The organism is Halopseudomonas sp. L-58, from assembly GCF_056859475.1.
Window position 1 is genome coordinate 57,672 of record NZ_JBSXON010000085.1, and the last position, 56,997, is coordinate 114,668.

Annotated in this window: 55 protein-coding genes (2 of these 55 running past the window's edge); 9 read left to right on the top strand and 46 right to left on the bottom strand. The window is 60.7% G+C overall.

Annotated elements, in window-relative coordinates; all coding sequences use genetic code 11:
* The 8 genes in view from AC13EY_RS16980 to AC13EY_RS17015 are tightly spaced (at most 21 nt apart) and all read right to left on the bottom strand, a layout consistent with a single transcriptional unit that may run on beyond the window.
* A protein-coding gene (locus tag AC13EY_RS16980; protein WP_482876903.1) for a HupE/UreJ family protein crosses the window boundary here: on the bottom strand, window positions 1-383 show its 5' portion. It extends 205 nt beyond the left edge of the window; only the first 383 of its 588 coding nucleotides appear in the window; its start codon is at window positions 381-383; the stop codon falls past the left edge of the window.
* 1 nt (window position 384) lies between these two features.
* On the bottom strand, window positions 385-1,029 hold the full coding sequence (gene ureG / locus AC13EY_RS16985; protein ID WP_482876905.1) for an urease accessory protein UreG: 645 nt from the start codon (window positions 1,027-1,029) through the stop codon (window positions 385-387).
* A 13-nt stretch (window positions 1,030-1,042) separates the two neighbouring features.
* Window positions 1,043-1,732: an urease accessory protein UreF gene (locus AC13EY_RS16990; RefSeq protein WP_482876907.1), complete on the bottom strand. Its 690-nt coding sequence runs from the start codon at window positions 1,730-1,732 to the stop codon at window positions 1,043-1,045.
* On the bottom strand, window positions 1,725-2,213 hold the full coding sequence (gene ureE / locus AC13EY_RS16995) for an urease accessory protein UreE (protein WP_338213735.1): 489 nt from the start codon (window positions 2,211-2,213) through the stop codon (window positions 1,725-1,727). Before ureE ends, AC13EY_RS16990 begins: the two co-directional genes overlap by 8 nt.
* A gap of 10 nt (window positions 2,214-2,223) precedes the next feature.
* A complete protein-coding gene (ureC, locus tag AC13EY_RS17000) occupies window positions 2,224-3,924 on the bottom strand; it encodes an urease subunit alpha (protein ID WP_335598876.1) in 1,701 nt (566 codons plus the stop codon).
* 21 nt (window positions 3,925-3,945) lie between these two features.
* Window positions 3,946-4,251: an urease subunit beta gene (locus AC13EY_RS17005; protein WP_088275339.1), complete on the bottom strand. Its 306-nt coding sequence runs from the start codon at window positions 4,249-4,251 to the stop codon at window positions 3,946-3,948.
* Window positions 4,252-4,261: 10 nt separating this feature from the next.
* Entirely contained in the window at window positions 4,262-4,564 is a 303-nt protein-coding gene (ureA, locus tag AC13EY_RS17010; protein ID WP_088275341.1) for an urease subunit gamma, read from the bottom strand.
* A gap of 15 nt (window positions 4,565-4,579) precedes the next feature.
* Entirely contained in the window at window positions 4,580-5,437 is an 858-nt protein-coding gene (locus AC13EY_RS17015; RefSeq protein WP_269687617.1) for an urease accessory protein UreD, read from the bottom strand.
* A gap of 288 nt (window positions 5,438-5,725) precedes the next feature.
* Between AC13EY_RS17015 and rnk the strand changes: the two genes are divergently transcribed.
* Window positions 5,726-6,133 carry a nucleoside diphosphate kinase regulator gene (rnk, locus tag AC13EY_RS17020; RefSeq protein WP_228246225.1) on the top strand — a complete coding sequence of 136 codons (408 nt, stop codon included), beginning with the start codon at window positions 5,726-5,728 and terminating at the stop codon, window positions 6,131-6,133.
* Between the two features lie 32 nt (window positions 6,134-6,165).
* Here rnk and AC13EY_RS17025 read toward each other — a convergent pair whose 3' ends face one another.
* Entirely contained in the window at window positions 6,166-7,740 is a 1,575-nt protein-coding gene (locus AC13EY_RS17025; protein WP_228246224.1) for a DNA recombination protein RmuC, read from the bottom strand.
* Between the two features lie 57 nt (window positions 7,741-7,797).
* A complete protein-coding gene (locus AC13EY_RS17030) occupies window positions 7,798-9,270 on the bottom strand; it encodes a helicase HerA-like domain-containing protein (RefSeq protein ID WP_338213737.1) in 1,473 nt (490 codons plus the stop codon).
* 246 nt (window positions 9,271-9,516) lie between these two features.
* Here AC13EY_RS17030 and AC13EY_RS17035 point away from each other — a divergent pair, with 246 nt between their 5' ends.
* A complete protein-coding gene (locus AC13EY_RS17035) occupies window positions 9,517-11,316 on the top strand; it encodes a DUF1302 domain-containing protein (RefSeq protein ID WP_373315001.1) in 1,800 nt (599 codons plus the stop codon).
* An 18-nt stretch (window positions 11,317-11,334) separates the two neighbouring features.
* On the top strand, window positions 11,335-12,708 hold the full coding sequence (locus AC13EY_RS17040) for a DUF1329 domain-containing protein (RefSeq protein ID WP_338213738.1): 1,374 nt from the start codon (window positions 11,335-11,337) through the stop codon (window positions 12,706-12,708).
* A 182-nt stretch (window positions 12,709-12,890) separates the two neighbouring features.
* Here the strand turns inward: AC13EY_RS17040 and AC13EY_RS17045 are convergent, their stop codons facing one another.
* The 8 genes from AC13EY_RS17045 to AC13EY_RS17080 form a co-directional block, all read right to left on the bottom strand.
* On the bottom strand, window positions 12,891-15,596 hold the full coding sequence (locus AC13EY_RS17045; protein ID WP_482876912.1) for a LuxR C-terminal-related transcriptional regulator: 2,706 nt from the start codon (window positions 15,594-15,596) through the stop codon (window positions 12,891-12,893).
* 208 nt (window positions 15,597-15,804) lie between these two features.
* On the bottom strand, window positions 15,805-17,877 hold the full coding sequence (locus tag AC13EY_RS17050) for a PQQ-dependent dehydrogenase, methanol/ethanol family (protein WP_233049432.1): 2,073 nt from the start codon (window positions 17,875-17,877) through the stop codon (window positions 15,805-15,807).
* A 53-nt stretch (window positions 17,878-17,930) separates the two neighbouring features.
* Complete coding sequence (locus AC13EY_RS17055; RefSeq protein ID WP_228246219.1) at window positions 17,931-18,725, bottom strand: alpha/beta fold hydrolase; 795 nt, start codon at window positions 18,723-18,725, stop codon at window positions 17,931-17,933.
* A gap of 408 nt (window positions 18,726-19,133) precedes the next feature.
* Window positions 19,134-19,832: a TSCPD domain-containing protein gene (locus AC13EY_RS17060; protein WP_088275359.1), complete on the bottom strand. Its 699-nt coding sequence runs from the start codon at window positions 19,830-19,832 to the stop codon at window positions 19,134-19,136.
* Between the two features lie 82 nt (window positions 19,833-19,914).
* Window positions 19,915-22,068, bottom strand: a complete 2,154-nt coding sequence (locus AC13EY_RS17065; protein ID WP_233049430.1) for an adenosylcobalamin-dependent ribonucleoside-diphosphate reductase — start codon at window positions 22,066-22,068, stop codon at window positions 19,915-19,917.
* Between the two features lie 255 nt (window positions 22,069-22,323).
* Window positions 22,324-22,905 carry a DUF1285 domain-containing protein gene (locus tag AC13EY_RS17070; protein WP_233049429.1) on the bottom strand — a complete coding sequence of 194 codons (582 nt, stop codon included), beginning with the start codon at window positions 22,903-22,905 and terminating at the stop codon, window positions 22,324-22,326.
* A gap of 22 nt (window positions 22,906-22,927) precedes the next feature.
* Window positions 22,928-23,524, bottom strand: coding sequence for a DUF4823 domain-containing protein (locus tag AC13EY_RS17075; RefSeq protein ID WP_482876916.1), 597 nt, complete (start codon window positions 23,522-23,524; stop codon window positions 22,928-22,930).
* Window positions 23,525-23,532: 8 nt separating this feature from the next.
* A complete protein-coding gene (locus AC13EY_RS17080; RefSeq protein ID WP_233049427.1) occupies window positions 23,533-24,432 on the bottom strand; it encodes a radical SAM protein in 900 nt (299 codons plus the stop codon).
* A 208-nt stretch (window positions 24,433-24,640) separates the two neighbouring features.
* Between AC13EY_RS17080 and AC13EY_RS17085 the strand changes: the two genes are divergently transcribed.
* Window positions 24,641-26,299, top strand: coding sequence for a carboxylesterase/lipase family protein (locus AC13EY_RS17085; RefSeq protein ID WP_233049426.1), 1,659 nt, complete (start codon window positions 24,641-24,643; stop codon window positions 26,297-26,299).
* Here AC13EY_RS17085 and AC13EY_RS17090 read toward each other — a convergent pair.
* Together AC13EY_RS17090 and AC13EY_RS17095 are read right to left on the bottom strand one after the other, a co-directional pair.
* Entirely contained in the window at window positions 26,266-27,312 is a 1,047-nt protein-coding gene (locus tag AC13EY_RS17090; protein WP_233049864.1) for an amidohydrolase family protein, read from the bottom strand. The genes AC13EY_RS17085 and AC13EY_RS17090 overlap by 34 nt on opposite strands.
* 107 nt (window positions 27,313-27,419) lie before the next feature.
* Window positions 27,420-28,058, bottom strand: a complete 639-nt coding sequence (locus AC13EY_RS17095) for a TetR/AcrR family transcriptional regulator (protein ID WP_088275433.1) — start codon at window positions 28,056-28,058, stop codon at window positions 27,420-27,422.
* 188 nt (window positions 28,059-28,246) lie between these two features.
* On the opposite strand from AC13EY_RS17095, the gene AC13EY_RS17100 reads away from it, so the two are divergent.
* Complete coding sequence (locus AC13EY_RS17100) at window positions 28,247-29,410, top strand: aminotransferase class V-fold PLP-dependent enzyme (protein WP_233049425.1); 1,164 nt, start codon at window positions 28,247-28,249, stop codon at window positions 29,408-29,410.
* 208 nt (window positions 29,411-29,618) lie between these two features.
* Here AC13EY_RS17100 and AC13EY_RS17105 read toward each other — a convergent pair whose 3' ends face one another.
* The 13 genes from AC13EY_RS17105 to AC13EY_RS17165 form a co-directional block, all read right to left on the bottom strand.
* Window positions 29,619-30,398: a TatD family hydrolase gene (locus tag AC13EY_RS17105; protein ID WP_228246211.1), complete on the bottom strand. Its 780-nt coding sequence runs from the start codon at window positions 30,396-30,398 to the stop codon at window positions 29,619-29,621.
* Between the two features lie 5 nt (window positions 30,399-30,403).
* Window positions 30,404-30,760: a PilZ domain-containing protein gene (locus tag AC13EY_RS17110; RefSeq protein ID WP_088275375.1), complete on the bottom strand. Its 357-nt coding sequence runs from the start codon at window positions 30,758-30,760 to the stop codon at window positions 30,404-30,406.
* 36 nt (window positions 30,761-30,796) lie between these two features.
* Complete coding sequence (locus tag AC13EY_RS17115) at window positions 30,797-31,792, bottom strand: DNA polymerase III subunit delta' (RefSeq protein WP_335598877.1); 996 nt, start codon at window positions 31,790-31,792, stop codon at window positions 30,797-30,799.
* Entirely contained in the window at window positions 31,785-32,417 is a 633-nt protein-coding gene (tmk, locus tag AC13EY_RS17120) for a dTMP kinase (RefSeq protein ID WP_228246209.1), read from the bottom strand. The genes AC13EY_RS17115 and tmk overlap by 8 nt, the downstream gene beginning before the upstream one ends.
* Window positions 32,414-33,466: an endolytic transglycosylase MltG gene (gene mltG, locus AC13EY_RS17125; protein WP_335598880.1), complete on the bottom strand. Its 1,053-nt coding sequence runs from the start codon at window positions 33,464-33,466 to the stop codon at window positions 32,414-32,416. Before mltG ends, tmk begins: the two co-directional genes overlap by 4 nt.
* A 2-nt stretch (window positions 33,467-33,468) precedes the next feature.
* Window positions 33,469-34,299 carry an aminodeoxychorismate lyase gene (gene pabC, locus AC13EY_RS17130; protein WP_335598878.1) on the bottom strand — a complete coding sequence of 277 codons (831 nt, stop codon included), beginning with the start codon at window positions 34,297-34,299 and terminating at the stop codon, window positions 33,469-33,471.
* Window positions 34,296-35,537, bottom strand: coding sequence for a beta-ketoacyl-ACP synthase II (fabF, locus tag AC13EY_RS17135; protein WP_233049420.1), 1,242 nt, complete (start codon window positions 35,535-35,537; stop codon window positions 34,296-34,298). The genes pabC and fabF overlap by 4 nt, the downstream gene beginning before the upstream one ends.
* Before the next feature lie 198 nt (window positions 35,538-35,735).
* Window positions 35,736-35,972: an acyl carrier protein gene (gene acpP, locus AC13EY_RS17140; protein WP_088275384.1), complete on the bottom strand. Its 237-nt coding sequence runs from the start codon at window positions 35,970-35,972 to the stop codon at window positions 35,736-35,738.
* A gap of 173 nt (window positions 35,973-36,145) precedes the next feature.
* A complete protein-coding gene (gene fabG / locus AC13EY_RS17145; protein WP_482876921.1) occupies window positions 36,146-36,886 on the bottom strand; it encodes a 3-oxoacyl-ACP reductase FabG in 741 nt (246 codons plus the stop codon).
* Window positions 36,887-36,896: 10 nt separating this feature from the next.
* Window positions 36,897-37,835, bottom strand: a complete 939-nt coding sequence (fabD, locus tag AC13EY_RS17150) for an ACP S-malonyltransferase (RefSeq protein WP_338213484.1) — start codon at window positions 37,833-37,835, stop codon at window positions 36,897-36,899.
* Between the two features lie 86 nt (window positions 37,836-37,921).
* Window positions 37,922-38,941 (bottom strand): phosphate acyltransferase PlsX, encoded by a 1,020-nt coding sequence (gene plsX / locus AC13EY_RS17155; RefSeq protein WP_285678111.1) that lies wholly within the window; start codon window positions 38,939-38,941, stop codon window positions 37,922-37,924.
* Between the two features lie 3 nt (window positions 38,942-38,944).
* Complete coding sequence (gene rpmF / locus AC13EY_RS17160) at window positions 38,945-39,127, bottom strand: 50S ribosomal protein L32 (RefSeq protein WP_088275389.1); 183 nt, start codon at window positions 39,125-39,127, stop codon at window positions 38,945-38,947.
* Between the two features lie 19 nt (window positions 39,128-39,146).
* Window positions 39,147-39,590: a YceD family protein gene (locus tag AC13EY_RS17165; RefSeq protein ID WP_160003160.1), complete on the bottom strand. Its 444-nt coding sequence runs from the start codon at window positions 39,588-39,590 to the stop codon at window positions 39,147-39,149.
* Between the two features lie 209 nt (window positions 39,591-39,799).
* Between AC13EY_RS17165 and AC13EY_RS17170 the strand changes: the two genes are divergently transcribed.
* Entirely contained in the window at window positions 39,800-40,378 is a 579-nt protein-coding gene (locus tag AC13EY_RS17170; RefSeq protein ID WP_088275393.1) for a Maf family protein, read from the top strand.
* A gap of 2 nt (window positions 40,379-40,380) precedes the next feature.
* Here the strand turns inward: AC13EY_RS17170 and sppA are convergent, their stop codons facing one another.
* The 3 genes from sppA to rluC are packed head-to-tail and all read right to left on the bottom strand — an operon-like array spanning window position 40,381 to window position 43,016.
* Entirely contained in the window at window positions 40,381-41,349 is a 969-nt protein-coding gene (gene sppA, locus AC13EY_RS17175; RefSeq protein ID WP_285678116.1) for a signal peptide peptidase SppA, read from the bottom strand.
* Window positions 41,350-41,368: 19 nt separating this feature from the next.
* A complete protein-coding gene (locus AC13EY_RS17180) occupies window positions 41,369-42,064 on the bottom strand; it encodes an HAD-IIIA family hydrolase (protein WP_285678112.1) in 696 nt (231 codons plus the stop codon).
* Complete coding sequence (rluC, locus tag AC13EY_RS17185; protein ID WP_482876925.1) at window positions 42,051-43,016, bottom strand: 23S rRNA pseudouridine(955/2504/2580) synthase RluC; 966 nt, start codon at window positions 43,014-43,016, stop codon at window positions 42,051-42,053. The genes AC13EY_RS17180 and rluC overlap by 14 nt, the downstream gene beginning before the upstream one ends.
* A 672-nt stretch (window positions 43,017-43,688) precedes the next feature.
* On the opposite strand from rluC, the gene rne reads away from it, so the two are divergent.
* The gene (rne, locus tag AC13EY_RS17190; RefSeq protein WP_482876927.1) at window positions 43,689-46,877 is read left to right on the top strand and encodes a ribonuclease E; all 3,189 of its coding nucleotides are present in this window, start codon (window positions 43,689-43,691) and stop codon (window positions 46,875-46,877) included.
* 69 nt (window positions 46,878-46,946) lie between these two features.
* Here rne and murB read toward each other — a convergent pair whose 3' ends face one another.
* The 8 genes from murB to AC13EY_RS17230 form a co-directional block, all read right to left on the bottom strand.
* Window positions 46,947-47,969, bottom strand: coding sequence for a UDP-N-acetylmuramate dehydrogenase (murB, locus tag AC13EY_RS17195; protein ID WP_482876929.1), 1,023 nt, complete (start codon window positions 47,967-47,969; stop codon window positions 46,947-46,949).
* On the bottom strand, window positions 47,963-48,430 hold the full coding sequence (locus AC13EY_RS17200) for a low molecular weight protein-tyrosine-phosphatase (RefSeq protein ID WP_482876931.1): 468 nt from the start codon (window positions 48,428-48,430) through the stop codon (window positions 47,963-47,965). The genes murB and AC13EY_RS17200 overlap by 7 nt, the downstream gene beginning before the upstream one ends.
* Complete coding sequence (gene kdsB / locus AC13EY_RS17205; RefSeq protein WP_432649132.1) at window positions 48,427-49,185, bottom strand: 3-deoxy-manno-octulosonate cytidylyltransferase; 759 nt, start codon at window positions 49,183-49,185, stop codon at window positions 48,427-48,429. The genes AC13EY_RS17200 and kdsB overlap by 4 nt, the downstream gene beginning before the upstream one ends.
* Before the next feature lie 2 nt (window positions 49,186-49,187).
* Entirely contained in the window at window positions 49,188-49,373 is a 186-nt protein-coding gene (locus AC13EY_RS17210) for a Trm112 family protein (RefSeq protein ID WP_088276460.1), read from the bottom strand.
* A 3-nt stretch (window positions 49,374-49,376) separates the two neighbouring features.
* Complete coding sequence (gene lpxK / locus AC13EY_RS17215; protein ID WP_335600388.1) at window positions 49,377-50,399, bottom strand: tetraacyldisaccharide 4'-kinase; 1,023 nt, start codon at window positions 50,397-50,399, stop codon at window positions 49,377-49,379.
* A complete protein-coding gene (locus tag AC13EY_RS17220; RefSeq protein WP_088276463.1) occupies window positions 50,396-50,830 on the bottom strand; it encodes an ExbD/TolR family protein in 435 nt (144 codons plus the stop codon). Before AC13EY_RS17220 ends, lpxK begins: the two co-directional genes overlap by 4 nt.
* Before the next feature lie 2 nt (window positions 50,831-50,832).
* Entirely contained in the window at window positions 50,833-51,510 is a 678-nt protein-coding gene (locus AC13EY_RS17225) for a MotA/TolQ/ExbB proton channel family protein (RefSeq protein WP_482876934.1), read from the bottom strand.
* An 84-nt stretch (window positions 51,511-51,594) separates the two neighbouring features.
* Entirely contained in the window at window positions 51,595-53,838 is a 2,244-nt protein-coding gene (locus tag AC13EY_RS17230) for a DNA internalization-related competence protein ComEC/Rec2 (RefSeq protein ID WP_482877043.1), read from the bottom strand.
* 102 nt (window positions 53,839-53,940) lie between these two features.
* Here AC13EY_RS17230 and AC13EY_RS17235 point away from each other — a divergent pair, with 102 nt between their 5' ends.
* Window positions 53,941-54,471 (top strand): DUF2062 domain-containing protein, encoded by a 531-nt coding sequence (locus AC13EY_RS17235; RefSeq protein WP_088276617.1) that lies wholly within the window; start codon window positions 53,941-53,943, stop codon window positions 54,469-54,471.
* A gap of 4 nt (window positions 54,472-54,475) precedes the next feature.
* On the opposite strand, the gene lolD is transcribed toward AC13EY_RS17235, so the two are convergent.
* Both lolD and AC13EY_RS17245 read right to left on the bottom strand, forming a co-directional pair.
* The gene (gene lolD / locus AC13EY_RS17240) at window positions 54,476-55,156 is read right to left on the bottom strand and encodes a lipoprotein-releasing ABC transporter ATP-binding protein LolD (protein WP_482876936.1); all 681 of its coding nucleotides are present in this window, start codon (window positions 55,154-55,156) and stop codon (window positions 54,476-54,478) included.
* Window positions 55,149-56,393 (bottom strand): lipoprotein-releasing ABC transporter permease subunit, encoded by a 1,245-nt coding sequence (locus tag AC13EY_RS17245; protein WP_233049411.1) that lies wholly within the window; start codon window positions 56,391-56,393, stop codon window positions 55,149-55,151. The genes lolD and AC13EY_RS17245 overlap by 8 nt, the downstream gene beginning before the upstream one ends.
* Window positions 56,394-56,505: 112 nt before the next feature.
* Between AC13EY_RS17245 and AC13EY_RS17250 the strand changes: the two genes are divergently transcribed.
* Window positions 56,506-56,997 carry the 5' portion of a PilZ domain-containing protein gene (locus tag AC13EY_RS17250; RefSeq protein ID WP_482876938.1) on the top strand. It continues 69 nt past the right edge of the window, so the window shows 492 of its 561 coding nt (coding positions 1-492); it begins with the start codon at window positions 56,506-56,508; its stop codon lies off the right edge, out of view.

Consider the following 56,997-nt stretch of genomic DNA (forward strand, 5'->3'; position numbering starts at 1 on the left):
TGGAACAGCGAGAAGCCAGCCACCAGCAGCGCCACCGGCGCAGTCTGGCCACGCTGCACAACAACCAGCAGCGCGCCCAGTACGATGACCGACCCGACGATGCCCAGTTCAACGCCCGGCAGGTGAACACCGGCCATCGCCAACGCCCCGCCAACCAGCATCACGGAGACGAACAGCAGCGGCAGCAGCCAGCGGGCAGCACCGCCCAGCTTGGCGCCGCACAGACCAACGGCCACCATCGCCAGCAGGTGATCCATGCCCATCAACGGGTGCGTGATCCCGGCGGCCAGTCCCGAGACATCATGGCCGGGGTGTGCCTGTGCCAGTCCGGGCAGCAGGGCCAAAGTGGCAATCAAGCCAAGGCGTTTGTTCAGCAGTGTCATGTCAGGCTCCTTGTTGCTGTGCAGTTTCCGGCAGAGCCTTGAGCATGCCCTGACGAACGATAAATTCGATGATCTGGTCCACGCCCTGACCGCTTTTGAGGTTGGAGAATACGAACGGACGCTCGCCACGCATCTTCTTGGCATCACGGTCCATCACATCCAGATCGGCACCGACCAGCGGGGCCAGGTCGGTCTTGTTGATGATCAGCAGGTCGGAGCGGGTGATGCCCGGGCCGCCCTTGCGTGGAATCTTGTCGCCGGCAGACACGTCGATCACGTAGAGGGTCAGGTCAGACAGCTCCGGGCTGAAGGTCGCAGCCAGGTTGTCACCGCCGCTTTCCACCAGCACCAGTTCCATGTCCGGGAAGCGCTCCTGCAGCTCGGCTACCGCGGCCAGGTTCATGGAGGCGTCTTCACGAATCGCGGTGTGCGGGCAGCCGCCGGTTTCTACCCCCAGAATGCGATCTTCCGGCAGCGCCTGATGGCGCAGCAGAAAATCGGCGTCTTCGCGGGTGTAGATGTCGTTGGTAATCACGCCCAGGTTGTAGTGCGGATACAGGCGCTCGCAAAGGGTGCGAACCAGCGCGGTCTTGCCGGACCCGACCGGTCCGCCGATGCCTACCCGCAGTGCAGGTCTGGAAGTCATGTGTCAGTGCTCCTTATGATCGAAACAATCGGGTGTATTGATGCTCATGACGGGCGCTGGCAAAGGCCAGGCCCGGTAATCCTGCGCCGAGATCATCGGCGGAAAGCGTGACGGCGATATCCACCACTGCAGGCAAATCGGGCAGCATGCGATCCAGCAACCGCTGGGCGTCGGTCTGCCCGAGCGGAATCAATTTGGTTGCGGCGCCGGTCTGGTTCTCCAGCCAGCTCCAGAGCGCACCCAGCGCCAGCGCGCGGGCGCCGGTCTGCCAATGCTGGCCGGCCATTGCCAGTGCGGTCATCAGCGCAATCGGCTCGCCCTGAGGCCATTCCAGCGCCGCGGGCACGGCCAGCGACTTGAGCAGACGCAGCAGCGCCCCGCCCTGCTGGCTGTCTTCCAGATAAAGCTCAGCGGTTTCCCGGTTGGCCAGCAGCCAGTCATTCCAGGAGAACAGCGCGCCTTCATCGTCGCGCTCCAGCGCGTCGTACTGGCGCAGCAGCAACGGAATATCCAGCCGCGCCAGCGAGTGACCCAGCAAGCCGCCCAGCCAGTGCGCGGCGCTGTCGATGTCGGTTACCCAGTTCTGCTCGATGGCGTACTCCAACCCTTGCGAGTAGGCGTAGGCGCCAATCGGCAGCGCCGGACTGGCCAGCTGCAGCACACGCAACAGGGCCAGATCGGCGACTGGGTTCAGCTCAGTCATGGGCGTGCCCAGCAAGGCGCAGCAGCGGCGCGGCCGGCGTGGCTACGCTGTGGCTGTGGTTGTGATAGGCGCCCTTCTCCGGGTTGAACGGTGCGGTGATCTGCTCGACCTCCAACCCGAAGCCGACCAGCATGGCGTCCAGCACGTGATCGCACTGGTAGCGCAGTTCGGTGGCGTGCACTTCCAGCGCCACGTGGCGGTTGCCCATGTGATAGGCAGCGCGGGCCAGTTTGAGGGTGTCGTCACAAACCACCCGCGAGAGTTTTTCCGGCGCGGCGGCGATCATCAGCACACTGCCATCGAGGCACTGCAGACGGTCGCCCTGCGCCAGCACGCGGCCACGGGGCAGAAACAGACCGACTTCGTCGCCGGCAACCGTCTTGGCGCGCAGGCGGCTGCGGGTGCGCAGTTCGTAGCTCAGCTCCAGTACGTGGTCATGGGGACCGGACTCGTCCTCCAGCCAGGCATGACATTCCAGCATCGTGCTCTCCTTAAAACAGGTAATAACGCTGCGCCAACGGCAGCTCGTCAGCCGGCTCGCAGAGCAGCTCAACGCCGTCAGCCTTGACCACATAGGTCTGCGGATCGACGCTGATGTCCGGCTGATAGTCGTTCAGCTTCATGTCGGCCTTGCTGATGGTGCGGGTGTTGCGAACGGCCTCGAGACGACGCTTCAGGCCCAGCTTTTCCGCCACGCCAGCATCAATCGCCGCCTGCGAGACGAAGGTCAGGCAGGTGGTGTCCATGCCCCGCCCGAAGGCGCCAAACATCGGCCGGTAATGCACCGGTTGCGGTGTCGGGATGGAGGCGTTCGGATCACCCATGGGCGCAGCCGCAATGGCCCCGCCCTTGAGAATCAGGCTCGGTTTGGTGCCGAAGAAGGCAGGCTTCCACAGCACCAGATCCGCCAGCTTGCCGACTTCAATCGAGCCGACCACATGACCGACGCCCATGGTAATGGCCGGGTTGATGGTGTACTTGGCGATGTAGCGTTTGACCCGCGCGTTGTCGGACCAGTCGTCGTCGCCTTCCAGCGGGCCGCGCTGGACTTTCATCTTGTGCGCGGTTTGCCAGGTGCGGGTAATCACCTCGCCGACGCGGCCCATGGCCTGGGAGTCGGAGGAGATCATGCAGAAGGCGCCCAGGTCATGCAGGATGTCTTCGGCGGCGATGGTCTCGCGGCGAATGCGCGAGTCGGCAAAGGCCACATCTTCGGCGATGGCCGGATCAAGGTGGTGGCAGACCATCAGCATGTCGAGGTGCTCGTCGACCGTGTTGATGGTGTAGGGCCGCGTCGGATTGGTCGAGGACGGCAGCACGTTGGATTCGCCGCAGGCCTTGATGATGTCCGGCGCGTGACCGCCACCGGCACCCTCGGTGTGGTAGGTGTGAATTACCCGACCGTTGATGGCCGCCAGGGTATCTTCAACAAAGCCGGATTCGTTCAGGGTGTCGGTATGGATCGCCACCTGCACGTCGAAGGCATCGGCCACGCTCAGGCAGCAGTCAATCGCCGCCGGAGTGGTGCCCCAGTCTTCGTGCAGTTTCATGCCCATGGCACCGGCCTGAATTTGCTCTTCCAGCGGGTCCGGCAGACTGGCGTTGCCCTTACCGAGAAAGCCCAGATTCATCGGGAAGCATTCGGCCGACTGCAGCATCTTGCCGATATGCCAGGCACCCGGGGTACAGGTGGTTGCGTTGGTGCCGGTGGCCGGGCCGGTGCCGCCACCGATCATGGTGGTCACACCGGACATCAGCGCCTCATCAATCTGCTGCGGGCAGATAAAGTGAATATGCGCGTCGATGCCACCGGCGGTAAGGATCATGCCCTCACCGGCGATGACTTCGGTGCTCGGGCCGACGATGATATCGATTCCGGGCTGAATGTCCGGGTTGCCGGCCTTGCCGATGGCCTGGATGTTGCCATCCTTGATCGCCACGTCGGCCTTGATAATGCCCCACCAGTCAACGATCAGGGCATTGGTGATGACGGTATCCGGCGTCTCGGCGCGGGTACGCTGGCTCTGGCCCATGCCATCACGGATGACCTTGCCACCACCGAATTTCACTTCTTCGCCGTAGCGGGTCAGGTCCTTCTCGACGCTGATCCACAGTTCGGTATCACCGAGGCGAACGCGGTCGCCGGTGGTTGGGCCGTACATTTCCGCATAGGCCTGTCTGCTGATTTCCATTGTTCGCTTCTCCCAATCTGCTCAGAGACTGCCCATGACGTCGCCACGGAAGCCATACACCTTGCGCTCACCTGCCAGCGCTACCAGTTCTACCTCGCGGCTCTGCCCCGGCTCAAAACGCACCGCGGTACCGGCGGCGATGTTGAGACGAAAGCCTCGCGCCGCATCGCGATCAAACTGCAGCGCCGGATTGGTCTCGGCAAAGTGGTAATGGGAGCCGACCTGCACCGGACGATCACCGCTGTTGGCCACACTGATCACCAGCGTTTCGCGTCCTTCATTCAGTTGCAGCACGCCGGGGCGGGTCTGCACTTCTCCTGGAATCATGACGAGCTCCTCAGGGAATCGGGTTATGAACGGTGACCAGCTTGGTGCCGTCCGGGAAGGTGGCTTCGATCTGGACCTCGGCGAGCAGCTCCGGCACACCGGGCATCACCTGCTCGCGGGTCAGCAGCGTGCGGCCATAACTCATCATCTCGGCTACGCTGCGACCATCGCGCGCGCCTTCCATGATGGCAGCGCTGATATAGGCCATCGACTCGGGGTAATTCAGCTTTACGCCACGGGCCAGCCGGCGCTCGGCCAGCAGCGCGGCGGTAAACAACAGCAGCTTGTCTTTCTCGCGGGGGGTCAGCTCCATGAAGAGGGCTCCATCTCAAGTGTTCCAGATGCGTGGTGCGCAGGGTTCCCGCCCGTTGATCAACGGACGCAACTGCCGCCACAGACGAATAAAGGTATTACGCGCATGCTCGGCATGCAGGCCAAGATAACGGCCGATCAGCAGCCCGTTGCGCTGGGTCAGCGCCAGCTCCGGGCAGTCGGTCAGGCTGTCACGCAGATCATCCATCTGCTGGCGGTCCAGCTGCACGGTCGCCAGCCAGGTACCACTGACGCCACAGCCGCCAAGCCCCCAGCGGGCTTCCAGCAGCGGGTCGCCACCAATGAACTGGTTGCGCTCGATATAGATCGGCCGGCCATCGCGCCAGACATCCAGCCGCTGGTCTACCTGACCATAGCTGAAGCCCTCTCCCGCTGCAGGGCGGCCCAAACAGAGCAGATCCCAAGCCACGCAGCGAGCGTCCACGGCGAGATCGATGCGGGTAATCATGCGCGCGTGGCAGCCCTCAAAGGCGATGGTGTCCTGCGGCAGATACTCCAGACTGCTGCCAGCCGCCAACGTAAAGCGATTGTGCTGTACCTGCAGGGTGCCGTTATCACGGGCACGGTAGAACTTGCCGGAGGATGGCGTAGTCAGGACAGCACAAGCGTTCTCCTGCATGTCGGCCTGCAGACGCAGATTGTCACCACTGACCAGCCCACCCGGCGGATGCAGAATATACAGATGCGGGCAGTCCAACCCTTCCGGGGTAAACGGACGCTGCACGCGCAGCGGGCCTCGATGACTGGTATGGGCAAGTTGTGTACGCGCACCGGAACGCACAAAGCCCAGCCGCAAACCGGCCTGCCAGTTCAAAGCGCTGTCATGCTGCTCCAGGTGCCAGGCGTGTGTCATGCGTGCTCATTCCCAATCAATAATCCCGATTTACAGAGCAAGTGCCATGCCACATAAGGAGTCCCGGGTTCCGGGGGACGCACGAGGACAGCGCAGCCATCAGTGCACCGATATGAATCACTGACCATTTGGACAGCTTTTGCATGCACCATTATGAAGCACAATTAGAAACACTCACCGCCTTGCAACTGCGCGCCAATCTGGTAGGGTCGACGGGTCGGCGTCCTGTCGACGTTTTCCCTTACCTCATTTTTACCCAACTCTGATCAAGGAGTAGTGCCGTTCGCCATGAACAAATCCCCTGCAATCGTCCTGACCCGTCTGGATGTTCAACGCCTGGAAAAGGTAATGGCCGATATACCGGCCCCGCTGGAAATGCTCGAAGCGCTTGAGGACGAACTGCTGCGCGCACGCGTCATCAGCCACAAGCAGATCCCCAAGGACGTGGTTACGATGAACTCGACGGTGCGTTTCATTGACGAGGCCAGCGATCGGGAGTTTGTGCTGACCCTGGTCTACCCGGATCAGGCGGGCCGTCCCGGCACCATTTCCGTGCTGGCACCGGTTGGCATGGCGCTGCTCGGCCTGAAGATCGGCCAGAGCATCAACTGGCAGGGTCCGGCCGGCCGCCCCCTGCGCCTGAAGATCATTGATGTGCTCTATCAGCCGGAAGCCAACGGTGACTTCCACCTCTGAGTGATTGCCCCTGACCGGGGCAATGCACCGTATCAGGGCATTTCTTCGCTGCGTTCATGGGACAACTCGAGCGCAGCGCGATCGGTCCACTCTTCACTGAGTTCCGCCTTGACCGAGACGCCCAGTTCCTTGAACTCGTTGACCTGCTTGACCAGGTTGCCGCGTCCGTCGACCAGCTGGTCCCGCGCCTTGCGATAGGCCTGCGAGGCCTTGTCCAGACTGCTTTCAATGCCGTCCATGCTGGACAGAAAGGTGCGCAGCTTGTCGTGAATCTTGCCGGCCCGGTCGGCCAGCTCCGCGGTGTGCCGGTTCTGGTCTTCAAAGCGCCACAGCTGGCGCACGATATTCAGACTGGTCAGCAACGTGGTTGGAGTCGCCACCAGCACATTCTGTTCAATCGCCTTCTGGAACAGGCTCTCATCCGCCTTCAGCGCCTCAACAAAGGCCGATTCGATGGGGATGAACATAAACACCATCTCCGGCGCATTCAGCCCCGGCAGCTCAAAGTAGTTGCGATCCGACAGCTCACGAATACGATCACTGACCGACTGCACGTGCTCACCCAGGGCAATGCGCCGCTCGGCCTCGTCCTCGCTGTTGATATAGCGGGTGTAGGCGTTGAGCGACACCTTGGCGTCGATGATCAGGTGTTTGTCCTGCGGCAGATAGACCAGCACGTCGGGGCGCTGGCGTTTGCCTTCGGCGTTGTTGATGCTGACCTCGCGCTGGAAGTCCTTGCCGGCGCGCAGCCCAGAGCGTTCCAGCACGTTCTCCAGAATCAGCTCCCCCCAATTACCCTGAGTCTTTTTCTGGCCGCGCAGCGCGGTGCTGAGATCATGCGCTTCCTGGGTAATCTGACGGTTCAGCTCCTTGAGATGATTGAGCTCTGCCGCCAGGGTGGCCTGCTGCTGGGTGTCCTTGTGGTGGATATCCTCGACCTTGGCGCGGAACTGGTCGATCTGCTCACGGAAGGGTTTCAGCAGCGCATCCAGCGACTGCTGACTGGTCTGGGAAAAGGCCTGCCCCTTGGCTTCGAAGATCTTGCCCGCCAGCTGTTCGAACTCCATCTTCAGCTGCTCACGGCTGTCCTTGAGCAGTTGCTGTTGCTCGGCAAAGTGCTGCTGGCGCTGCTCGAGGGAGCTTTCGAGGGTCGAGTGACGAACCTTGAGGTCTTCATACTCACTCTGCACTGCATCCAAACGGCCCTGCAGACGCTGACGCTCGCTGCGCAGCTCATCCAGCTGACGCCCCTGCTCTGCCCCCAGCGTCTGTGCGCGCTCGGCCTGAAGTTGCCAGTGCTGCTGCTGGGCCTGCTGTTCGCTGAGCCTTGATTGCAGCAACTTTTGCTGCTCACGCAGCTCGGCCAGGGACTCCTGAAGATGCTCAATGCGAGTCAGCTGCGCGCCGCGCTCACTGCCCTGCTGATGCAGCTCCAGCTGGGCCTGCTGCGCGGTAATCTGCGCCTCCCCGAGCTGCGCCTGCACCTCGGCAAGCTGCTCCTGCAGCGCGCTGCTGCGGCGCATCAACAGCCAGGCAGTGAGCCCCCAGCCAGCCAGCAATGCGAGGGAAAGCACAGGTAACAACAGAGTCAGATCAAGCGCGGGCATGCAATTCTCCTTTAACTGCCGCCATTATCCCTGCGCGCGCACTGGAATGTAACCGCCTTAGCGGCTGCGCAGCGACCCCAGCAGCCCGCGCACAATCTGTCGACCAAGCTGAGTGCCGATGGAACGCATGGCGCTGCGGCCAAACGACGTGATCATGTCCGTCACTTCATCGGCCATGCTCTTTTCACGCCGGCTGCGCGTGGTGCCCTGCTTGCGCGTTTCCGGTTTTTCTTCCGACATCGAACGCTCGGCCTGCTGTTGCAGCAATTCATAGGCAGACTCGCGATCAACCGGCTCGTCGTACACGCCCTTGAGCGGTGAGGAGGCGAGCATGGCAGCGCGCTCGGCGTCCGTAATCGGCCCCATCTGACTGTCCGGCGGTCGCACCCAGATCTGCTGCACGATGGACGGCGAGCCTTTTTCATCCAGCACCGAGACCAGCGCCTCACCCACGCCCAGAGCAGTGATCACGGCTTCGGTATCCAGATCCGGGTTGGTGCGGAAAGTCTGGGCCGCAGCACGGACTGCTTTCTGGTCCCGCGGAGTAAACGCGCGCAGCGCGTGCTGCACCCGGTTGCCTAGCTGCGCCAGCACGGCATCCGGCAGGTCGAGCGGGCTTTGAGTAACGAAGTACACGCCCACACCCTTGGAGCGGATCAGCCGCACGACCTGTTCAATCCGATCCAGCAGCGCCTTAGGGGTGTCATTGAACAGCAGGTGCGCCTCATCAAAGAACAGCACAAACCGGGGCTTGTCGGCATCACCAACCTCCGGCAGCTGCTCAAACAGCTCGGACAGCAGCCACAGAAGGACACAGGCATAGCCGAGCGGGCTCTCCCTATACAGGCGCTCGGCATGCAGGATATTGACCACGCCCTGACCGTGCTCGTCGACCTGGAGAAAGTCATCCAGCGAGACGGCAGGCTCGCCAAACAACGGCTCCCCGCCCTGCTGTTCCAGACGCAGCAACGAGCGCTGGATAGCGCCGACGCTGGCCGGTGAGATATTGCCGTAACGCGGCCCCAGTTCGGCACGGAGCTCGTGGACATGATTGAGCATCGCCCGCAGGTCTTTCATGTCGAGCAGCAGCCAGCCCTGATCATCAGCGACCCGGAACAGAATATCGATGATGCCGCTCTGGGTTTCATTCAGCCCCAACAACCGCGACAGCAGTTGCGGGCCAAGCTCGGAAATGGTCAGACGCAGCGGATGCCCCTTCTCGCCATACACATCCCAAAACACCACCGGCGCACCCTTGGGCTCCAGAGCGTCAATACCTACACGCAGGGCGCGCTGCTGCAGCTTTTCCGATACCACACCCGGTTTCGCGATGCCCGAGAAGTCACCCTTGATATCGGGCACCAACACCGGGACACCCAGTTGCGAAAAGGCCTGCGCCAACACCTGCAGCGTAATGGTCTTACCGGTGCCGGTCGCGCCCGCAATCAACCCGTGACGATTGGCCATGCGCGGCTCAATCGCCACGCCGCCAGCCTGATTGCCACCTATCAGCAGCGGGGAAATAGTCATCAGCCTCTCTCCTGGTAACCGGGACGGACGCCCCGCAGGCATTATGAACCAGGTCGCCAGCGACGCAAGCTGACCTACCCGTTGCAGGCCGAACGCACCTCGCCCCACGCCCCATCACCCCCCATTAGGGGGGGTATAAACACGAAACCTATCGGACTACAATGAGATCCTGCGGCAGAACGGCGTCCCGTCACTGCTGCGAGCCTGGGATCCTCAATAACAACAAGCGCCCGGCGCGAGGACAACATGAAGAACATAACAACAAGAACGTTTCTGACCTGCAGCCTCAAACCCATGGTTGTCGCCATCGCAATGGCTTCCGCACTGCCTGCGCATGCGGTGCGATTCGACATCGGTGAAATCGAAGGCCAATTCGACTCCAGCATTTCCATCGGCTCCAGCTGGGCAACCGCCAGCCCGGACAAGGACCTGATCTGGGCCAACAACGGTGGCAACGCCAACGCCGCCAACACCGACGACAATCGCCTGAACTTCGACAAGGGCGATGCCTTCTCGACCATTTTCAAAGGCATCCACGACCTGTCATTGCAATACGGTAATACCGGCGTCTTCCTGCGCGGAAAATACTGGTACGACTTCGAGCTTAAGGACGGGCACCAGGATCTGTACGACATCGACGATGACAATCGCAAGACCGCGGCCCAGGCCTCCGGAGTGCAGCTGCTCGATGCGTTCCTCTACCACAACTATGCCATTGGCGACATGCCGGGCTCGGTCCGCATCGGCAGGCAGGTGGTGAGCTGGGGTGAAAGTACCTTCATTCAGAATGGCATCAACAGCATCAACCCGATCGACGCGGCCGCCTTCCGTCGACCCGGCGCGGAGATCAAGGAAGGCCTTATTCCGGTCAACATGCTCTACCTATCCCAGAGCCTGACTGAAAATCTCGGGATGGAAGCCTTCTACCAGTTGGAGTGGGATCAGACGGTCATCGACAACTGCGGTACCTTCTTCGCGCCGAGCGATACCCTGGCTGACGGTTGCTACCAGGTCGGCGTTGGGGGAAGCCAAAACGGTGCCAACGGCGATCCAACCTTTGTCTATGTACCGCGCGCCGGCGACGTAGACGCCAGGGACGACGGACAATTTGGCGTATCGTTCCGCTACTACGCCGAGCAGCTGAATCAGACCGAGTTCGGCCTGTACTTCATGAACATTCACAGCCGCCTGCCAACCTATAACACTATCGCAGCTGGCGGCCAGACGGTCATTGGTGCAGAGCCCAATTCCCAGACCGGGCAAGTTGACGTGGCCCTGTTGGGTAATTATTTCCTCGCCTACCCGGAGGACATCCGGATCTACGGTGTCAGCTTCCAGACCAACGTTGGCGGTACTGCGCTGTCCGGCGAGCTCAGCTACCGACCAAACCAGCCAGTCCAGATCAACTCCTACGATCTGACCGGTGCAGCCCTCGATAATGCCGTTACGCCGCTGAACACCAGTGGCCACGTGCCCGGAGCTGTTCTCGGCGTAGCCATTCCCCCCGGCACCATCATTCAGGGCTACAAGCGTTTGCCTGTCACCCAGGCGCAGGTTACGGCTGTCCGTATTTTTGACAATATCCTCGGCGCGCGCAGCATGACCGTCATCGGCGAAGTCGGTTACAACCACGTCAGCGGCATCAAGAAAGGCCTGGATGAACTGCGCTACGGCCGCGACTCACTATATGGCTCCGGGCCACTGCCGTTCGGGGCATGCGAGGGCGTGCTTAACACTGCCAACCCATCGGACTGCACGTACGACGGCTTCTACACCAGCAGCTCCTGGGGTTACCGCGCCCTGGTCAACATGGAGTACGAGGGCTTCGCGGGCGTGGCGCTCAAGCCCAGCTTCGCGTTCTCACACGACGTTGACGGCACCGGTCCGAACTTTGTTGAAGGCTCCATGGCCGCCAGCGTCGGCCTGACCGGGGTGTACAACAACAAGTACAACGCCAGCATCAACTACACCAACTTCTTCGGTGGCGACTACAACCCCAACACTGACCGCGACTTCGTTGCTGTCAGCGTCGGCGTTAACTTCTAATAAGAAACGGAGCAAGCGATGAAACCGATTCACAAACGATCCCTGCAGATTCTCGGTGGCGCCATGCTCAGCGCCCTTGCGCTGTCGGTCAGCGCAGCCGTCTCTCCGGAAGAGGCGGCTAAGCTGCAGACCACCCTTACCCCGATGGGCGCCGAACGTGCCGGCAACGCCAGCGGCACCATTCCCGCCTGGACCGGCGGCATGGCAACCGATGCGGCGCCGGTCGACGCCGACGGTTTTTTTGGCGACCCCTTCGCCGGCGAGCAGCCGCAATACACCATCACTGCGGCGAATATGGATCAGTATGCGGACATGCTGACCGAAGGCCAGAAGGCCATGCTCAGACGCTACCCTGATACCTATCGCATGCGGGTCTTCCAAACCAACCGCAGCGCTACCGTGCCGCAAGAGGTGTTTGACGCGGTCGCCCGCAACGCCGTCAATACACAACTGGCCGAGGGCGGAAACGGCCTAGAAAACTTCGACACGGCCTATCCTTTCCCGATTCCGCAAAACGGTGTGGAGGTTATCTGGAACCACATCACCCGCTATCGCGGTGGCAGCTTTACCCGCGTTATCGCGCAGGCAACCCCGCAGGCCAATGGTTCGAACACCATGGTGATTCTGCAGGATGCGTACAGCTTTGCTACCGCACTGACCGATTACGGCCCGAAGATCTCCGATAACCTGATGTTCTACTTCACCCAGCGTATCCTGTCGCCCTCACGCCTGGCCGGTGACGTACTGCTGGTGCACGAGAATATCAACCAGGTCGAGGAGCCGCGCGCCGCCTGGATCTACAACGCCGGCCAACGCCGCGTGCGTCGCGCACCCCAGGTGGCCTATGACGGACCGGCGTTCGGTGCGGACGGCACCCGGGTCTCCGATAATTACGACCTGTATAACGGCTCGCCCGACCGTTACGACTGGAAACTGGTTGGCAAGCGTGAACTGCTGATCCCGTACAACAACTTCGCTCTTGCCTCACGCGAGTTGAAGTACGATGACATCATCCAGGCGGGCCATATCAACCAGGATCTGGTGCGCTACGAAGTGCACCGCGTCTGGGAAGTGGAAGCCACCCTCAAGGAAGGCCAGCGTCACGTCTACGCCAAGCGCCACTTCTTTATCGACGAGGATAACTGGCTAGCTGGTGCTATCGACCACTACGATGGCCGCGGGGGATTGTGGCGCGTAGCGGAAGCGATGGCTCTGCAACGCTTCGATCTGAAAATCCCCGGATACGCTCTGGAAACGCTGTACGACCTGCAGAACGGACGCTACATGGCGCTGGGCATGACCAACGAAGAACGCAAGCCCTACGACTTCAGCTTCAAGGCGTCGTCTGCCGACTTCACTCCCAACGCACTGCGCGCCTCGGGTATCCGCTGATATCCACCCTCTCCCCCTGTCGTTTCCGCTGCTCCGGGCGACAGGGGGCTCCTCTCGGAGCTGCAAGCCGCAAGTTTCAAGCGGCAAGCTGATCGCCTCCACTCCACCGCACTGCTCCTGCTGCCAGCCACCACTGCCGGCTTTTTGCTTTTGCTTTTGCTTGCGGCTTGTGGCTGTCGCCACTAAGCCTGCTGCACCATCACCGCAGCCTGGGCGCGATTGTCGACCTTGAGTTTGGCGAAGATGTTCTTCATGTGTGACTTGATCGTCTCGGGTGTGACGTTGAGATCACGCGCTATCTGCTTGTTCGACTTGCCTTCGGCCACCAACTGAATAACCTGCCGCTCCTTGACGGTCAGCGTCAGCAACGCACCGTTTCCGCCGCCTTCCTCCACCGGCGTATCCAGCCCCAGCATGTCGGCAAGCTGAAGCTGCAGATCAGGCGGGCAGTAACGCGCGAACAATGCGCCAATATCATGCCCGGGCAGGTCGCCAAGCAGACTTACCATTCCTGTGTCCCTGACAATACCAACGACCGACTCCAGCAGCGCAGCGGCACTGGCGACACCGCGCTCGCGGCTCAACAGCACGCCAGTAACGATGCCCAGTTCAACGTAATACATCCAGATCTCGCTGGTGCGCATTTGCTGCAGCATCGCCAGCGCCTCATCAAGCACTGCGGAATCACAACGTTCCAGATCCAGTGCCAGCCAAAGGCGGGACAATAATGCAAAGTAGGCTCGATCAACCCATTGATCGGGCCAATCGAGCCGCGCAAGTTGCTGCAGCATGGCACTGCAGACATTGGCCTCACGCGGCTTGCGCTCAATCAGGTGCAGTCTGACCCGCTCCAGCAGCGCACGCGCCTGCAGCCTGGGCCAGCGCCGCTCCAGGGCCAGCGACTCAAGCTCGTCCAGCACCCGGCGCGCCTGGGCAAAACGCGACTGATGAGCCAACAGCCGCACCTGCGTCATGCAGGCAAATGCGGTGCATTCGATAAAGCTGCCGGTCTTGATGTAGGGCAACGCCTCCTGCAGCTTTATGTCTGCTTCTGCATACTCTGCGCGCAGGTAATGACCGAAGGCTCCCAACCCCTTGGGCAATGCAGTCAATACCGGATTGGGCCGACGCAAATCCGGGGCGAATAACTCGTCGGCCTGATCCAGCAGTCCATCCAGCGTCGCCATGCCCTGAACGATGCGTCCTTGATAGAACTCACTCAGGGCGTACAGCGATTTGCGGTAGCACTCATGCAGGAAGTAGCCACCATTTCCCTGCTGCAGGAGTTGGGTCGGGGGCAATGCGTATAACTGGTCCCAGCGGCAGGCGCGCATGTGCGCACCACAGAGGATATTGAGCAATACGTTGCGAGCCCAAGGGCTGCCAAGGCCGGAGCTGATGCAGGCATCGGCGACCGGCGCTGCCAGGCCGTAGCGATCATCAAGCGCCCAGAGCATGGCCTTGATGGCCTGCACCTCCCAATGCAGTGCGGCGGCTTCCTCTCCCGCATCAAGCTGTTGAACCTCTGCCTCCAGCTCCTCGGCAAGGCGCATGGCCGAGGCGTACTCCAGCGCCAGCCCCATCGCCCAGGCACGGGTGACCTTGAGCGCCAGCGAGCTATCACCCGACTGCATCTTCCAGCGTTTTTCCATCAGTACCAGGGTGCTGAAGTCACCCTGTTCCATCAGGGTGGTAGCACATTCCTGAATCCATTCTCGCAGTTGCTCCACATCGCCGCTCAACATCCCAAGCTGGATCGCATCGAACCAGAGCTGGCGCTCGGCGAACCATCGGGCTGCACCCAGCAGGAACTGCCGCGCCGCAACGTCATCCCGGGCCAGACAGGCGCTGCGCAGGTGCTCGCGAAATAACGGGTGCAGGCTGAACCAGCTGTCCTGCTCGTCCAGCACATTGAGGAATAACTGACGTCGCCGCAAAAGCTGCAGGAGCGCCTCTGCCGCAGAGTCACCCAGCAGGCTGCGCAGCAACGGCAGGCTGAACTTCTCCAGCAGCCCAACCGAGCAGAGCGCTCGACAGGTATCGACATCCAGCTGGCCCAGCAACTCGTCAAACAGATTGCTGATACTGCGTGGCATATAGCGCCCACTACCCGGTGCCGGCGCCAGCAGGTACGCTCGCAACGCCGCTATCCAGCCGTCAGCGGCCTGCTGGATGCTGCACAAGTCACCGCCCTGTTCCGGCTGCAGCCCGCCCTTGCGCAGCAGGTCGCGGGTTTCATCAGCGTCGAACCGCAGCAGCGCCACGTCGATATCCAGTCGATCATCGGCATAACAATGCTCGACAATCGCCTCAGGCAAATCCTTGCGGCCAATGAATACCAGATGAACATGCTCGGGAGCCCGCTGAACCAGACAACGCAGCGCCTCAATCAGCACGTCATCGCCAATGCAGTGGTAATCATCGAAAAAGATCGTAAGCGGCTGCGCACTCTGCTCCAGATCGGCGAGCAACAGGCTTGCCAGTGACTGCGCACTGCCTGCCGACGGGCTCAGGGCCCGCGCAAGGCAGCTGCAGGCAACTGAAGGAAGCACATGATTGATGGCAGCACAGAGGTAATACAACAGACGGTGGGCGTTGTTGTCATCGGCATCCAGCGACAACCAGGCAACACCCTGACCCAAACTGGAGAGACGCTCGGCCCAAATGCCGGCAAGCGTGGTTTTCCCGTACCCCGGTGGCGCTTCGACAATGGCGACGCGACGCTCGGTCAGTCGCTCGGCAAGCTGCTCAAGACGTGGACGAGGAAGAACGCCTCGGCCACGACGCGGTGGGGTGATTTTGGTCGTCAGCAACACCGGTAGATCGTTGCCCCCGTCCTGCCCGGGGGAGGATTGCGGAGCAATCCATTCCACGCGATTCCTGTTCATGAATTCGATCCATGCCGAGCACGGGCTGCCTGCGACAGCCTCTTTTTGTTATTCCACTACCTACCCTAGCAGAGCGGCAGCACAGCGCACGGCAACAGCGCCAGAGAGAAGGGGTGACCGCCATTGCCAGCCACCCCATCATACGAACGGCACTGTTTAGAGTAAATACTCAATCAGCATCACCAGTCACAGACTGAACGCCAACGGCTCACTCGGTTTCGACCTGAGTGGTTGGCAAGGCGCTCTCGTATTCACGCTGCATCACGTACAGCTTGATCTGGCGGGCCTGCTCTGCTGACAGGCTGTCCGCAAACGAGGCCATACCCTTGCCGCTGAACGCACCCTGCAAAACGATGGCTTCCCAGGCATCGCGAACGGCGTCGGAAGAATGACGCAGATCCGGGATGACGCCGCCGCCAACTGCTCCAGCGCCGTGACAGACCATGCAGTAAGTGGCATACAGGTCGGCCCCTGCGCTGATGTCAGTGGCGGCAGCGACCACCGGCTGCGGGACCCGATCGAGCTGCTGCTGCAGCGGTGCCGGCGACAACGCGGCCTTGCCACCCAGCTTGAACACCAGCATGCGACTGACGTTCCGCGTGCCGACAGCAACGGCTGCATCGCCACCAAACAACGCCGCAGCGCCGCCCCATCCTGCCATCAGGGCAATGTACTGTTCGCCGTTGTGACGATAGGTCATGGGCGCGGCAATGACGCCGGTCTGTGTGGAGAATTGCCAAAGCGGCTGCCCCGCGTCAGCACTGTAGGCCTCAAGTTGACCTGCCGAGGTACCCTGAAAAACCAGATTACCTGCGGTCACCAGAGTGCCACCGTTCCAGTGGTTGGGCCGTTCCACCCGCCAGGCTGGTGCCTGTTTGACCGGGTCCCAGGCAATCAGGGCACCGGTTGCATACTCGCGCGGAAGCCCCCGGTTTTCCAGGCCGGCTCCGGTGTTGAAGGCATTACGTACAACGAAGTTTCCGCCCTCGTTGGCGTAGGTCGCAGGTATCTCCTGATAGGGCAGATACACCAGTCCGGTAAGCGGGCTGTAGGACATCGAATGCCAGTTGTGTGCGCCGAAAGGGCTTGGCCAGATCAGTGCCGGCTCGGTTTCGTAACGCGCATTTGGCGCCTCGACAGGACGCCCGGTTGCCATGTCAATACGCTCTGCCCAGGTCACCTTGCCGAACTTCTCGGCAGACAGCAGCTCTCCGGTCGCCCGGTCAAGCACATAGAAAAAGCCGTTCTTCGGGGCCTGCATGATGACCTGACGCGGCTTGCCGTCGATCTCCAGCTCGGCAAGGGTCAATTGCTGGGTTGCGGTATAGTCCCAGCTATCCCCCGGGGTAGTCTGGTAGTGCCATACCAGTTCGCCTGTCTCGGGGCGCAGGGCCAGGATGGATGACAGATACAGATTGTCGCCGCCGCTAGGGCTGCGAACCTCGCGATTCCACGGAGAGCCATTGCCGGTGCCCACATACAGCAGATTCAATGCCGGATCATAGGCCATGCTGTCCCAGGCGGTGCCGCCGCCACCGAGATCCCAGCGGGTTTTCTCGCTCCAGGTCGGCAGCGCCTTTTCCAGCGCAGGCGAGGCTTGCGGCCCCTGGGCCGGGTCTGCCGGTACGGTGTAGAAACGCCAGCGCATGTCGCCGGTCGCCGCATCATAGGCCGAGAAATAGCCGCGCACACCAAACTCTGCGCCACCGTTGCCGATCAGGACCATATCATTGAGTACACGGGGCGCGCCGGTAATGGTGTAGGGCTTCTCCCTGTCGACTGTTTCCCGGGTCCAGACCGGCTTACCGGTTTTGGCATCCAGCGCGATCAACCTGCCGTCGAGCGTACCGACGTATACCTTGCCCTTCCACAGTGCGACGCCGCGATTGACCGCGTCACAGCACGCCTGGCGCCCCCGTGCACGGTCTACGCCGGGATCATAGCTCCACAGAATGCTGCCGTTCTCGGCATCCACCGCCATTACTCGACTCCAGGAAAGCGACGTGTACAGCACGCCATCGTGATACAGCGGTGTCGCTTCCAGCCCGCGGGTATTGTCCAGATCAATGGACCACGCCAGCCCAAGCTGATCAACATTGCCGGTATTGATCTGCTGCAGCGGGCTGAAGCGCTGCTGCGACCAGGTCCGATCGTAGCTCAACCACTCACTGCCATCGGTTTCTACCGTCAGCATCGCGGCGTTATCCACTGTAACCGCGGGTGCGGCAGTCGCCAGCACACATAATGACGCCACCAGGGGAAAGGCAATCAACTTCTTCATGGGCATGACTCTTCTGTTGTCGTTATTGTTGTCGTTGATCTGTTTATTGACGTTCAGACGGCATCGGCAGCGAACTGGCGAATCGCATCGGCAACCTGTGCCGGCTGCTCCAGCGCCAGCGAGTGACCGGCCGCCGAAATCACCCTGCACTGCCCGCGCCCACTGCGTTCGACTATCTGCTCGGATAGCGCCGTGCTGTAGGCATGGTCTTCAGCGCCAGCCAGGACCAGCAGCGGCACACGCAGGCCGGCAAGTTCATCGAGTACGGAGGCGCGATGGATGACCTCCCTGGCAGCTACGCCGATATCCGGCCCCAACTTGCGCATGTGCGTACGCCACCGAGCGCACAGCGCCGCGTGCTCGGGGCTGCGCAGGGTCTGATCCCCGAACATGATGTACATCAGGGTATCGACCTGATCGGCGGCACCTTCGGCAGCCAGCTGATTGACCAGCGGCTCGAACTCGGCCAGTTGGTGCTCCCGATCGGCGCTGCTGCCCATCACTATGCACCCCGCCAGACGCTCGGGATAACGGGCAGCAAGGCGCAAGGCAACGAAGCCCCCCATGGAGTTGCCTGCAACGTAACAGGGCGCAAGGTCAAGAAGATCGATGAGAGCTGCCAAATCCTCGGTGAGCGAATCCATGTCGAGCGGCCCGCTGCGACTACTCAAGCCCTGCCCCCGGTGATCGTAGGCAATGATCTCGAAATACGGGTGCAGCAACTCGATCAGCGGCTCAAACATCCGCCAGTCAAAAAACAGTGAATGGCTCAGAACCAGAACCGGCTTGCCCGGCTGGGGGAAGCGCTCGAAGTGCAGACGAACGTTATTTACCGTCAGGTAAGCCATGAACAGACCCCGCGTTGAATGTCGGAGCCTGATGCTAGGGTCAGGAACCCTGCAGGTTCAGCCCCCCTGTTGGGGGATATGGGGAGGATGAATGGATGGCTACAGCGGCAAGCGGCTGAGGCTAGCCACAAGCCACAAGCTTCAAGCTTCAAGCTTCAAGCAAAAACAAGCTGGAAGCCAAGAGTTTGCGTTTGTGGTTGAGCAAAGAGCAAGACCTTACCGCCTGTTGCACGGCAGACCCTGACTTTCAGTTTGGGCTGTACCCGATGGCAGCCAAGCTACCACACCAAACCCAGGCTTTTGGCTTTTGGCTTTTGGCTTGAAGCTTGCAGCTTGCTGCTTGCTGCTTTCAGGTCAAAAAAACGCGCCCCTGAGGGCGCGTTTTTCAGACACTGCGAGCAGGTTTGATCAACCGCACTTGCTGTCGCCGCAAGCCAGGCAGGTCAGGCAGCCGTCCATCTGGATCGCGGCCTTGGTGTGGCACTTGCCGCACATCTGCGAACCTTCAGGATAGGCGTTGGCGCTGTCGTCGCAGTCGGCTTCAGTTTGCGCCTGGGGCTTGAGATTGGCGAACTCGGCGCGCTTCTGCTCAAGGTACGCCTGCTGGTGATCGTCCATCTCGTCCTTGATCATGCCGATGCGCTTGAGATGCTGGTCCAGCACGTCGCCGATTTCAGCGACGAGCGAGGGGCTCCAGCGGCCACCGCGCTTCATATAACCACCCTTGGGGTCAAACACGCTGCGCAGCTCTTCAACCAGGAAGGTGCAGTCACCGCCCTTGCGGAACACAGCAGAGATAATCAGCGTCAGGGCTGAAATCCACTGATAGTGCTCCATGTTCTTGGAGTTGATGAAGATTTCGAAGGGACGACGACTCTCGTGGTCGCTGCCGGAGTTGAGCACGACGTCATTGATGGTGACATAGATCGCGTGCTCCGAGGTCGGAGTCTTGATCTTGTAGGTCGAGCCCTCAAGAAACTCGGGGCGCTTGAGCTTCTCGTGCATTTCCTCGATCGCCGGAGCAGCCTTGGCTTCCGGGGCCTTGGCCGGTTCATCGGGTTTGACTACAGCATAGTCGACAATCTTGCTGTTGATCTTCAGTGCCATGTCTTTCACTTCCTCGCCACGCCTGGGCGTGGCCGGTTCATCAGGTTTGCGAACTACCGTGTGCCGCCGCAGCGGCACGGGTTCAGAATTTGCCGTAGTAGCCTTCTTTCAGGGCGTCATACAGGTTGGCGGCGGTGTGCAGCTCGCCATCATACTCGATCTCGTCGCCACCCTTGGCTTCGATGAAGGTGCCATCGTCCAGCTTGAAGCGGTAGGTGGTGTTGGCCAGATCCTGTTCCTTGACCAGTACGCCCTGGAATGCTTCCGGGTTGAAACGGAAGGTCGTGCAACCCTTCAGCCCCTTGTGGAAGGCGTACATGTAGATGTCCTTGAAGGACTCATACGGGTAGTCGGTCGGCACGTTCGCCGTCTTGGAGATCGACGAGTCAATCCACTTCTGAGCCGCGGCCTGTACGTCAACGTGCTGAGTCGGGGACACGTCATCAGCGGCGATGAAGTACTCCGGCAGGTTGCGCGACTCGGCGTCCATGCTCGGCAGCGCATCAGCATTGATGAAATGCCGGTACGCCAGCAGTTCAAAGCTGAACACGTCAACTTTCTCTTTCGACTTCTTGCCTTCGCGGATCACATTGCGGAAATAGTGGTGCGCGAAGCTCGGCTCGATACCGTTGGAAGCATTATTGGCCAGCGACAGCGAGATAGTACCGGTAGGCGCGATAGAGCTGTGGTGAGTAAAGCGCGAACCTTTCTCGGCCAGTGCAGCGGCCAGCTCGGCATCTTCGCCTGCCACCTGCTGCATATAGCGGCTGTACTTGGCCCACAGCACCTTGCCAGCGACCTTGTCACCGGCCTTGATACCGTCAGCAACCATTTCCGGACGCTTGGACAGCATCGCCTCGGTCACCACAAACTCTTCGTCCATGATCGGCGCGGCGCCCTTTTCCTCTGCCAGCGCCAGACCGGTACGCCAGCCCTGCATGGCCATCTCGCGGGACACCTGCTCGGTGAACTCCAGGGAGGCGGCCTCACCGTATTTCATGCGCAGCATGGTCATGGCCGAGCCAAGGCCCAGGAAGCCCATACCGTGACGGCGCTTGCGGTAGATCTCGTTGCGCTGCTGCTCCAGCGGCAGGCCGTTGATCTCGACCACGTTGTCCAGCATACGGGTGAAGATGTCGACAACGCGACGGTACTCGTCCCAGTCAAACCGGGCCTTTTCAGTGAACGGATCACGAACGAACAGCGTCAGATTGATCGAACCCAGCAGGCAGGCGCCATAGGGCGGCAGCGGCTGTTCACCACAGGGGTTGGTTGCGCGAATCTCCTCGCAGAACCAGTTGTTGTTCATCTCGTTGACACGGTCAATCAGGATGAAGCCGGGCTCGGCGAAGTCGTAGGTGGAACTCATGATCATGTCCCAGATACGACGCGCTTTCATGGTGCGGAAGATACGGCAGGCAACCAGGCCATCCGCGCGGCTGACATAGCGCTCGTTGCTCGGCCACTCGCGCCAGATCACCTGTTCCGCATCGTTGACGTCAACGCCATCGGCTTCCATCTCGGCCTGATTCAGCGGGAACGCCAGCTGCCAGTCGGCATCGGCCTCAACCGCCTTCATGAACTCTTCAGTGATCAGCAATGACAGGTTGAACTGGCGCAGACGGCCGCCTTCGCGCTTGGCGCGAATAAAGTCCATCACGTCCGGATGACCGACATCGAATGTCGCCATCTGGGCTCCACGACGGCCACCGGCAGAGGATACGGTGAAGCACATCTTGTCGTAGATATCCATGAACGACAGCGGGCCCGAGGTATAGGCACCGGCGCCGGAGACATAGGCGCCCTTCGGACGCAGGGTGGAGAACTCGTAACCGATACCGCAACCGGCCTTGAGAGTCAGACCCGCTTCGTGCAGCTTGGCGAGAATGTCGTCCATCGAATCGCCGATGGTCGCCGACACGGTGCAGTTGATCGTCGAGGTCGCCGGCTTGTGCTCAAGTGCCCCGGCGTTGGAGGTAATACGGCCAGCCGGAATCGCGCCGTGACGCAGTGCCCAGAGAAACTTTTCGTACCACTCCTCGCGCAGCTCCGGTGCTTCCACCTCGGACAGGGCACGAGCGACACGCTGAAACGTCTCGTCAACCGACTTGTCGATGGCTTTGCCATCCTTGGTCTTGAGGCGGTATTTGGTATCCCAAATGTCTTCTGACGCGGGCTGCAAAGGGATGCTGGTCACCACATTATGCAGGCGCTGCACCTTGGCTGTTTGACTCATTTCTGTCTCCTGAAAACGCGACCTGAACCACCATCTAGGGCTTGACGCAAAGGCTTTTGACCTGTACGCATCCCGGCCGACAAAACACTATTTGTTGTGCATTCCGGGCAATGCTAGACCCACATATGGTAAATATCAACATCAAAAAAACAGGCTTTTTTGTGTTTTCCGGGTTGACAACCAGGCAGAGCGTTAACAACAGGAGAGTACTGTCCCGGCGTGCCCTGTACTGGCACGCCGGCGAAGATCGCGCACCTAATCGGCGCCGTCTATCGGAAAGAAGCGGCCACCACTCCATACACCGATTCGCTGCACACCTGCGACTTCGGCCTCAACCGCCAGGTCGGCCAATTCGTAGAACACCGTGCGACTTATCAGTGCGTCCAGATTGGCGCGAACTCTGATGTAGGGAGACGGCTCCCCGGATTGCGGATCAAGCTCAACGCGCAATGGATGCTCCCCATCAAGCGGGACCTCATCCTCGAGGCTGGTATGAAACAGCAGTTGCTGCTGCTCACCCTCGCCACTGACAGACAGGCGGACGGCGACAAAGGGCGCGTCGTCGACCTGGATCGCCCAGCGCTCCACCGGCGTTACCAGGTAGTAGCGCGCGTCTTGGTCAAGCCTGAGGATGGTTGAGAACAGCTGCGCCAGCGCCAGGCGCCGGATCGGTTCACCCTCGTGATACCAGGTGCCGTCACGGGCGATACGCATATCCATCTCGCCACTGAGCGGCGGATTCCACAAATGCACGGGCGCAGGCTCACGGCGCTGCAACTCTCCGCGCTGCGGCAGACTATTGAGCAGCGACTGCGGCGGCGGTGCACGATCGGACATTTTTCCTCCTGACCGGACGCCCTCAGCGCCCCAGCAGTTGACCGGTATAATCCTGCAGCGGCGGGCGCAGCAGGTCTTCGGGCGAGGCCTTGTAAAACTGCAGGAAGCCACCGCGTGTCTCGATACGGGCAAAATCGACCAGGTGGCGGGTGCCGACCTCCAGCAGCATCAGTTGCAGCACGCCCCGATCCAGCCCGAGATCACCCCAATGGCCGGACTCTTCCCACTCTTCGATACTGCCCACGGCATCATCTGCTGCGGCAAACCGTGTGTAGAGCAGGTAGTCGTATCCGAAACTGCGAGCCTCGGCCAGCGCCTCCTCCAGCCCCAGCGGCTGCTGGGCACGGCGCACAACAGGAAAGACTTCGACGGCTGCGGCAAATGCTTCCTCGGCAACCACATTGGGACGGGCATAGGGATTGCCGACGGGCAGGAAATGCCCCTGGGCAATATAGAGTTTGGAGTCGGATTGAATAACCCAGGTGCTGCTGCGCTTGATGCGGTAATGGTTGAGCACGCCGGCATCACCCAGATAGTAGCCGGCCTGATCCTGCAGATCGGAGGGCTTCATGCAGCCCGACAGTAGCAACACTGCCAACAGCATCAATGCGTAGCGCATAGCATCTCCTAGAGTCCGCGCATCCATTCTGGACGCAGGCCCGCCTGATCAGGCCGACTGATGGCGTGATCGATCTGCGCCAGCAACCGGTCCTTGTCCTGCCCCAGCTCGCCCTTCAAGACCAGGGCATTGGATGCATGGTCGCTGCGAAACGTGCTGTTGTCCAGCGCCAGCTCGGCAACGAACTGGCGCAGCTCGGAGAACAGTTGCTGCTGATTCAACTCGACAAAATCCGGATAACGCTCACGGAATCGCTCCATCCCCTGGGGGAAACTGACGACCAGCGTCGACACGAACTCCGGCTGGGTCTGGTTCAGCAATCTGGCGGAGTTCAGCGCGTGCTGCTTGCTAAGCGACAGACCGCCTAGGCCATTGAGGATCATCACCGAACGCTTCAAGCCAGCTTCCCCCGCCTTGATCAAGGCATCGGCTGTCGAAGCGGCTGTCTCGCCCTTGTTAACCCGCTCAAGCACCTCGTCATCACCTGACTCGGCACCGACATACAGCATCGCCAGGCCGGCCTCACGCAACTCTTTCAGCTCTTCAACCGATTTGCGCTTGAGATTGCGCGGCAGGCAGTACGAGGTCACCCGCTCGACGCTCGGGATGTGCTCGGCAATGGCTTCGAGAATCCGCAGCAAACGATGGGTCGGCAGGACCATCGCATCCCCGTCGGCGAGAAAAATGCGATTCACAATATAGCGCTCGCCAACCCGGCGAATCTCGTCCAGCACTTCGGCCTCGTCGCGAGCACGAAACTTCTTCTGCGGCGCCGTGTACATTTCACAGAACGTGCACTTGTTCCACGAACAGCCGTTGGTCACCGGCAAAATCAGCGAATGCGCCTCACTCGGCGGGCGGAAAACCGGCTCGATATAACTGACCGGAAACGCCTCTTGCATAGCCATGCCCCTCTCCTCTGTACCCGGCGCTGAGCCGCACAAAACCGCACATCATAGCCAGTCTGACTGGCGAAGCAAACCACCCGGACGTGTTTAGCTCTGCGTGACAGAGTTCACATATAGTTTCAACGCATACGCATAACTCGCATTCGCCCTGAGGCCGGATCACTTTCAGCATATGCCTCAATCTTTTAAACAGTACAGGACAACAATAATGAGTACTGCTCGCCTGACGCCGACCTCGGCATCAACACTCAAGCTACTTTCCGTCGCCGTCGCGGCCCTCACGCTATCCGCCTGCCTGTCAGGTGGCGGCGGTGGCGGTGCCGACGGCCCCAACCCCCTGGCGATTGAAACCAGCGAGGGCAAAGTCGTCGGTATCAGCAACGACGGCATCCGCGTCTTCCGTGGCATTCCCTACGCCGCGCCGCCGGTTGGCGACCTGCGCCTCGCCCCGCCGCAGCCACCCGCCAGCAGAAGTGCAACACTCAGACTGAGCGAAGAGTTCGGCAACAGCTGCCCGCAGTCCGATCTGACCACTGGCCAGCAGGTAGGCAACGAGGACTGCCTGTACCTGAACGTTTATGCGCCCGCTGAAGCGGAGGATCTGCCGGTGATGGTCTGGATCCATGGTGGCGCCTTCGTGTTTGGTAACGGCGGCGGTGAGTACGACCCGACGCGCCTGGTCGAACAGGACGTTATCGTCGTGACCCTCAATTATCGCCTTGGCAATCTCGGTTTTCTGGCCCACCCTGCCCTGGAATCCGACGCCGGTAACTTTGCCCTGATGGATCAGCAGCTGGCGCTGGCCTGGGTCAAGGAAAACATCACTGCCTTTGGCGGTGATCCGGCCAATGTCACAATCTTCGGCGAGTCCGCCGGTGGCCACAGCGTGATGAGCCACATAGTCTCGCCCCGGGCTGAAGAGGCGGACCTGTTCCAGCGCGCCATTGTCCAGAGCGGCTCCTATGCGCCCTTCCAGATGCCCAAGGCAACAGCGCAGTTCCTCGGCACATCGGTAGCCAATGGACTCGGCTGCACCGACCCGGAGACCGCTGCAAGCTGCCTGCGCTCCTTGCCGGTATCGGCGTTCCTGGCGGCCCAGGGCTCGCAGTCAATCCCGGTTGTGGATCCGGACGACGACTTGCTGCCCAAGTCCATTCAGCAGGCACTGGCCGACGGCGACTTCAACAGCTCGCTCGACATCATGATCGGCAGCAACCAGAACGAGGGCACCCTGTTCGTCGCGCTGGATGAAGTAGGAGGCGATCCTATTGATGACGAGGCGGAATACCGTGAGCGCGTTGCCGAGTTCTTCCAGCCCTACCAGGCGAGCATCCCCTTCGACGACGACCAGATCGCCACCGATTATCTGGACTTTGTTGACGGTGAGGCAAAACCCTTCGAGGCAGCCCTGTCCGGTATCTGGACCGACTTCATGTTCGCCTGCAACGCCTACTCGCAGGCCAGCACCTTTGCCGGCGCCAGCATGAATACCTTCCAGTACTGGTTCCGTGACGAGGACGCCCCCTGGACCCTGGTGCCGCCATTTGCTGTGAGCTTCCCGCTGGGGGCCACCCACGCCGGGGAAATCCCTTACGTACTCTACCCACAGGCCATCATGGAGCAGCGCTATACCGGCGATCCGGATGACCTGAACAGTCTGGCCGGCGAGATGGTCGACTACTGGACCCAGTTCGCAAAAACCGGCGACCCCAACACCACCGACGGGGTCGCAGCAGCCTGGCAGCAGGCAGCGACCGGAAACCTGATGACGCTGGACGTACCCAACGCAAGCAACGCAAATACGTTTGGCTTCCTGGGCTATCACCACTGCAGCTACTGGGCTGACCCGCCGCTGGTATTGCGCTGATCGACCAGATCGGCCTCGCCCGGCGGGGCCGATCGCCACTCGGCGCTCGGCAAGATAGCGAGAAAGTTATCCCGTGCAACCCCACGCGCTACCGTTTCCGGTAACGCATCAAGAAACGGCTCAAACCCGCGCATATATTTTCCGATACTGCCGAACTGCCCCACCACATCCGAGCCGAGCATAAAGCGCTCGGGGAAATCCTCGACCAGCGCAACCCAGTCAGGGTCCGGCTTGCCTTCCGAGTCAAGAAGATAGGGCTCGCGCAGCGTCCAGGACAGATCAATATACAGATTCGGGTAGGCGGTCAGCAGCCGGCGCAACGTCGGCAATAAAAACGGCAATTGTGTTTGATGGCGATGAATTTCCATGCTAGTGCCGGCATGCGCCCAGATAAAGCGTACCCGCGGATGGTTGCGCAGCGGCTCTTCCATTTCGGCCAGATAGAGCGGATTACGCTCACGCTGCGAGGTGATATTGCTGTGCACCAGCACCGGCAGATCATACTCCGCGGCCAGCGCATAGACCCGGTGCATGGCCTCGCTGTTGGCCCGCGGTGGTTCACCATGGATCAACGCTGTCAGATCGTCGTGCCGGGTAAATACCTCGCCTATTCCCTGCCAAAAGCCGGGATACAGCTCGAGCATGCGACGGATGTGGGCATCTGCGTTCTTGTCGTTCGGATTGAAGCCGGATAGAAAGGGATGAAACCGCCGACGCTGTTCCGCCGGCATCGACGCAATCGCATCAGCGACCAGCACATCGGTTGCACTGAACCAGTAGGCGCCGCCATCGTCACCAGCGTAATAGCGCGGGCGCTTGGGCTCATTCTCGTGCCATTGCTTGGCAACCGGCACGCCACTGATCATGGCATGATCGACGCCGGCGGCGTCCATGGCCTGAATAAGCGCGTCCGCCCCTTCTGACTCCTGAAAGAAATCAACGTAATGCAGGTGGGCGTCGGTGTATCGATAGTCCCGCGCCTGGGCGGGGTTGCCTGGCAACGTGCCCAGCATGAGCACGCCTACAGCAAGTATGCGAAAGATGGGCAAGGTCTGACTCCTGACATGGCTGCCCAGTTTGAGACTGCCGGTCAAATCAGGAGTTCAGCACCAGGCGCGGGCTAGGCTTCCTCACCGTCCTTGCGGCGTTTGAATCGGTTGCCCATTCGCACGCCTACATCCATCAAAAATTGCATGTAGCCCTCCTGATCCTTGATCACGTCCTGCCAGAACGGCGAGTGGTACATGGCCATCGCGCCGTGCACCAGCGCCCATGCTGCGCAGTAATGGAAGTAGGCAGGAACATCTTCCAGCTTGCCATCATCGATACGGGACTGAATCACACCGGTGATGTGATTGAAATTGGAGGTCCGGATCTTGTGCAACTCTTCGACCATGGCCGGCAACTGGTTCGACTTGACCACCTTTTCTTCCAGCCGGTCAAACAACCGATAGCGCTCGGGGTCGCTCATGCGAAACGCGAAGTACTCCCGCGAGAGGGCCGCCTTGTCGCGCTCGATGGACTCCGAATGCAGCAAATCAGCCAGGTCTCGCTCATAGTCGAGCATCAACCGCAGATAAATCTCTGCCTTGGACTTGAAATGCTTGTAGATGGTCCCTTTGCCGATGCCAACCTCGTCTGCGATCATCTCGACGGTTACACTGTCTTCACCCTGCTCAAGGAACAGGCGCAGCGCGCTATCGAGAATTTCCTGCTCACGACGACGAAATTCGCGAACTTTACGTGACTCTTTCTGCATCAAGGTACCCGGATTCAAATTGGCAAAGTGCCCCATTATGCCAAGTTGATGACTCGCTGCCCAGATTTGCTTACAAGCTGACTATCCGGTTCAAATGTGTCTAAATATGGGGAAAAAGGCCTGTTAAGGCATCACCGCGCGTGCCAGTCCCATCTTTGGCCAAAATGGCACCACACATGAGGCTCGACATGGATCTCAACCAGCAATGGCAGCATGAATTCCCGCAGGATCCGAAACTCTGCTACCTGAATCATGCCGCGGTGGCTCCCTGGCCGAAGCGGGCAGCGGACGCCGTCAGCGCCTTCGCCCGCGAAAACCTGATTCAGGGTGCGCGCGACTATCCGCGCTGGAGCCGGACCGAAAAACACCTGCGTGAGCAACTTAAAGCCCTGCTTAATGCCCCCGCTGCCAGCGACATCGCGCTGGTCAAGAACACCTCCGAGGCCCTGTCCTTTGTCGCCCAGGGATTATCCTGGGCACCCGGCGATGAAGTTCTGATCAGCGATCAGGAGTTTCCCTCAAACCGCATTCCCTGGGAGGCATTGGCAGACCAGGGCGTTCGGGTTTGCAGCGCAGCGCTGGGCAACCAGCCGGAACAGGCGCTGATCAACGCGATGACGCCGCGCACCCGCCTGCTGAGCATCAGCTCCGTGCAATACGGCAGCGGACTGCGCATGGATCTGGAACGCCTTGGTCAAGCCTGCCGCGAACGCGGCGTCCTGTTTTGCGTGGACGCCATACAGACCCTCGGCGCGCAGCCACTGGATGTCCAGACGATTGACTGCGATTTTGCCATGGCCGACGGCCACAAATGGCTACTCGGCCCGGAAGGCCTTGGCGTGTTCTATTGCCACGGTCGAGTACGGGATCAACTGAAGCTGACCCAGCACGGCTGGCATATGGTTGAGGCGATGGGCGATTATGATCGCTGCGACTGGCAGCCGGCCCGTTCGGCGCGGCGATTCGAGGCCGGCAGCCCAAACACCCTGGCTCAACAAGCTCTGTCAGCCAGCCTGTCGCTGCTGCTTGAGATCGGCATGGATACCGTCGCTGCCGAGCTTGACCGCCGCATCTGCCTGCTTGCCAGCTTGCTGGAGGCGATCCCGGGCGTGCGCATACTCAGCAATCTGAGCAACGAACGACGATCGGGCATTCTGACGTTTTCAGTTGAGGGCGTTGCGCTAAAAGAGCTGCATCGCCAGTTAATGGATCAGGGCGTGATCTGCGCGCTGCGCGGCGGTGGTATTCGCTGGTCACCCCATTTCTACACCAGCAGCGCTTGCCTCCGGCGGGCGGTCGAACAGCTGGAAGCACTGATTGCCTCGCAAAGAGATAACAACACTTCACGATAAAATACGCAGAGCGTATTCCAAATCAGTTTATAAACGCGGGAAATGAAGCTGGAAAGCAGGGCAATTTCGACAATACTGAAGTTATCAGGAACGACATACCCCCCAAGTGTTGCTCCTGTGCTGGCAGGCACTGCCCTGCCTCTGTATCACTCCTAATGGTCTTAACCCGAATTCCTCCCCCAGAATTCGGGTTTTTTTTGCCTCGAAATCAGCTTTGCGCCAGAGGAAACAAGCGATGGAAGTTATCGGTAGTTTGCTCACGGAAATGTTCCAGGGCCTCACCGCGCAACTCGGCCAGAAATGCCGCCACTTCACAGACAAACTGTGGTTCGTTCGACTTTCCGCGATGGGGAACCGGCGCCAGATAGGGAGAATCGGTCTCAACCAGCAAGCGGTCAGCAGGAACCTGACGCGCCACCTCGCGCAATGCGTCGGCATTGCGAAAGGTCACAATGCCCGACAGCGAAATGTAATAGCCCATATCCAGCGCGGCCCGGGCCATCTCCCAGTCTTCGGTAAAGCAATGCAGCACACCGGCATTGGCAAGGTCTGCCTCGCGCAGCATCTCCAGCGTATCCTGGCGTGCCGCGCGGGTATGAATCACCACCGGCTTACCCGTCTGCTTCGCCGCCTCAAGATGAATGGCGAAGGACGCTTTCTGCTGCTCGGCCAACTCGGGCTGGTAGTGATAGTCGAGCCCGGTTTCGCCGATGGCTACAGTGCGCGGATGCTGCAGTCGCTCGAGTAGCCAGACCAGATCGGTCGCCTTGCCATCCTTGAGATCGAGCGGATGAATACCGACGCTGCAGAACACATCTGCATGGCTGTCGGCCAGTTGCTGCACGGTAGCAGCGTTGTCGGCATCGACCCCGATACAGAGAAACTTGCCGACACCGCGGCCGCGAGCTGCATCCAGCAACGCATCAAGGGAGCCGTTGTAGGGCGTTAAATCAAGACGATCCAGATGACAGTGCGAATCAATAAGCATGAAGACTACATGGTGTGGGTCGGCCGATCCGATTGCAGCGCACCGGCCAGATAGGTTTCGATTTTGCTGCGCGCGGTATTATCCTGATCACTGAACTGGACACCGATACCTGCCGCGCGATTGCCCTGGGCACCCTTCGGGGTTACCCAGATAACCTTGCCGGCAACCGGGATCTTCTCCGGCTCGTCCATCAGATTCAGCAGCATGAACACCTCGTCACCGAGGCGGTAATTCTTGTTGGTCGGAATGAACAGCCCGCCATGCTTGACGAACGGCATGTAGGCCGCATAAAGCACCGACTTGTCCTTGATCGTCAGCGACAGAATACCGTTGCGAGGCCCCGGAGCCGTGGGATTAGTCATTGATCATTCCTTTCACTCAACGCGATGGCCGCCAGATTAACGTCTTTCGGCCAGCATTTTCCAGCGCGCAAGCAGCTTTTCGAGGAACAGCTGGCGATTGAGGTTGGCCTTGTTGTCGAATTGCCGACGGTGCTGCAACAGCCAATCCTGCCAATCGAGCAGCTCGCTTGCCTGAATCCGCGATGCCAAGTAGCCCAGAACCTTGTCCATATCGGCGCTGCTTGCCGCCTCCTGCGCCCCCTGATTCAGTTTCAGCAACTCCAGCGTCCAGGCGGCAAACCAGTCCAGCAGCAAATCAAGGGCGATGCTATTCCACTGCTCGGCCAGCCTGGGCGCGGATATCTGTCCCTTCAGCAGCGCCTTGACACCTTCAACCACCTTTTCCCGGTGGGCAACGGCCCCCTGCTGATGCAAGTCCAGCGCTCGCAACGGAGCCCCCATAGCCATCTGCAGCAGAAGCGTACGCTGATTGTCGTCCACATCCGGCAGCTCCGCCCCCAGCCAGTCCCGGGCCTGCTGCAGACCGGGCAACCCCAGGGGCTGCACCCGGCACCGACTGCGGATGGTCGGCAGCAGACGACTCGGCTGATCACTGATCAGCAGCAGATAGGTCTCGGCAGTTGGCTCCTCAAGCGACTTGAGCAGCGCATTGGCGGCATTCTGGTTCATCGCCTCGGCCGGCTGCAGCACAACCACCTTGCGCCCGCCCTGCTGGGCGGTTTGACTGATGAAGCCAACCAACTGACGGATGGCATCTACGCGGATCGCCTTGCCCTCCTCCTCCGGCTCGATCAGCAGCAGGTCGGGATGACTGCCGGCCTGGCGAAGCAAACAGCTGCGACACTGCTGGCACGGGCCTTGTGGTCCAGGCTGGTCACACATCAGCCAGCCGGCGAACGCTGCAGCGAAATGACGCTTGCCTGCACCCGCCGGGCCACAGAACAGATAGGCATGGGCAAATTGCTGCTGGGCGGCCAACGCAGCCCACAGCGGTTCGTGCCATGGCAAGGGGGTACGGGCCTGTTCAAGCACGCCAGCGCTCCAGAATCTGCGCGATGACCGGTTCAAGGTGACGCTGAACCTGGTCCAGCTCACCACTGGCATCGACGACTCGATAGCGCGCCGGATGTTCTGCAGCACGCCGCAGATAGGTCTCGCGCACCGCGTCGAAGAAGGCCCGCTGCTCGCTTTCAAAACGGTCAAGTGCGCTGCGCGCCCGCGCCCTCGCCATACCCACCTCAACCGGCACATCCAGCACCAGCGTCAAATCAGGCCGCAAACTGCCTTGAGTCCAGTTTTCAAGCGCAGCAATGCGAGCAGCGTCGATCCCCCGCCCGCCGCCCTGATAGGCGTAGGTCGCATCGGTAAAGCGATCACTGATGACTACACGCCCCTGCGCCAACGCCGGCTTGATCACCCGATTCAGATGCTGGGCGCGCGCAGCAAAAACCAGCAACAACTCCGCATCCGGGTCCATCGGCTCTTCATGGTGCTCGAGCAGAATCCCGCGCATCCGCTCGGCAATCGGCGTACCACCCGGCTCACGGGTCAACAGCGGTTCACAGCCTGCGCGGCGCAATGCGTCGGCAACATAACCGAGGTTGGTTGACTTGCCTGCACCCTCAGGCCCTTCCAGGGTGACAAATACACCTGTCATTGTGCGCTCTCCGGTGCAGGGCTGGATCGATAGTCGCTGCGGCGCTTGAGCTGAAACGCACGCACCGCCCGGTTATGCTCAGCCAGGGTATTGGAGAACACGTGCGAGCCATCCCCCCTGGCAACAAAATACAGGCTCTTGCCGTCAGCCGGATGCGCAGCAGCCTCGATCGCATCGCGCCCGGGCATGGCAATCGGCGTCGGCGGCAGACCATCAATCACATAGGTGTTGTAAGGTGTCGCCTGCTGCAGGTGGCGACGACGTATATTGCCCTGATAGTCCGTCCCCAGGCCGTAAATCACGGTCGGATCGGTCTGCAACCGCATGCCGATGCGCAGCCGACGGGTAAATACACCAGCGATTTCGGCCCGCTCGGACGGTACTCCGGTTTCCTTCTCCACGATCGACGCGAGAATCAGTGCCTCGTACGCAGACTTGATCGGCAATCCCTCATCACGCTCTGCCCAAACCTCCGCCAGTACCTGCGCCATACGCTCGTGCGCGCGCTGCAGGATGTCCCGATCACTCATGCCCAGCGTGTACTGATAGGTATCCGGGAAAAAACGTCCCTCCGGATGTTCACCCTCATACCCCAGAGCCGCCATGACCTCGGCATCGCTCAGGTCTGGCGACAAGGTCTGCTCCAGGTGTTCGGCCGCACGCAGCGCCTGGCGCACCTGATTGAAATTCCAGCCTTCAACCAGTGTGAGGGTACGTTGAACAACCTCTCCGCGCTCCATCATGTGCAGCAGCTCGGCCGCCGTCATCTCGGGCTGCAGTGCGTACTCACCCACATGCAGCACGGCCCCCTTCATTTGCCACTGCCAATATCGACGCAGCCAGCCTGCGCCCTCAAGCACACCCTGCTGCTCAAGACGCGCAAAGACCCGCCCCGGAGTGCTGCCGGCCTCAACCACCAGCGTGCTCGGTTCCGTCAGCTGCAACGGCTGATGCAGCGCACGCTGCAGGGTGAGAAAGCCCCACACACCGCCGACCAGACCAATGACACAAACCAGAAACAGTGAAACAACCAGAAACTTGGCAAAAATCTTCACAGATAAACCTGTTCAGCCAGGGATTGCAGCAGCCGGGTTTCGCCCCCGACCTGCCAGACCTGATCGTCCAGCCCTACAACCGGCCAGACCCCTATCAAACTATTGCAGCAAAATACCTCATCCGCCTGGTACAACGCGTCACGACTGAGCGGTGCTACACGTGCCGGCTGCCCTCGCTCGGCCAGCTGGGCGAGAAGGTATTCGCGCATCACCCCCTGCACACCACAGCGGCCGAGATCTGGCGTAACCCATTGCCCGGCCACACGCGCAAACAGATTGCTCATGGTGCATTCGATCACCGCTCCCTGCTGATCGCACACCAGACCCTCGGCAAACGCCGGATCCTGCCATTCGCTGCGCGCCAGCACCTGCTCCAGCCGATTGAGATGCTTGATGCCCGCCAGCAGCGGCTGATCGGCCAACCGTGTTGTACAGGCAAACAGATGGACGCCATCACGCCGGTCAGACGGATACAGAGGCAAGGGGGAAATCGATATTACCCGCGACGGCGTTGCGTCAACCGGCATGGCATAGCCACGCTGACCGGTGCCGCGGGTCAGTATCAGCTTGACCACCCCGTCGCCGACCCTGGCTGCTGCGTTGTTCAGCTCGGCGGCAATCAACTCCGCCTGAAAGGGTATTCGCAACGCTGCACAACCTCGCTGCAGACGTGCCAAATGCAACGCCTGCAACGGCAGTGTACCGCGGCAGGCACGCAGGGTTTCGAACAAACCATCACCGTAGGCAAGGCCGCGATCAGTGACAGGCAGGTTATCAGCAACCCGCCCGTTTACCCATGTCGTCGCCACCGGTGTGGGCTGGCTCATTCGCAGCGACGGAATACCAGGCTGCCGTTGGTACCGCCAAAACCGAAGGAGTTGGACAGCGTGACCTCAATCTTGCGCTGCTGCGCCTGGTGCGCAACGTAGTTCAGATCACACCCCTCGTCCGGGTTATCCAGATTGATGGTTGGCGGCGCCACCTGATCACGCAGTGCAAGGACACTGAATACCGCCTCTACCGCGCCGGCAGCGCCCAGCAGGTGTCCTGTCATCGACTTGGTCGAGCTGATGGCCAGATCACGGGCATGGGAGCCAAACACAGACTTGACCGCACAGGTTTCGGCAATGTCACCAGCCGGAGTCGAGGTGCCATGGGCGTTGATATAGTCAACATCCTCCGGGTTCAGACCGGCATCCCTGAGCGCATTGACCATGCACTTGGCTCCGCCACGCCCGTCTTCCGGCGGTGCAGTCATGTGATAGGCGTCACCACTCATGCCAAAACCAACCAGCTCGGCATAAATGCGCGCACCGCGAGCCTTGGCGTGTTCGTACTCTTCCAGCACCATGGCGCCAGCGCCGTCGGACAGCACGAAGCCGTCCCGCTCACGATCCCAGGGGCGGCTCGCGCCCTGCGGGTCATCGTTGCGGGTCGACATGGCACGGGCCGCGGCAAAACCGCCCAGCCCCAGACCGGTAGTCGCCATCTCGGAACCACCAGCCACCATGACATCGGCTTCGCCATAGGCAATGTTGCGCGCGGCCATACCGATGCTGTGCGTGCCAGTGGTGCAAGCAGTGGTCAGCGCGTAGTTCGGCCCCTGAAGACCGTACTGAATAGACAGGTAACCTGCGACCATGTTGATGATCGAGCCGGGCACAAAGAACGGAGAGATGCGACGCGGGCCGCTGTTCAGCAACTGCTCACAGTTCTTCTCGATGTTGGTCAGACCACCAATACCCGACCCCATGACCACACCAATGCGGTCGCGATTCTCGTCGGTGACTTCGAGACCCGAGTCCTGAAGCGACTGAATACAGGCCGCCAGACCGTATTGAATAAACAGGTCCAGCTTGCGCGCTTCCTTGGCCGCCATGTACAGCTCGACCTCAAAGTCGCGAACCGAGCCGCCGATGCGGGTTGAGAACGCACTGACATCCATATGTTCGATCGGACCGATACCGCTTTTGCCCGCCAGGGCCGCCTGCCAACTGCTCTCAACCGAATTACCCAGCGGCGACAGCATACCCAGACCAGTTACAACAACGCGTCTGCGCGACACGGCACACTCCTTATTCAACTCGTGAAAACCGCTACAGGCCCGCGAGCCTGCGCAAAATCGCCCTATTGTCCGTGCAAATGCCGCCTGCGGCAACACGAACCGCGGCACAACCGACAGGTGCAAATAGCCGGATGCAAAAAAGCCGCAGCCTGGAAACCAGTACTGCGGCTTTTTTCGTCCTGCAAGCAGGCTACGTGATTACTTCTGGTGAGCGTTCACGTAGTCGATAGCTTCCTGAACGGTGGTGATCTTCTCGGCTTCTTCATCCGGAATCTCGGTCTCGAATTCTTCTTCGAGAGCCATCACCAGCTCCACGGTGTCCAGGGAGTCAGCGCCAAGATCTTCAACAAAAGAAGCACTGTTGGTTACTTCTTCTTCTTTGACACCGAGCTGCTCGGCAACGATTTTCTTGACGCGTTCTTCGATGGTACTCATACCTTGTTCTCACTCCTATTTGCAGTTCCGAGAAGCCGGACTGCGGGTAGTTTATAGAAACAATTCTCTTGGTTTCAAGCGCGAATCGTCTCTGACGCAAAGAGGTCAAAGCCTGCGGCTTCCACCCAATGAAACTCAAGCCAATATCGACCCCGGTCGATACCGGCAGTGAATTACATGTACATGCCACCGTTGACCGGCAGTGTAGCACCGGTGATGTAGCCAGCATTTTCGCTCGCCAGGAACGCAACAGCGGCAGCAATTTCCTCTGCCTGCCCCAGACGACCGAGCGGAATTTGCTCCAGCATGACCGAACGCTGGCTGTCATTAAGCGCACGCGTCATGTCGGTGTCAATAAAGCCAGGTGCTACCGCGTTCACAGTAATGGCTCGCGAACCGACTTCTCGCGCCAGCGCGCGGGTAAACCCTTCCATACCCGCCTTGGCCGCAGCGTAGTTCGACTGACCGGCGTTACCCATGCAGCCGACCACGGAACTGATGTTGATGATACGCCCCCAGCGGCCCTTGGTCATGCCCCGCAGGACTGCCTTGGACAAACGGTAGACCGAGCTGAGATTGGTGCCGATCACATCATCCCACTCTTCATCTTTCATGCGCATCAGCAGATTATCGGCGGTGATACCTGCATTATTGACCAGGATGGCCGGCGCACCGTAGGCCTCGGTAATGGCCGACAAAACAGCACTGACAGACTCGGCGTCACGCACATCCAACTTCATGCCGGTACCCTTGTAGCCCGCCTCTGCCAGCTTGCCAGCGATCGCCTGAGCGCCCGCATCGCTGGTAGCCGTGCCGACGACCACTGCACCCTGAGCGGCCAGCGCATGCGCAATTGCCTGCCCAATCCCTCTGCTGGCACCGGTAACCAGTGCAACCTTTCCTTCCAGACTCATGCCCTGCTCCTCAAGCAAACTGCGCGCGGAACGCATCAAAACCCGCCACGCTTTCCAGACTGTGGTTGTTGACACCTTTGGCGCAACGCTTGTTCAGACCACCCAACACCTTGCCCGGTCCACACTCGACCAGATCGGTTACGCCCTGCTCGGCCATGTAAACAACCGACTCTACCCAGCGAACCGGACTGTACAGCTGCTCGACCAGCAACTGACGCAGCGCGTTCACGTCCGACGCCGGACGCGCAGTAACGTTCTGCACCAGAGTAATCTCCGGCGCGCGCCAGCTCAGCGCCGCAAAGTCCTCAGCCAACTGCTCGGCAGCCGGCTGCATCAGCGCGCAATGCGAAGGCACGCTGACCGGCAGCGGCAGCGCACGCTTGGCACCAGCCGCCTTGCAGCCATCAATCGCACGAGCGACGGCGTCGACCTGCCCGGCAATCACAACCTGACCCGGCGCATTGAAGTTGACCGCACTGACTACCTCACCCTGAGATGCCGCAGCGCAGATATCAATGATCTGCTGATCCTCCAGCCCCAGAATAGCAGCCATGCTGCCCTGCCCTTCGGGCACAGCCTGCTGCATCAACTGGCCGCGACGCTCAACCAGACGCACCGCATCGGCAAAATCAAGCACATTGGCCGCAACCAGCGCCGAATATTCACCCAGGCTGTGCCCGGCAACAAAGCCAGGACGCACGCCGGATTCGGCACACCAGAGTCGCCACAGGGCAACAGACGCAGTCAGAATCGCAGGCTGGGTGCGATCGGTGCGATTCAGATCCGCTTCAGGACCGTTCTGGCTCAGCGCCCAGAGATCGTAACCCAGAGCACTGGATGCTTCGGCAAACGTCTCAGTGATAATCGCGTGCTGCTGGGCCAGTTCGCTCAGCATGCCGACGGACTGGGAGCCCTGACCGGGAAAGACAAAGCCAAGGGTGTTAGTCATAACATCATCCTGTTATCAAAAGATTGCAGAGAGTCTAGACACCTGCGTGTGACATCGGAATTTGGATGCCGGCAATGCGCCCGGGGTCACAGCACGGCCCCGCATTCACGCACCCGACCAGCAATACGCTCCGGCAAGCGGGCCTGACACGCCTTGAGCGTATGCCCTATGGCAGCCAGAATCGCCTCCTCATCTGCCGAACCGTGGCTTTTCATCACCACGCCGCGCAGACCAAGCAGGCTAGCCCCGTTATAACGTGCCGGGTCGTGGCGCTCGCGCGTGCGCCGGGTGGCATGCAGCACCAGCGGTGCCAGCCAGCGCAGCAACCAGCTATCCGCCACCGCACTGCGCAGCTCCGCCTGCAGGTAGCCCGCAACCCCTTCGCTGGCTTTCAGCAGCACATTACCGACAAAGCCATCACAGACCACTACGTCCGCCTCACCCCGAAACAGGCCATCACCCTCGACCGAACCAACGTAATTGATCGCCGGGCAGACCTGCAGCAACGCAGCCGCCTGACGTACCTGGCGATTGCCCTTATGCGTCTCGCTGCCGATATTCAGCAGTCCGACCCGCGGCGCCGGGTTACCGCTCAGCTCAGCGGCCGCGGCAGCGCCCATGATCGCAAACTCGACCAACTGTTCGGCCGGGCAATCTACGTTCGCACCCAGATCAAGGACATGACACAGGCGCCCCGATACCGGCAATGCGGCCATGATTGCAGGCCGACGAATACCCTCAAGGGTGCCCAGCACCGCACGCGCAAGCACCATCAGCGCACCGGTATTGCCCGCACTCAGACAGCCATCAACCTGCCCGTCCCGGACCAGCTCAAGAGCAACACGCATGGAGGCATCGCGCTTACCGCGCAGCACGCTGGCAGGCGGATCATCAGCGAGAATCTGTTCACGGGCAGGACGAAATGACAGACGATCAGAATCAACAGCAGCACTACTCAGCAGGGGCTCGACGATGTCGGCAGCACCAACCAGAGTAATATGCAGGAAGGGGTACAGCGAGAGACTGCGCAGCGCAGCAGGGACAATGCAGCGGGGACCGCGGTCCCCGCCCATCACATCAATCGCAATGCGGATTGACGTGGACAAGACTTATTCGTCGTTGTCCTTGTTGATCACCTGACGACCACGGTAGAAACCGTCAGGGGAAACGTGGTGGCGCAGGTGGGTTTCACCAGTGGTCTTGTCGACGGACAAGGCGGAGGCGGACAGGGCATCATGCGAACGACGCATGCCGCGTGCGGAACGGGACTTTTTGTTCTGCTGAACAGCCATGACTAATAAGCTCCTAAGCTCAGGTATCGCGTTTTAATTTGGCCAGCACGCTGAAAGGATTAGGCTTCTCAGACTTTTCCTCCAGCTCCGCCGTCTCAGGGCGATACCCTGGCGGATGCTGACATGTTTGTTGCGGATGCATCGGAACTGCAGGCAAAGCCAGGAGCAGCTCGTCCTCGATCAGCGCATGCAGATCGAGCGGTTCATCACCCACAATAACCGGTTCATAGTGACGCGGAAGCTGTTTTGCCGCCTCGTCGCTCGTTACAAACCCCACATCACACTCGCTGTCGATCGGCACGACAACCTGCTCAAGACAACGCTGACACAACAACGGCGCATCGACCTGATAATGACCATGCATGGTTGCTATGCGCTGCTCGTCCCGGGAAAAGTACAGTTCAACCTGAACTTCTCCAGTCGCGGCCTGCAACACCGCCGAAAAGCGCTCAAGACTGCTCACCTTCACTACGCCTTTCAGCGTAATTCTGCGGTCAACCAGTCGAGCCGGTTCGATGTGCGGGGGTATGGTTCCAGACATAAGCGCGCAATTCTAGGGGCACAAACCCCGCCTGTCAAAACTATTTAAGCCCTTGGGCATGCCGTTCGGCAGCTCGCACAACAATCATCCCAGCCGCTACCATAAGCACCTCAACCCAGCGGAGATACAACATGCAAAAACTGGTTCTTGCTTCCAGTTCACCATACCGCAAGAGCCTGCTTGAACGCCTTCGACAGCCGTTCGAGTGCGCCTCGCCGGATATCGACGAAACCCCGCAGCCGGGCGAAACCGCCGAGCAACTCACCCAGCGCCTGGCCCGAACCAAAGCACAGACACTGCGCAGCCGATTCAGCGATCACCTCATCATCGGCTCGGATCAGGTCCTGCTGCTCGATGGGGAACCCGTCAGCAAGCCAGTGAGCCACGCCGCCGCAGTCGACCAACTGACCCGCAGCAGCGGCCGCACACTGACCTTTTCAACAGCCCTTTGCGTCCTGAACAGCGCAAACGGTCACGAACAAACCTGCATCGAGCCCGTGCACGTCACCTTTCGCGACCTGAACCCCGAGGAGATCGAGCGCTACCTGCAACTTGAGCAACCCTACGACTGCGCCGGCAGCTTCAAGTCGGAGGGACTCGGCATCACCCTGATTGCACGCATCCAGGGGAATGACCCGACCAGCCTGATCGGACTGCCATTGATCCGCCTGCGCGCCATGCTCGCGAACGAAGGCCTCAACCTACCCTGAACTCAGCGCAGCGACGGACCTTGCAACCCGAGGCGCGTCGCCAGCTCCGCTCCGACACTGGCGCCCAGCTGGCGAGTAAAGCGCTGCAGCGGCGACTCCTGACGGGTGAAATCGACCAGATCCTCAGCACCGATCACATCACGTGCAACGGCAGACGTACTCGCCAAACCATCAACCAGACCAAGCTCCAGCGCCTGCTCACCCGACCAGACCAGACCGCTGAACATATCCGGCGTCTCTTTCAGCCGATCTCCACGCCCCACACGCACACTGCGAATAAACTGCTCATGGGTGGTGTTCAGCACCTGCTGCCAGAAGGCACGCTCATCGGGCTTTTCCGGCTGAAACGGATCCAGGAACGCCTTGTGCTCGCCGGCGGTATAGGTACGCCGCTCGACACCCAGCTTATCCATGGTGCCGACAAATCCGAAGCCGGCAGCAGTTACCCCGATCGAACCCACAAGACTGGCCTTATCGGCATAGATTTCATCTGCAGCGGAGGCAATGTAATAGGCACCCGAGGCGCCAATATCGGTAATAACCGCATACACCTTCACATCCGGATGCAGTGCGCGCAGCCGCTTGATTTCGTCATAGACGTAACCGGACTGCACTGGACTTCCACCTGGACTGTTGATTCGCAGCACAATGCCCTTGGTGTTTTCATCTTCAAACGCCTCGCGCAAGGCTCCGACCAGGTTGTCGGCACTCGCCTCCTCCTGATCGGCAATCACGCCGCGCACCTCAATAACCGCCGTATGCGGTCCTACCGCGGCAGAGGACCCCAACTGCCCAAGGGGCGACAACAGCGCCAGCGCCACAAACAGATAGGTAAAGGTCAGCAGCTTGAAGAAAATCCCCCAACGGCGTGACCGCCGCTGCTCCTGCAGCGACGCATTCAGTGTACTTTCAAGCAAAGCCCACGCCTTGGCGTCCTCAACAGCGCCCTTGGAGTCAGCCGTAGACACCATTTCACCTTCAGTCCAGCGATCACGATCCATTACAGCCTCTCAGTCCGATTACCTGCCAATCAGCACGCTGAGCACGCAGCCACAACGGCAACTCGGCAAACACATCAATACAATGCAAGGGCGCACAAGCCAGCAGCTGCGCCCGCGATTGAGCGCCATAGCTGACGGCGACCGAACGCATCCCGGCATTATGTGCCATCTCAATATCAAAACTGCTGTCGCCAACCATCAGCGAGCGCGCGGCAGAGGTCTCAAGCATATCAACCAACTGGTGCAGCATGGCAGGATCCGGCTTGCTCACCGCCTCGTCAGCACAGCGCGTTGCATCGAAATAATCGAGCATATCGTGCTGCTCGAGAATTCGAGCCAGGCCCTTACGCCCCTTGCCTGTGGCCACCGCCAACCTGAACCCCTGCTCACGCCAGGTATCAAGCGCCTCACGCACACCAGGGAACAATGACACGCTTGTCTGATCCTCAGACAGATAGATATCGCGGTAGGCCTCGACCACAACGACATGCAGATGAGACTGCTGCGGAAACAGCCTGGCCGCCGCCTCGGACAGACTCAGACCGATAATCCCGCGCACCGCATCCGAAGCAGGCACATCGAGCCCGACCGCTGCCGCTGCGCGTTGCATGACACTGACGATATGACCAACCGAATCAGCCAACGTGCCATCCCAATCAAAAATCAGCGTATCAATTGCCGACATTGGCCAGCCTGCGCAGCGTTTCATCCCACATCGGACCCGGCTCGGCCTCAACTTCCAGCATGCTGCCATCAGCCATTTCCACCGACAGCGAGCGCGCATGCAGAAACAAGCGCTTGCCGCCCAGCTCTCGCAACTCGCGGGAAAAGTCATCATCACCGTACTTGGGGTCGCCACCAATTGGATGCCCCGCATACTTGGCATGCACTCGAATCTGATGAGTGCGACCGGTAATGGGCCTTGCCTCGACCAGGGTCGCGTAATCGGCAAACCGCTGCAACACCTTGAACTCGGTCAGACTCTCCTTGCCGGCCGGATCCACCTCAACCATACGCTCGCCGGAGCGCAGATTATTTTTCTGCAAAGGCGCATGCACCTTTTTTGTCGACCCGGGCCAGCGCCCGCGCACCAGAGCCCAATACCGCTTGTTGACACCATCACCCCGCAGCGCCGCATGAAGATGCCGAAGCACACTGCGCTTTTTGGCAATCATCAGGCAGCCGGAGGTATCACGATCAAGCCGATGGACCAGCTCCATTTGCGGACAATCCGGACGCAACTGGCGCATTGCCTCAATAACGCCGAAATGCAGACCGCTACCCCCATGAACCGCCAGGCCAGCCGGCTTGTTCACCACAACAATTCCCTTGTCTTCAAACAGGATATTCTGCTCGAGCGCATTGAGAATGCCCTGCCCGACCAGCACCGGCTCGTCAGGCGCCGGCAGACGCACCGGCGGGATGCGCAACTGGTCGCCCGCCTGCAGGCGGTAGTCCGGCTTGACCCGACCCTTGTTCACTCGCACCTCGCCCTTGCGCAAAATGCGATAGACAAGCGTCTTGGGAGCCCCCTTGAGGCGCGTAATCAGATAATTATCGATGCGCTGCCCCGCCTGATCGGCAGAGATATCATCGAATTGGACTTGGGCAGGCAGTTCTGGAGAGGTGTTTTTCATCGGCGCATCATACAATTTTTCATTCAATTGAAGCACTTAAAAAATACTGCTATAGTCCGGCGAGCTGCCAATTCTGCAGCCGGGGATCTCAGGTCAAAACCACCTGCCAAACCCCAGAAACAACCACATGCAGCCCGGTCGCAGCAGGCAACACCCGCCGCCGACAGGACTCATGCTTACACCCTGGCCATCGTGATGAAGGCCAGAACATTAACCCGCTACCGACCAACAACGGAGCGGCACCCGATTCAGATGGGTACGTGTTTAGGTGGAGATGCACAGCTTCAGGATGATGTGACGAGCGTAGACACTTGCCAAACAGCGTGTCCCCGTCCCCAGTCCAGCTGATTCCTCCCCAAGGATTCCCGGCAGCCGCGCAAGGTGCGACGGCTGTATGGCTCGAAGGCCCCCGCAGACAATGCGCTGACACCCTAGAGCCCCTTCCGGCAGCCACCCGCTGCCGCGCCCGCCAGAACCGTTCTGCCGGGGGTCCAGAAGCAGTTTCTCTGTATGCAGTAGCTGTAACAGATTGAACTGTCGCCATAACCTGGCGATGTGAACTCTGCATCTCGGCCGAGTGCCGATGACAGAAACACACCTGACACCGAACCAGAGAGTCGCAGGTGCCGTGCCCGTGTAGACCGGAAAGCATCGGAAACACAACGGTACTTCATGAAAAGAATGCTCATTAACGCAACTCAACCCGAAGAGTTGCGTGTCGCCCTGGTAGATGGTCAACGCCTCTACGATCTGGATATCGAATCCGGCGCTCGCGAGCAGAAAAAGGCCAACATCTACAAAGGCCGTATCACCCGCGTCGAACCCAGCCTGGAAGCCGCCTTTGTCGACTTCGGCTCCGAACGACACGGCTTTCTCCCGCTCAAGGAAATCTCCCGCGAATACTTCTCCAAACAGGTCGAAGGTCGCGTCAACATCAAAGACGTTCTGAAAGAAGGCCAGGAAGTCATCGTCCAGGTCGACAAGGAAGAACGCGGCAACAAGGGCGCAGCCCTGACCACCTTCATCAGCCTCGCTGGCCGCTATCTGGTGCTGATGCCGAACAACCCGCGTGCCGGCGGCATTTCCCGACGCATCGAGGGTGAAGAGCGCAATGAACTGCGCGAAGCCCTGAACAGCCTCAACGTCCCTGCCGATATGGGCATGATCGTGCGCACCGCAGGCCTTGGCCGCAGCGCCGAAGAACTGCAATGGGACCTTGACTACCTCCTGCAGCTCTGGGAAGCCATCAAGGGTGCCTCCGAAGAACGCAAGAGCCCGTTCCTGATCTATCAGGAAAGCAATGTCATCATCCGCGCCATTCGTGACTATCTGCGCCAGGACATCGGTGAAGTGCTGATTGACAGCCCAGAGGTCAAGGAAGAGGCCCTTAACTTCATCAGCCAGGTCATGCCGCAGTACGCGAGCAAGGTCAAGCTGTATGAAGACCCCGTGCCGCTGTTCAATCGCTTCCAGATCGAAAGCCAGATCGAGACCGCATTCGAGCGCGAAGTGAAGCTGCCGTCCGGCGGCTCTATCGTAATCGACCATACCGAAGCCCTGGTCTCCATCGACATCAACTCCGCCCGCGCAACCAAGGGTGGCGATATCGAGGAAACCGCACTGCAGACCAACCTGGAAGCGGCTGAAGAGATAGCCCGCCAGCTGCGCCTGCGCGACATTGGCGGCCTAATTGTTATCGACTTCATCGATATGACGCCGGCCAAAAACCAGCGCGCCGTTGAGGAACGCGTTCGCGAGAGCCTGGAAGCCGATCGCGCCCGCGTTCAGGTTGGCCGCATCTCTCGCTTTGGCCTGCTGGAAATGTCTCGTCAGCGCCTGCGTCCGTCGCTGGGTGAAACCAGCGGTATCGTCTGCCCTCGCTGTAATGGCCGCGGCACCATTCGCGATGTCGAATCGCTGTCGCTGTCGGTTCTGCGCCTGATCGAAGAAGAAGCCCTGAAGGAACGCACAGCCGAAGTCCGCGCCCACGTGCCGGTACCGGTTGCCACCTTCCTGCTGAACGAAAAGCGCGATGCTCTGGCCAAAACCGAAGCACGCACCCGCGTGCGCGTACTGGTTCTGCCAAACCCGCACATGGACACCCCGCATTTCGATGTCCAGCGCCTGCGCGACGACCACGAATCTGTCCTGAACGGTGAAACCAGCTACAACGCCACCAGCACGATTGAAGTGGAAGAGCCGGCTCCGGTTAGCCAGACCCGCGCCATCGTACGCCAGGAAGCCGCCGTCAAGGCACTCTCCCCTGCACGCCCCGCGCCGACTCCGCCGGCTGCCGTTGAAGCGGTTCAGGCCGCCCAACCCAATCTGTTCAAGGGCCTGATCAAGAGCCTGGTCGGCCTGTTTGCCAGTGAGCAGCCTGCGGCCGAGCCTGCCAAACAGCAGGAGCAAGCCAGCAGCGAACCGAAGCGCGAGCGCAGCAGCCGCAACGCCGACGAGCGCCGCAACAACCGTAACCGCCGTCAGCGCGGCGAGCGCGGTGAGCGCGGTGAGCGTGCAGAACGCCCTGAACGCAACGAACGCAGCGAGCGCGGCAACCGTCAGGACACTGAGCGCAAACAACAGCCGCGCACCGAGCGCAGCAACGAAGCAGAAAGCACAGAAGCGCGCAACGAGGGTGGCAATCAGCAGCGCCGCCGTCGTCGTCCGGCTCCTGCTGCTGCGCCACAGGCGGATACAGAGCAGCAGAGCAGCCGCGAGGACAGCCCCGTCCAGGAGCGCCCGCAGCGCGAGCGTCGGCCGCAACAGCCGCGCCCCGAGCAGACTGAGCCGGTCGAGCAGATCGAAGATCAGGTCAGCGCCGCCGATGTGGCCGACGAAAGCGTCAGCGCGGAAACCGACGCCGGCGAAGGTGAACGCCCCAAACGTCGCTCTCGCAGCAGCCAGCGCCGCCGCAACAACCGTCGTCGTCCGCAAGCCGAAGGGACCGATACCGAGAGCCAGGGCGATAACGCAGACGCAGCAACCTCAGCCTCAGCTGACAGCAACCCGGACGCAGCCAGCATTGCAGCAGTAGCGACAGCAACCGCCAATACCGGGGACGCACCGGCCGAGGGCAAGGCTGATGACGAGCAGCAGGCCGAGGTTACCGACCTGCAATCACCGGTCGAAGCCAGCCTGAGTGAAGCGGCAAGCAAGGCAGAGGCCTCCATCGAGACAGCCGTTGAAGCCTTCAGCCAGGCTCAGCCGCAGGAAGCCAGCATCGAAGCTGAAGCCAAAGTCGAAGCTGAGGCCAAGACCGAGAGCCAGGAGAGCGAAGCACCGGTAGAAAGCACCGAGGCAGCGGTCTCCAGCGAGCCGGCAGCGGTCGAACAGCCAGCCGAAGAGCCAGCGCCTGTCGCGCAGGTAACTGCAGAGGTGGAACCCAAGGTAGAAGCCAGCCAGCAGCCGGCAGCAGAAGTACCTGCAGAAGCGCCCAAGGTCGAAGCCGTCGCCGAGCAGCCGGTTCAGGCCGAAAGCAGCATCCCCGCCCTGACAGAGAGCGGCCGCGCCTACAACGACCCACGCGAGATTCGCAAGCGCCAGCTTGAAGCCAAGCGTCAGGCCGAGGAAGAAGCGGCCAGGGCCGCACAGGTACAGCCTGAGCAACCTGCCGCGCAGGAAGCCGGTGTCGATCAGCCTGAAGCGCCGACAGAGGCTGTCGAGCAAAAGGCTGCAGAGGTAGAGCCGAGCCAGCCTCAACAGGTTGATCTGCTCACCGATGCTGCTGCCGAGCAACCTGCAGATGCTGCAGCTGCCGACGAAGCCGTGCAGGCCGACGCTCAGGTAGAGCCATCGCCAGAACAGGCCGAGACGGAACAAGCGCCGCGCAAGCCTGAGCCGACAGAGGGCGACAAGCCCTGATAGTCGGCAACGAAAAAGGGGATGCAATGCATCCCCTTTTTTATGCGCCCAATATCTTCACCACCAAGGTTATAGACCGACCACCGGCGGCTCCTGCTCGAGCATTACACCGTAACGCTGAAACACGTCCTGCCTGATTTTCTCGGCCAGCCCGAGTACCTCGGCACCACTACCTCCGCCCGGATTGACCAGTACCAGCGCCTGCTCACTGTGCACGCCGACCGGCCCCTCTCGATAGCCTTTCCAGCCCGCCTGATCAATCAACCAGCCCGCCGCCAGCTTTACCTGTCCGTCAGCCTGCGGAAATTGCGGCATCGCCGGGAACCGGGTGGCGAGCTGATCTGCCGCCAAGCCCGGGACCAGTGGATTCTTGAAAAAACTTCCCGCATTGGGCACGACGGCCGGGTCCGGCAGCTTGCTTCGCCGAATCGACATGACCAGCTCGGCGACAACCCTTGCATCCGGCCGACTCAGGCCCGTCGACGCCCAGGCCGCAGCGAGCGGCGCGTAATCCACTCGCAACTGGGCACGCGTGTGCAAACGCAGGCGAACACGGAGAATGACAAAACGCCCGGCGGCACGCTTGAACACGCTGTCACGATAGGCAAAATCGCACGCATCACGGGTAAAGCAGCGAATTTCGCCGGTCTCGCGATCAAGGGCATCCAGGCTGTCAAACAGATCACGCACTTCGACACCGTAGGCGCCAATGTTCTGCACTGGCGCAGCGCCCACCGTACCCGGAATCAGCGCCAGGTTCTCCAGCCCGCTCAAGCCAAGATCCAGCGACCAGCCCACGAGACGATGCCAGTTCTCCCCTGCCTCGGCCTCGATCAGCACGTCACTGCCCCGGCGCTGCAAAATCCGCCGCCCCCGACTGCACATCGCTACGACGAGCCCCGAAACAGGACCCGCCACCACGATGTTGCTACCACCTCCCAACAGGGTAACCGGCCAGCCACGCGCGTCAGCCTGCGCGAGCGCTTCGCGCAGCTCGACGTCAGATTCCACCCGCACCAGATACTCGGCGCGTTCGCGAATAGCCATCGTGTTGAACGGTTGCAGCTCAGCGTTGGTCTCCAGCGTCAGCATCCGTTGTGCGCCTCATCCAATAGCCCGGCGGAGGCCGCCTCCAGCATGTCCAGCACCTGCTCAAAGCCTTCATCACCACCGAAATACGGATCGGGTACCTCTGCGGACAAGGACGGCGCATAACTCATGAACAGCCGAATTCGGGCAGCACAGTTGGCTGGCGCGACCCGCAACAGGTTCTCCAGGTTGCTGCGATCCATCGCCAGTATCAGATCGAACTGTTCAAAGTCGTCTGCGCACACGGCGCGGGCACGCTGGGCACTGAGATCGTAACCGCGGCGGCGGGCTGCCAGCTGGGCCCTGCGATCAGGCGCCTCTCCGGCGTGATAGCCGCCGGTACCGGCCGAATCCACCGTGTAGTGCGCCTGCAGCCCCCGTTCGGCGAGCATGGCCTCGAACACACCCTGCGCAGTAGGCGAGCGACAGATATTGCCCAGACAAACAAACAGAACTCGAGTCATGCCGACCCCAGCAGTGCCCGCACCCGCTCGAGATCCTCGGCGGTATCGACACCAGCCGGCAATGTCTGGCAGGCATCAGCGACGTGAATACGGGTACCGAACCAGAGCGCACGCAATTGCTCAAGTGACTCGGCCGTTTCCAGCGGACTGGCAGGCCAGCCAACGTAGGCATGAAGGAAGCTGACCTTGTAGGCATAGATACCCACGTGGCGACGGAACGGAATGGCATCCGGCAACGCCGCCGGGCCGTTTGCAAACTGATCACGACACCAGGGCATGGGCGCTCGACTGAAGTACAGCGCGTAGCCCTGATGATCACAGACCACCTTGACCGCATTGGGATTGAACAGGGTCTCGCTGTCGTGAATCGGCTCAGCAAGGGTCGCGATACCTGCGTCCTGCGCCGCGATCAGGTTGGCCGCCACCTGATCAATGACCGCAGGCGGAATCATCGGCTCATCACCCTGCACATTGACCACACAGGCGTCGTCCGGCAGACCCAGCTGACTCACTACTTCCTGCAGGCGATCAGTCCCGGTCGGATGGTCCGCCCGGGTCATGATTGCCCTGGCGCCAAAACCAGCACAGGCATCCATGATGCGCTGATCATCGGTGGCCACAATCACCGAGGCTGCACCGCTCTTGCACGCCTGCTGCCAGACATGCTGGACCATCGGCTTGCCGTCAATCAGCTGCAATGGCTTGCCGGGTAATCGGGTGGAGGCATAACGTGCCGGGATGATGACGTGGAACATGTTCAGTCACCCAACTTTTCATCGGCATCCAGAGCCCGCGCTTCGGTTTCCAGCATCACCGGAATACCATCGCGCACGGGGAACGCCAGGCCGTCGGCGCGGCACCACAATTCCTGCTTGTCGTTACTCAGCACCAGCGGCCCCTTGCACAAGGGACACGCCAGTACATCCAGCAATTTAGGGTCCATCAGTTACTCCTGCTTGATTTCATCGGAAGGAGAAGGCAACAGGCGGTACAGCGCCGCCGCGAAAGCCTCACTCAATTGAGCCTCAACACTCAGATACCACCAGTTTTCTTGCGCCTGCGGCGCGCACTTCACCGCATCCTTCTCGGTCATCACCACCGGGCGGTCCGTCGGAAGAACCGACAGTATGGACGCGTCGTAATGCGCGTGGTCGGGAAAGATACGGGTATCAAAATCAAAGGCCAGGTCATCGAGGGTGCGAAAAAAGCGCTGCGGATTGCCGATGCCGGCCATGGCTGTCACCTGACGTGGCCCGGACCAGCGCGCCGCGGCAACCCGCTCCCCGGTTACCAGATTGACCAGTGCCCGAGGCAACAGTTGCATGCCAAAGCCATCGACCGCATCGCCGGCGGCACCATTTCTGACCACCAGATCAACCGACTCCAGTCGCTCGGCCGGCTCACGCAGTGGCCCCTCAGGCAGACAGCGCGCGTTACCCAGCCCACGCTGCTGATCCAGCATGACCAGCTCGACAGTGCGCCCCAGCGCGTAATGCTGCAAACCATCGTCGCTGATAATCAGGTTTACATCCGTGGTGGCGAGCAGATGACGCGCAGCGGCGGGCCGATCAGGGTCAATCACCACTGGCACGCCACAGCGGCGGACCAGCAAGGCTGGCTCGTCACCACAGACCGCAGGATCATCGGTGGCAGACACGCTCCACGGATAGCTCGGTGGCCTGGCGCCGTAGCCACGGCTGACCACCCCAACCCGATAGCCACGCGCACGCAGATACTCGACCAGCCACACCACCATCGGCGTCTTGCCAGTGCCGCCTACCGTGATATTGCCAACCACGATCAGCGGCACTGGCGGCTGCCACTGCGCGCGCGCACCGGTCAGATAAGCCTGTCTGCGACGCACCGCCAGACAGCGATACAGGGCAGAAAGAGGCCGCAGCAGAGCCAGCCAGGCAGCCTTGTCATACCAGGCACGCAGCAGCCGCTGCTCCAGCGAGGGCCCGCTCACTGCTGCGCGTCCGCCTCGGCTTCACTGGTGGTCAGGCGCAGGCGATTGAAACCGAGCTGACCGGCGGCGTCCATGGCGGTAATGACATATTGGTGCGGGGTCTGGGCGTCTGCACTGATCACCAGAGGGATCTGGCTGTCACCTGCGGACTCTTTTTGCAGCGCCGCCATCAGGGTCTTGAGGTCGGAGCTGATCAGGGTGCGTTCATTCAACGCCATCTCACCTGCCGCGTTGATGGTAAGTTCCAGCTGTTTGACGGTACGGTCTTCCACCCGCTCACCCGATACGGCCTCCGGCAGATCAAGCTTCAGCTGGGTTTCGCGGGTAAAGGTGGTGGACACCATGAAGAAGATCAGCAGCAGAAACACCACGTCGATCAGCGGTGTCAGGTTGACGCTGACCTCTTCTATCTTCTGCCGGCGAAAGTTCACGCTCAGGCCCCCTTTGCGCCGGTCGCAACCTTGCGGCCGTTGCCGTTGCCGTTGCCGTTGCCGTTAAAGTCCACCTCGCGGTTACCCTGCATGACTTCAACCAGCTTGGTCGCTTCCTGCTCCATGGTGACGACCAGTTCGTCCACGCGGCGCACGAAAAAGCGGTGGAAGAACACGGCAGGAATGGCGACCGTCAGGCCGGCTGCCGTTGTAATCAGCGCCTTGGAGATGCCACCCGCCAGCACGCCGGTGTTGCCCGTGCCCTGGATCATGATCGCGCTGAACACGTCAATCATGCCGATCACGGTACCCAGCAAGCCGAGTAGCGGCGTAATGGCTGCAATGGTCCCAAGGGTATTGAGGTAGCGTTCCAGTTCGTGCACCACCTTGCCGGCGGCTTCCTGGATACACTCTTTCATGATCTCGCGACCGTGACGCGAGTTGGCCAGCCCCGCAGCCAGAATCTCACCCAGTGGAGAGTCGGCGCGCAGCGTCTTGAGTTTTGTCGAGTCCAGTTGACCATCCTTGACCCATCGCCAGACCTGTCCAAGCAGATTGGCCGGCGCCACTCTGCCGCTGCGCAGCGTCCATAGACGCTCGATAACAATGGCCACCGCGATGACTGACGACAGGATGATGGGCAACATCAACCATCCGCCAGAACTGATCAATTCCCACACAAGCGATCCCTCCCCCAAAAACGTTGCCTACTCTAGCACAGCGAGCCGGCTCAAAGGCCCGCGCAAGCAGCGCACTACTGTTTGTTATTCATGCCAGAAACGCCGCGCCCTGTCGCGCCAGCGCCACTCCGGAACAAGCGGCCGATCCGGGCTCAGGATAAAGCTGACCGCACCGGCGCTGCCAGTATAAATTGCTTCACTGCCCAATTCGCGGTACCGATCCACAACCTGCTGATGGGGGTGTCCGAAGGGGTTGTGATAGGCCGCGCTGAAGACAACCCAGTGCGGCTCGAGACGCCTGATGAAGGCATAGCTGGAAGAGCTGCGGCTGCCATGATGGGGCGCCAACAGCACATCAGCGGGCGCCAGCTGCGCCAGCAATTGCAGCTCGTCCGCCTTGCCGATATCACCCGGCAAGAGCACAGAGCGCTGGCCTGCCCATATCTGCAGAACGCAGGAGCGCGCATTGCCGTCCTCCCCTTCGTTCTGCGCCTGCAACAGGCGAAAGCGCACATCGTCCCAGACCCACTCCTGCCCGTTAGTACAGGGCACAGCCGCCAGCGCCGCAGGCAGCTGCTCGGCCTCACCGCTGATCACCCGGTGCGGTTGCAGCCGCTGCATGACGGCAACCGCGCCGCCGGCATGATCCGTATCAGCATGACTCAACAGCAGCAGATCCAGCTGACGGACACCCAGACCCAGCAAGCCCGGGGCGACAACCGCCTCACCCAGGTCGAATCCGCTGGCATGCCGTGCGGCAGCGTCGTACAACAGATCGTGGCGGGCGGTCTGTACCAGAACCGCCAGCCCCTGCCCCACGTCCAGCACGACCACACGCGCCTCGCCCGCCAGCGGACGCTCGTGCTGGGGCAGCAACAAGGGGAGAACACATAACACCCCGAGCGGACGCAACAGCCCAACCGGCAACAGCCAGATCAGCACACCCAGCAGGCCAATCATCCAGGCCAGCCAGCCGGGGAACGGCAGATGCAGCACAGCGCCCCACTGCGCCACCCAGTCCAACGCAAGCATCAGCAGATTGAGCAGGCGGGCCGCCAGCAGAAGCAGCAGATCCACCCCGAAAAGCAGGTCAAGCACAGCGCCAAGCAAAGCTGCAGGCACAATCAGCAGACTGACCCAGGGGATTGCCAGCAGATTGACGCCCATGGCGACGGTACTGGCCGGCATCCCCCACAGCAGCAACCAGGGCCAAAGGCCTGCGAAGGCAATCCATTGCGAGCGTCCCCAGCGCCACCATGGGGCACGGACGTGCAGCCGACCTCCCATCCCCAGCAACAGCAGCCCCACCGCCATAAACGACAGCCAATAACCCGCCCGCAGCGGTGCAGCAGGATTGACCAGGGTGACCATGACCATCGCCGCCAGCCACAGCTCAATGGCCGGCAACTGACGCCGCCAAAGCTTCAGCAGCAACACCAGCGAGCACATCAGCAGTGCACGCTGAACCGGTACCTCCATACCGGCAAGTCCGGCATATCCGGCCGCTGCCAGCAAGGCAACAGGTGCGCTCAACCACAGCTGAGGGCGTGACCAGCGTAGCGGAAGGTAACGCAGGACAAGGGCAGTCAGGGCAAACACCGCTGCCGCCAGCATGCCGACATGCAGGCCGGAGATAACCAGCAGATGGGTTGTACCGGTTGTCTGCAGTCGATCCCAATCCGCCTGGTCAAGCGCCTGACGGTCCCCCGTCAGCAAGGCCAGCAGCCGCCGCCCGCCCTCAACAGCCTCGAGCGTGCCGGCCAGGCGGGCCTGCAATCGATCGCGCCACTGCCCCCAGCCCGGAGCAGGCTCAATGCGCTGGCCGGCTGTCACACTGCCGACTGCACCAATGCCCTGGGCATACAACCAGGCTTCGTAATCGAACGTGCCGGGATTACGCATACCGCGAGGCCGCCGCAGACGTACCTCAAACCGCCAGTGTTCCCCCGCCGCCAGCGGCTCACCACCCCACCAGTGCAGGCGCATGTTCGGCAAAGCCTGCCCACTCGCATCGCGTACATCGCGCAGCAGAAAGCGCCAGCCTGTTTCCGTCTGTGCGGGTAACGAGTCGATGCGACCACTGAGCTGAATACGCTGATTATCCAGTGCCTCGGGCAAGCGCCGATCAAGCAGCAGCTGATGACTGAACAGGGCCCAGCAAAAGGCCAGCAGGAACGCCATAACAGGCCGGACTGCCGCTGCTGGCCGAAGACAGCAGAACACCAGCAAAAGCACGAAGCCGAATGCAAACGGCTGCCAGGGCGGCAGAGCCGAGAACAGCAGCGGACAGAGCAGCCCCGCCAGCAGGCTGAACAGCAGCAGGCGCATTTCATTCACGCAAACATCCTGTTTTGCTTTAGCCGTCAGGCAGTAGTGCCCGCCCGACATTCCATGCATAATTGGCCCACGCCAGCCAGACCGAACCCTGCGATGCCGCGCCGTTTCCTCAAACGCATGATGCCCCACCCCGACCGTATCAAGGGCAGCAAATCCCTGCAGTTCATGGGTAATTTGCTGCATGATCCGAATCTGTGGCATCTCAACCGACACAGCGTCTCACGCGCCATGGCGGTTGGCCTGTTCGTAGCCTTGATGCCAATACCGATGCAAATGGCCGTTGCCGCTGCCATCGCCATTATCGCGCGCTCCAACCTGCCAATTTCGGTCAGCCTGGTCTGGCTGACCAACCCGGTCACCATGCCGCCGATTTTCTTCGCCCAGTATCAGGTCGGCGTATTGCTGCTTGGCGCATCCGAGCGCAGCATGCCGATGGAGCTGTCAGTGAACTGGCTGATGGCTGAACTGCATCACATTTGGCAACCCCTGCTGCTGGGGTCGCTGGTGGTCGGCACCGTCGTCGCAGCACTGGGTTACGTGCTGACGCTGTTGTATTGGCGCATGTGGGTGTCACGCAACTGGCAACGACGCAAATTGCGACGTCGTCGCCAATCGCAGGAGTGAAGCCTCAGGCCGACAGCAACTGGCCCTGACGCAGGGTGAGGGTACGATCCATCTGCGCAGCCAGCGCAAGATCGTGAGTTACCACCAGAAAGGCCGTTTGCAGGGTCTGGCTCAGTTCCAGCATCAACTGCTGGACACTCTCGGCAGTATCCTGATCCAGATTACCGGTCGGCTCGTCGAGCAGCACACAGGCAGGCTGATTGATCAAGGCACGGGCAATGGCAACCCGCTGCCGCTCGCCGCCTGACAGCTCCGCCGGCTTGTGCCCGATGCGCTTGCCCAAGCCGACACGCTCCAGCATGGCTGTGGCACGCTCACGCGCCTCGGCAATCGGCGTGCGACCGATCAGCAGCGGCATGCAGACATTCTCCAGCGCACTGAACTCCGGCAGCAGATGATGAAACTGATAGACGAACCCGAGCTCCTCATTGCGCAGCCGGCCCCGCTCCACCTCCTTCAGGGCGGACAGCTGTCGCCCGGCCAGTCGCACCTCGCCTGATGTCGGTGTATCCAGGCCGCCAAGCATATTGAGCAGCGTCGTCTTGCCGGACCCGGAGCTGCCGACAATGGCCACCCGCTCACCACGCTGAAGGTGAAGCTGAACATTATTCAGTACCCGCAAATTCTGCGGCCCGACGGCGTAGTCCTTGCACAGATCCCGACATTCGAGAACCAGATCAGTCATAGCGCAGCGCCTCCGCAGGCTCGGTTCGTGAGGCCCGCCAGGCGGGATAGAGGGTAGCAAGGAAGCTGAGACTCAGTGCCGTCACACAGATGACGACCACATCACTCCAGATCAGCTGGGATGGCAGGTAGCTGATGAAATACACATCCGAGCTGAGGAACTGAATACCCAGCACGCGCTCAAGCCAGGCGACCATCTCGGAGACATTCAGCGCGGCAAGCACGCCCAGAATACCGCCACTGAGGGTGCCCACCACACCGATCAGCGAGCCCTGCACCATAAATATCCCCATGATCGCCCCTGGCGTGGCGCCCAGGGTCCGCAAGATCGCGATATCCGCCTTCTTGTCGGTCACCACCATAACCAGGGTGGAAATGATATTGAACGCAGCGACTGCGACGATCAGCATCAGCAGAAGGCCAATCATGGTCTTTTCCATCTTGATCGCGGCAAACAGGTTACCGTGCGTACGGGTCCAGTCCTGGGCGTAGTAGTCACCCGGCAGTTCACGCACCAGATCCCAGGCCACCTGCGGAGCCTCAAACAGGTTCTTCAATTTCAGCCGAACGCCCTGGACCTGGCCCGGTTCCCAGCGACTGAGCCGGGCAGCGTCATCAACGTGAATCATGGCCAGCGAGCTGTCCAGCTCGGCACCCACCTTGAAAACGCCGGTCACGGTGAAGCGCTTGAGTCGCGGAAAGACCCCCGCCGGAGTAACCGAGGCCTCAGGCAGCACGAATGTCAGCTTGTCACCCACCGCCACGTTGAAGCGCTTGGCTATCAGCTCGCCGATCACGATGCCGAACTCTCCTGCCGACAGATTATCCAGCGAGCCCGATTGCATGTGGTTTTCCAGAATCGAGACGCGCTTCTCTGCCTGCGGCTCGATACCGTTGACCAGCACCGGCGCAACGCTGCCGTTGTGCGTCAACATGCCCTGAAGCTGAATAAAGGGTGCAGTGCCAACCACCTTCGGATTCTGCTCGAAGCGCTCGGCCAGCGATTGCCAGTCACTGATCGGCTGGTAACCGTTGATTGTGGCGTGTGGCACCATACCGAGAATCCGTGTGCGCAACTCCCGATCAAAGCCGTTCATTACCGACAGCACCAGGATCATGACCATAACGCCCAGCGTCAGCCCGAGCATGGAAATCAGCGAGATGAAGGAAATGAAATGATTTCGCCGCTTGGCGCGGGTATAGCGCAGGCCGATAAAAAAGGGTAAAGGTCTGAACATGAAAAGCGGTTTACCTTATGCTCCAGCCGCAGCCGGTGGATTTTGAGCGACATGTTACACTGAACATCACAGTCTGGTCAGCGCCTGCCGACGGCGCGAATAGAGAATCGCCATGCACACAGACCACGAAGACAGCCGCGAGTTCTTTCGTATTCAGGATCACATCCACCTGGACTGCAAGCCCATTGCCGGACCGGAAGATGACCTGGGGGCCAGGCAAAGCGCCCTGTTCAATCTGCTTGCCGATCTGCACATGCTCGACTACGAGTCGCAGCATCTGCTGCGGCAGATCAGTGAGCGTGACAGGGCTCTGGCCCAATACCTCAAGATCATCAACAAACGCATCGATATGCTTGGCAAGACGCTGGCCCTTGAGCTGGGCGATGACCTGGGCGAGCCGCAAGGCGTTACCCTGAGCGAAGGCGGTGTCGATTTCGAAAGCAGTGTGGCCTACCCGGCCGACAGCTGGGTAGCTGCGCGCCTGGTCCTGCTGCCTGCACCACTGGGCCTGGCCATTCCGGCCCGGGTCGTGCGCTGCGAACCAGCTGGCTCACCCGGCCGCTGGCATGTCGCACTGAACTTTGACCTGATCAATGACGCCCAG

What these genes read in the sequence shown, in the direction of transcription:
- AC13EY_RS17180 (WP_285678112.1), bottom strand. Translation starts at nt 42,064, where the DNA reads ATGTCGGCAATTGATACGCTGATTTTTGATTGGGATGGCACGTTGGCT.
- tmk (WP_228246209.1), bottom strand. Translation starts at nt 32,417, where the DNA reads ATGACAGGTGTATTTGTCACCCTGGAAGGGCCTGAGGGTGCAGGCAAG.
- murB (WP_482876929.1), bottom strand. Translation starts at nt 47,969, where the DNA reads ATGCTGACGCTGGAGACCAACGCTGAGCTGCAACCGTTCAACACGATG.
- AC13EY_RS17105 (WP_228246211.1), bottom strand. Translation starts at nt 30,398, where the DNA reads ATGCTTATTGATTCGCACTGTCATCTGGATCGTCTTGATTTAACGCCC.
- AC13EY_RS17110 (WP_088275375.1), bottom strand. Translation starts at nt 30,760, where the DNA reads ATGACTAATCCCACGGCTCCGGGGCCTCGCAACGGTATTCTGTCGCTG.
- AC13EY_RS17100 (WP_233049425.1), top strand. Translation starts at nt 28,247, where the DNA reads ATGGATCTCAACCAGCAATGGCAGCATGAATTCCCGCAGGATCCGAAA.
- AC13EY_RS17035 (WP_373315001.1), top strand. Translation starts at nt 9,517, where the DNA reads ATGAAGAACATAACAACAAGAACGTTTCTGACCTGCAGCCTCAAACCC.
- AC13EY_RS17080 (WP_233049427.1), bottom strand. Translation starts at nt 24,432, where the DNA reads ATGGCTATGCAAGAGGCGTTTCCGGTCAGTTATATCGAGCCGGTTTTC.
- AC13EY_RS16990 (WP_482876907.1), bottom strand. Translation starts at nt 1,732, where the DNA reads ATGACTGAGCTGAACCCAGTCGCCGATCTGGCCCTGTTGCGTGTGCTG.
- AC13EY_RS17015 (WP_269687617.1), bottom strand. Translation starts at nt 5,437, where the DNA reads ATGACACACGCCTGGCACCTGGAGCAGCATGACAGCGCTTTGAACTGG.
- ureE (WP_338213735.1), bottom strand. Translation starts at nt 2,213, where the DNA reads ATGCTGGAATGTCATGCCTGGCTGGAGGACGAGTCCGGTCCCCATGAC.
- sppA (WP_285678116.1), bottom strand. Translation starts at nt 41,349, where the DNA reads ATGGTGTCTACGGCTGACTCCAAGGGCGCTGTTGAGGACGCCAAGGCG.
- AC13EY_RS17040 (WP_338213738.1), top strand. Translation starts at nt 11,335, where the DNA reads ATGAAACCGATTCACAAACGATCCCTGCAGATTCTCGGTGGCGCCATG.
- rnk (WP_228246225.1), top strand. Translation starts at nt 5,726, where the DNA reads ATGAACAAATCCCCTGCAATCGTCCTGACCCGTCTGGATGTTCAACGC.
- AC13EY_RS17230 (WP_482877043.1), bottom strand. Translation starts at nt 53,838, where the DNA reads ATGCGCCTGCTGCTGTTCAGCCTGCTGGCGGGGCTGCTCTGTCCGCTG.
- ureG (WP_482876905.1), bottom strand. Translation starts at nt 1,029, where the DNA reads ATGACTTCCAGACCTGCACTGCGGGTAGGCATCGGCGGACCGGTCGGG.
- rluC (WP_482876925.1), bottom strand. Translation starts at nt 43,016, where the DNA reads ATGAAAAACACCTCTCCAGAACTGCCTGCCCAAGTCCAATTCGATGAT.
- rne (WP_482876927.1), top strand. Translation starts at nt 43,689, where the DNA reads ATGAAAAGAATGCTCATTAACGCAACTCAACCCGAAGAGTTGCGTGTC.
- ureC (WP_335598876.1), bottom strand. Translation starts at nt 3,924, where the DNA reads ATGGAAATCAGCAGACAGGCCTATGCGGAAATGTACGGCCCAACCACC.
- AC13EY_RS17055 (WP_228246219.1), bottom strand. Translation starts at nt 18,725, where the DNA reads ATGGCTTACCTGACGGTAAATAACGTTCGTCTGCACTTCGAGCGCTTC.
- AC13EY_RS17095 (WP_088275433.1), bottom strand. Translation starts at nt 28,058, where the DNA reads ATGCAGAAAGAGTCACGTAAAGTTCGCGAATTTCGTCGTCGTGAGCAG.
- AC13EY_RS17060 (WP_088275359.1), bottom strand. Translation starts at nt 19,832, where the DNA reads ATGGCACTGAAGATCAACAGCAAGATTGTCGACTATGCTGTAGTCAAA.
- AC13EY_RS17075 (WP_482876916.1), bottom strand. Translation starts at nt 23,524, where the DNA reads ATGCGCTACGCATTGATGCTGTTGGCAGTGTTGCTACTGTCGGGCTGC.
- lolD (WP_482876936.1), bottom strand. Translation starts at nt 55,156, where the DNA reads ATGACTGATCTGGTTCTCGAATGTCGGGATCTGTGCAAGGACTACGCC.
- AC13EY_RS17045 (WP_482876912.1), bottom strand. Translation starts at nt 15,596, where the DNA reads ATGAACAGGAATCGCGTGGAATGGATTGCTCCGCAATCCTCCCCCGGG.
- AC13EY_RS17025 (WP_228246224.1), bottom strand. Translation starts at nt 7,740, where the DNA reads ATGCCCGCGCTTGATCTGACTCTGTTGTTACCTGTGCTTTCCCTCGCA.
- AC13EY_RS17070 (WP_233049429.1), bottom strand. Translation starts at nt 22,905, where the DNA reads ATGTCCGATCGTGCACCGCCGCCGCAGTCGCTGCTCAATAGTCTGCCG.
- AC13EY_RS17085 (WP_233049426.1), top strand. Translation starts at nt 24,641, where the DNA reads ATGAGTACTGCTCGCCTGACGCCGACCTCGGCATCAACACTCAAGCTA.
- AC13EY_RS17200 (WP_482876931.1), bottom strand. Translation starts at nt 48,430, where the DNA reads ATGACTCGAGTTCTGTTTGTTTGTCTGGGCAATATCTGTCGCTCGCCT.
- AC13EY_RS17170 (WP_088275393.1), top strand. Translation starts at nt 39,800, where the DNA reads ATGCAAAAACTGGTTCTTGCTTCCAGTTCACCATACCGCAAGAGCCTG.
- AC13EY_RS17005 (WP_088275339.1), bottom strand. Translation starts at nt 4,251, where the DNA reads ATGATTCCAGGAGAAGTGCAGACCCGCCCCGGCGTGCTGCAACTGAAT.
- AC13EY_RS17245 (WP_233049411.1), bottom strand. Translation starts at nt 56,393, where the DNA reads ATGTTCAGACCTTTACCCTTTTTTATCGGCCTGCGCTATACCCGCGCC.
- AC13EY_RS17235 (WP_088276617.1), top strand. Translation starts at nt 53,941, where the DNA reads ATGCCGCGCCGTTTCCTCAAACGCATGATGCCCCACCCCGACCGTATC.
- AC13EY_RS17090 (WP_233049864.1), bottom strand. Translation starts at nt 27,312, where the DNA reads ATGCTGGGCACGTTGCCAGGCAACCCCGCCCAGGCGCGGGACTATCGA.
- AC13EY_RS17050 (WP_233049432.1), bottom strand. Translation starts at nt 17,877, where the DNA reads ATGAAGAAGTTGATTGCCTTTCCCCTGGTGGCGTCATTATGTGTGCTG.
- AC13EY_RS17065 (WP_233049430.1), bottom strand. Translation starts at nt 22,068, where the DNA reads ATGAGTCAAACAGCCAAGGTGCAGCGCCTGCATAATGTGGTGACCAGC.
- pabC (WP_335598878.1), bottom strand. Translation starts at nt 34,299, where the DNA reads ATGAGCCAGCCCACACCGGTGGCGACGACATGGGTAAACGGGCGGGTT.
- fabD (WP_338213484.1), bottom strand. Translation starts at nt 37,835, where the DNA reads ATGACTAACACCCTTGGCTTTGTCTTTCCCGGTCAGGGCTCCCAGTCC.
- kdsB (WP_432649132.1), bottom strand. Translation starts at nt 49,185, where the DNA reads ATGTTCCACGTCATCATCCCGGCACGTTATGCCTCCACCCGATTACCC.
- acpP (WP_088275384.1), bottom strand. Translation starts at nt 35,972, where the DNA reads ATGAGTACCATCGAAGAACGCGTCAAGAAAATCGTTGCCGAGCAGCTC.
- AC13EY_RS17210 (WP_088276460.1), bottom strand. Translation starts at nt 49,373, where the DNA reads ATGGACCCTAAATTGCTGGATGTACTGGCGTGTCCCTTGTGCAAGGGG.
- fabG (WP_482876921.1), bottom strand. Translation starts at nt 36,886, where the DNA reads ATGAGTCTGGAAGGAAAGGTTGCACTGGTTACCGGTGCCAGCAGAGGG.
- rpmF (WP_088275389.1), bottom strand. Translation starts at nt 39,127, where the DNA reads ATGGCTGTTCAGCAGAACAAAAAGTCCCGTTCCGCACGCGGCATGCGT.
- ureA (WP_088275341.1), bottom strand. Translation starts at nt 4,564, where the DNA reads ATGGAGCTGACCCCCCGCGAGAAAGACAAGCTGCTGTTGTTTACCGCC.
- AC13EY_RS17030 (WP_338213737.1), bottom strand. Translation starts at nt 9,270, where the DNA reads ATGACTATTTCCCCGCTGCTGATAGGTGGCAATCAGGCTGGCGGCGTG.